The 55,457-nt window shown below is 61.9% G+C and carries 54 protein-coding genes (1 of these 54 running past the window's edge); 41 read left to right on the top strand and 13 right to left on the bottom strand.

Annotated elements, in window-relative coordinates; translation table 11 throughout:
- Positions 1–419, bottom strand: partial view of a transglycosylase SLT domain-containing protein gene (locus ABZE94_RS00270; RefSeq protein ID WP_372873536.1) — the 5' portion only. 1,510 nt of this gene lie to the left of the window's left edge; the window shows 419 of its 1,929 coding nt (coding positions 1–419); the start codon lies at positions 417–419; its stop codon lies off the left edge, out of view.
- A gap of 320 nt (positions 420–739) precedes the next feature.
- Between ABZE94_RS00270 and ABZE94_RS00265 the strand changes: the two genes are divergently transcribed.
- Positions 740–2,671: an ATP-binding cassette domain-containing protein gene (locus ABZE94_RS00265; RefSeq protein WP_372873535.1), complete on the top strand. Its 1,932-nt coding sequence runs from the start codon at positions 740–742 to the stop codon at positions 2,669–2,671.
- A gap of 243 nt (positions 2,672–2,914) precedes the next feature.
- Positions 2,915–3,601, top strand: coding sequence for a hypothetical protein (locus tag ABZE94_RS00260; RefSeq protein WP_372873534.1), 687 nt, complete (start codon positions 2,915–2,917; stop codon positions 3,599–3,601).
- Between the two features lie 44 nt (positions 3,602–3,645).
- Here ABZE94_RS00260 and ABZE94_RS00255 read toward each other — a convergent pair whose 3' ends face one another.
- Positions 3,646–4,086: a universal stress protein gene (locus tag ABZE94_RS00255; protein ID WP_372873533.1), complete on the bottom strand. Its 441-nt coding sequence runs from the start codon at positions 4,084–4,086 to the stop codon at positions 3,646–3,648.
- Positions 4,087–4,171: 85 nt separating this feature from the next.
- Between ABZE94_RS00255 and ABZE94_RS00250 the strand changes: the two genes are divergently transcribed.
- The 7 genes from ABZE94_RS00250 (at position 4,172) to ABZE94_RS00220 (ending at position 13,205) form a co-directional block, all read left to right on the top strand.
- On the top strand, positions 4,172–4,609 hold the full coding sequence (locus tag ABZE94_RS00250; protein WP_372873532.1) for a hypothetical protein: 438 nt from the start codon (positions 4,172–4,174) through the stop codon (positions 4,607–4,609).
- A gap of 917 nt (positions 4,610–5,526) precedes the next feature.
- Positions 5,527–7,674, top strand: coding sequence for a fatty acid oxidation complex subunit alpha FadB (gene fadB / locus ABZE94_RS00245; RefSeq protein ID WP_372873531.1), 2,148 nt, complete (start codon positions 5,527–5,529; stop codon positions 7,672–7,674).
- Between the two features lie 30 nt (positions 7,675–7,704).
- A complete protein-coding gene (fadA, locus tag ABZE94_RS00240; RefSeq protein WP_372873530.1) occupies positions 7,705–8,880 on the top strand; it encodes an acetyl-CoA C-acyltransferase FadA in 1,176 nt (391 codons plus the stop codon).
- A 166-nt stretch (positions 8,881–9,046) separates the two neighbouring features.
- A complete protein-coding gene (locus ABZE94_RS00235) occupies positions 9,047–9,283 on the top strand; it encodes a DUF1653 domain-containing protein (RefSeq protein ID WP_372873529.1) in 237 nt (78 codons plus the stop codon).
- A gap of 257 nt (positions 9,284–9,540) precedes the next feature.
- Positions 9,541–12,150, top strand: coding sequence for a type I DNA topoisomerase (gene topA, locus ABZE94_RS00230; protein WP_372873528.1), 2,610 nt, complete (start codon positions 9,541–9,543; stop codon positions 12,148–12,150).
- Between the two features lie 224 nt (positions 12,151–12,374).
- Positions 12,375–12,893, top strand: a complete 519-nt coding sequence (locus ABZE94_RS00225; protein ID WP_372873527.1) for a DUF6586 family protein — start codon at positions 12,375–12,377, stop codon at positions 12,891–12,893.
- Positions 12,894–12,971: 78 nt separating this feature from the next.
- Positions 12,972–13,205 carry a hypothetical protein gene (locus ABZE94_RS00220; protein WP_372873526.1) on the top strand — a complete coding sequence of 78 codons (234 nt, stop codon included), beginning with the start codon at positions 12,972–12,974 and terminating at the stop codon, positions 13,203–13,205.
- Between the two features lie 133 nt (positions 13,206–13,338).
- Here the strand turns inward: ABZE94_RS00220 and sulA are convergent, their stop codons facing one another.
- Both sulA and lexA read right to left on the bottom strand, forming a co-directional pair.
- The gene (gene sulA, locus ABZE94_RS00215) at positions 13,339–13,812 is read right to left on the bottom strand and encodes an SOS-induced cell division inhibitor SulA (RefSeq protein ID WP_372873525.1); all 474 of its coding nucleotides are present in this window, start codon (positions 13,810–13,812) and stop codon (positions 13,339–13,341) included.
- A gap of 10 nt (positions 13,813–13,822) precedes the next feature.
- Positions 13,823–14,431 (bottom strand): transcriptional repressor LexA, encoded by a 609-nt coding sequence (lexA, locus tag ABZE94_RS00210; RefSeq protein ID WP_372873524.1) that lies wholly within the window; start codon positions 14,429–14,431, stop codon positions 13,823–13,825.
- 282 nt (positions 14,432–14,713) lie between these two features.
- Here lexA and ABZE94_RS00205 point away from each other — a divergent pair, with 282 nt between their 5' ends.
- From ABZE94_RS00205 to ABZE94_RS00190, 4 genes are all read left to right on the top strand, one after another.
- Complete coding sequence (locus ABZE94_RS00205) at positions 14,714–15,421, top strand: TetR/AcrR family transcriptional regulator (RefSeq protein ID WP_372873523.1); 708 nt, start codon at positions 14,714–14,716, stop codon at positions 15,419–15,421.
- Positions 15,422–15,522: 101 nt separating this feature from the next.
- A complete protein-coding gene (locus ABZE94_RS00200) occupies positions 15,523–16,044 on the top strand; it encodes a L,D-transpeptidase (protein WP_372873522.1) in 522 nt (173 codons plus the stop codon).
- Positions 16,045–16,069: 25 nt separating this feature from the next.
- The gene (gene nagZ, locus ABZE94_RS00195) at positions 16,070–17,068 is read left to right on the top strand and encodes a beta-N-acetylhexosaminidase (RefSeq protein ID WP_372873573.1); all 999 of its coding nucleotides are present in this window, start codon (positions 16,070–16,072) and stop codon (positions 17,066–17,068) included.
- Positions 17,069–17,078: 10 nt separating this feature from the next.
- Positions 17,079–17,816: an S-methyl-5'-thioinosine phosphorylase gene (locus tag ABZE94_RS00190; protein WP_372873521.1), complete on the top strand. Its 738-nt coding sequence runs from the start codon at positions 17,079–17,081 to the stop codon at positions 17,814–17,816.
- 72 nt (positions 17,817–17,888) lie between these two features.
- Here ABZE94_RS00190 and ABZE94_RS00185 read toward each other — a convergent pair whose 3' ends face one another.
- Together ABZE94_RS00185 and mfd are read right to left on the bottom strand one after the other, a co-directional pair.
- The gene (locus tag ABZE94_RS00185) at positions 17,889–18,428 is read right to left on the bottom strand and encodes a CsiV family protein (RefSeq protein ID WP_372873520.1); all 540 of its coding nucleotides are present in this window, start codon (positions 18,426–18,428) and stop codon (positions 17,889–17,891) included.
- 11 nt (positions 18,429–18,439) lie between these two features.
- Entirely contained in the window at positions 18,440–21,877 is a 3,438-nt protein-coding gene (gene mfd / locus ABZE94_RS00180; RefSeq protein ID WP_372873519.1) for a transcription-repair coupling factor, read from the bottom strand.
- A gap of 134 nt (positions 21,878–22,011) precedes the next feature.
- Between mfd and ABZE94_RS00175 the strand changes: the two genes are divergently transcribed.
- Positions 22,012–23,478, top strand: a complete 1,467-nt coding sequence (locus ABZE94_RS00175; RefSeq protein ID WP_372873518.1) for a glyceraldehyde-3-phosphate dehydrogenase — start codon at positions 22,012–22,014, stop codon at positions 23,476–23,478.
- 153 nt (positions 23,479–23,631) lie between these two features.
- Here ABZE94_RS00175 and ABZE94_RS00170 read toward each other — a convergent pair whose 3' ends face one another.
- Entirely contained in the window at positions 23,632–24,192 is a 561-nt protein-coding gene (locus ABZE94_RS00170; protein ID WP_372873517.1) for a chalcone isomerase family protein, read from the bottom strand.
- Between the two features lie 272 nt (positions 24,193–24,464).
- On the opposite strand from ABZE94_RS00170, the gene ABZE94_RS00165 reads away from it, so the two are divergent.
- The 9 genes from ABZE94_RS00165 (at position 24,465) to sthA (ending at position 33,091) form a co-directional block, all read left to right on the top strand.
- On the top strand, positions 24,465–25,802 hold the full coding sequence (locus tag ABZE94_RS00165) for a Na(+)-translocating NADH-quinone reductase subunit A (protein WP_372873516.1): 1,338 nt from the start codon (positions 24,465–24,467) through the stop codon (positions 25,800–25,802).
- Positions 25,803–25,805: 3 nt separating this feature from the next.
- Positions 25,806–27,017, top strand: coding sequence for an NADH:ubiquinone reductase (Na(+)-transporting) subunit B (locus ABZE94_RS00160; RefSeq protein ID WP_372873515.1), 1,212 nt, complete (start codon positions 25,806–25,808; stop codon positions 27,015–27,017).
- Complete coding sequence (locus ABZE94_RS00155) at positions 27,010–27,798, top strand: Na(+)-translocating NADH-quinone reductase subunit C (protein ID WP_372873514.1); 789 nt, start codon at positions 27,010–27,012, stop codon at positions 27,796–27,798. Before ABZE94_RS00160 ends, ABZE94_RS00155 begins: the two co-directional genes overlap by 8 nt.
- The gene (locus tag ABZE94_RS00150) at positions 27,795–28,469 is read left to right on the top strand and encodes an NADH:ubiquinone reductase (Na(+)-transporting) subunit D (protein WP_372873513.1); all 675 of its coding nucleotides are present in this window, start codon (positions 27,795–27,797) and stop codon (positions 28,467–28,469) included. Before ABZE94_RS00155 ends, ABZE94_RS00150 begins: the two co-directional genes overlap by 4 nt.
- Entirely contained in the window at positions 28,469–29,077 is a 609-nt protein-coding gene (gene nqrE / locus ABZE94_RS00145) for an NADH:ubiquinone reductase (Na(+)-transporting) subunit E (RefSeq protein ID WP_372873512.1), read from the top strand. The genes ABZE94_RS00150 and nqrE overlap by 1 nt, the downstream gene beginning before the upstream one ends.
- A gap of 15 nt (positions 29,078–29,092) precedes the next feature.
- Entirely contained in the window at positions 29,093–30,319 is a 1,227-nt protein-coding gene (gene nqrF, locus ABZE94_RS00140) for an NADH:ubiquinone reductase (Na(+)-transporting) subunit F (RefSeq protein ID WP_372873511.1), read from the top strand.
- Between the two features lie 2 nt (positions 30,320–30,321).
- Complete coding sequence (locus ABZE94_RS00135) at positions 30,322–31,347, top strand: FAD:protein FMN transferase (protein WP_372873510.1); 1,026 nt, start codon at positions 30,322–30,324, stop codon at positions 31,345–31,347.
- Positions 31,344–31,571: a (Na+)-NQR maturation NqrM gene (nqrM, locus tag ABZE94_RS00130; protein WP_372873509.1), complete on the top strand. Its 228-nt coding sequence runs from the start codon at positions 31,344–31,346 to the stop codon at positions 31,569–31,571. The genes ABZE94_RS00135 and nqrM overlap by 4 nt, the downstream gene beginning before the upstream one ends.
- Before the next feature lie 125 nt (positions 31,572–31,696).
- Complete coding sequence (sthA, locus tag ABZE94_RS00125; protein WP_372873508.1) at positions 31,697–33,091, top strand: Si-specific NAD(P)(+) transhydrogenase; 1,395 nt, start codon at positions 31,697–31,699, stop codon at positions 33,089–33,091.
- A gap of 201 nt (positions 33,092–33,292) precedes the next feature.
- On the opposite strand, the gene ABZE94_RS00120 is transcribed toward sthA, so the two are convergent.
- Genes ABZE94_RS00120 through ABZE94_RS00110 form a run of 3 tightly spaced genes read right to left on the bottom strand, consistent with a single transcriptional unit; the run spans position 33,293 to position 34,906 of the window.
- A complete protein-coding gene (locus tag ABZE94_RS00120; RefSeq protein WP_372873507.1) occupies positions 33,293–34,015 on the bottom strand; it encodes a glycerophosphodiester phosphodiesterase in 723 nt (240 codons plus the stop codon).
- Positions 34,012–34,314, bottom strand: coding sequence for a phosphodiesterase (locus ABZE94_RS00115; RefSeq protein WP_372873506.1), 303 nt, complete (start codon positions 34,312–34,314; stop codon positions 34,012–34,014). Before ABZE94_RS00115 ends, ABZE94_RS00120 begins: the two co-directional genes overlap by 4 nt.
- A 10-nt stretch (positions 34,315–34,324) precedes the next feature.
- Positions 34,325–34,906 carry a PilZ domain-containing protein gene (locus tag ABZE94_RS00110; RefSeq protein ID WP_372873505.1) on the bottom strand — a complete coding sequence of 194 codons (582 nt, stop codon included), beginning with the start codon at positions 34,904–34,906 and terminating at the stop codon, positions 34,325–34,327.
- A 95-nt stretch (positions 34,907–35,001) separates the two neighbouring features.
- Between ABZE94_RS00110 and ABZE94_RS00105 the strand changes: the two genes are divergently transcribed.
- From ABZE94_RS00105 to ABZE94_RS00095, 3 genes are read left to right on the top strand one after another with little or no spacing between them, the layout of a single operon-like run.
- Positions 35,002–36,252, top strand: a complete 1,251-nt coding sequence (locus ABZE94_RS00105; RefSeq protein ID WP_372873504.1) for a lipoprotein-releasing ABC transporter permease subunit — start codon at positions 35,002–35,004, stop codon at positions 36,250–36,252.
- Positions 36,253–36,259: 7 nt separating this feature from the next.
- Complete coding sequence (lolD, locus tag ABZE94_RS00100; RefSeq protein WP_372873503.1) at positions 36,260–36,943, top strand: lipoprotein-releasing ABC transporter ATP-binding protein LolD; 684 nt, start codon at positions 36,260–36,262, stop codon at positions 36,941–36,943.
- Positions 36,943–38,187: a lipoprotein-releasing ABC transporter permease subunit gene (locus tag ABZE94_RS00095; protein ID WP_372873502.1), complete on the top strand. Its 1,245-nt coding sequence runs from the start codon at positions 36,943–36,945 to the stop codon at positions 38,185–38,187. The genes lolD and ABZE94_RS00095 overlap by 1 nt, the downstream gene beginning before the upstream one ends.
- A 77-nt stretch (positions 38,188–38,264) precedes the next feature.
- Here ABZE94_RS00095 and ABZE94_RS00090 read toward each other — a convergent pair whose 3' ends face one another.
- Entirely contained in the window at positions 38,265–38,795 is a 531-nt protein-coding gene (locus tag ABZE94_RS00090) for a DUF2062 domain-containing protein (protein WP_372873501.1), read from the bottom strand.
- Between the two features lie 152 nt (positions 38,796–38,947).
- Between ABZE94_RS00090 and ABZE94_RS00085 the strand changes: the two genes are divergently transcribed.
- The 8 genes from ABZE94_RS00085 to murB all read left to right on the top strand — a co-directional run bounded on the left by ABZE94_RS00085 (position 38,948) and on the right by murB (position 45,801).
- Positions 38,948–41,161: a DNA internalization-related competence protein ComEC/Rec2 gene (locus ABZE94_RS00085; protein WP_372873572.1), complete on the top strand. Its 2,214-nt coding sequence runs from the start codon at positions 38,948–38,950 to the stop codon at positions 41,159–41,161.
- A 72-nt stretch (positions 41,162–41,233) separates the two neighbouring features.
- The gene (locus ABZE94_RS00080; RefSeq protein WP_372873500.1) at positions 41,234–41,866 is read left to right on the top strand and encodes a MotA/TolQ/ExbB proton channel family protein; all 633 of its coding nucleotides are present in this window, start codon (positions 41,234–41,236) and stop codon (positions 41,864–41,866) included.
- Positions 41,863–42,291: a biopolymer transporter ExbD gene (locus tag ABZE94_RS00075; RefSeq protein WP_090497327.1), complete on the top strand. Its 429-nt coding sequence runs from the start codon at positions 41,863–41,865 to the stop codon at positions 42,289–42,291. Before ABZE94_RS00080 ends, ABZE94_RS00075 begins: the two co-directional genes overlap by 4 nt.
- Before the next feature lie 13 nt (positions 42,292–42,304).
- Positions 42,305–43,309, top strand: a complete 1,005-nt coding sequence (gene lpxK, locus ABZE94_RS00070; RefSeq protein WP_372873499.1) for a tetraacyldisaccharide 4'-kinase — start codon at positions 42,305–42,307, stop codon at positions 43,307–43,309.
- A gap of 61 nt (positions 43,310–43,370) precedes the next feature.
- Positions 43,371–43,556 (top strand): Trm112 family protein, encoded by a 186-nt coding sequence (locus tag ABZE94_RS00065; protein ID WP_372873498.1) that lies wholly within the window; start codon positions 43,371–43,373, stop codon positions 43,554–43,556.
- A complete protein-coding gene (gene kdsB, locus ABZE94_RS00060; protein ID WP_372873497.1) occupies positions 43,557–44,321 on the top strand; it encodes a 3-deoxy-manno-octulosonate cytidylyltransferase in 765 nt (254 codons plus the stop codon).
- Entirely contained in the window at positions 44,321–44,785 is a 465-nt protein-coding gene (locus ABZE94_RS00055) for a low molecular weight protein-tyrosine-phosphatase (RefSeq protein ID WP_372873496.1), read from the top strand. Before kdsB ends, ABZE94_RS00055 begins: the two co-directional genes overlap by 1 nt.
- Positions 44,782–45,801, top strand: coding sequence for a UDP-N-acetylmuramate dehydrogenase (gene murB / locus ABZE94_RS00050; RefSeq protein ID WP_372873495.1), 1,020 nt, complete (start codon positions 44,782–44,784; stop codon positions 45,799–45,801). Before ABZE94_RS00055 ends, murB begins: the two co-directional genes overlap by 4 nt.
- A 127-nt stretch (positions 45,802–45,928) precedes the next feature.
- On the opposite strand, the gene rne is transcribed toward murB, so the two are convergent.
- The gene (gene rne / locus ABZE94_RS00045; protein WP_372873494.1) at positions 45,929–49,015 is read right to left on the bottom strand and encodes a ribonuclease E; all 3,087 of its coding nucleotides are present in this window, start codon (positions 49,013–49,015) and stop codon (positions 45,929–45,931) included.
- Positions 49,016–49,588: 573 nt separating this feature from the next.
- Here rne and rluC point away from each other — a divergent pair.
- Genes rluC through ABZE94_RS00030 form a run of 3 tightly spaced genes read left to right on the top strand, consistent with a single transcriptional unit; the run spans position 49,589 to position 52,200 of the window.
- Complete coding sequence (rluC, locus tag ABZE94_RS00040; protein ID WP_372873493.1) at positions 49,589–50,542, top strand: 23S rRNA pseudouridine(955/2504/2580) synthase RluC; 954 nt, start codon at positions 49,589–49,591, stop codon at positions 50,540–50,542.
- Positions 50,535–51,230: an HAD-IA family hydrolase gene (locus ABZE94_RS00035; RefSeq protein ID WP_372873492.1), complete on the top strand. Its 696-nt coding sequence runs from the start codon at positions 50,535–50,537 to the stop codon at positions 51,228–51,230. Before rluC ends, ABZE94_RS00035 begins: the two co-directional genes overlap by 8 nt.
- A complete protein-coding gene (locus ABZE94_RS00030) occupies positions 51,220–52,200 on the top strand; it encodes a S49 family peptidase (RefSeq protein WP_372873491.1) in 981 nt (326 codons plus the stop codon). Before ABZE94_RS00035 ends, ABZE94_RS00030 begins: the two co-directional genes overlap by 11 nt.
- Before the next feature lie 56 nt (positions 52,201–52,256).
- Here ABZE94_RS00030 and ABZE94_RS00025 read toward each other — a convergent pair whose 3' ends face one another.
- Positions 52,257–52,835 carry a nucleoside triphosphate pyrophosphatase gene (locus ABZE94_RS00025; RefSeq protein ID WP_372873490.1) on the bottom strand — a complete coding sequence of 193 codons (579 nt, stop codon included), beginning with the start codon at positions 52,833–52,835 and terminating at the stop codon, positions 52,257–52,259.
- 110 nt (positions 52,836–52,945) lie between these two features.
- Here ABZE94_RS00025 and ABZE94_RS00020 point away from each other — a divergent pair, with 110 nt between their 5' ends.
- The 4 genes from ABZE94_RS00020 to ABZE94_RS00005 form a co-directional block, all read left to right on the top strand.
- Positions 52,946–53,473: a YceD family protein gene (locus ABZE94_RS00020; RefSeq protein ID WP_372873489.1), complete on the top strand. Its 528-nt coding sequence runs from the start codon at positions 52,946–52,948 to the stop codon at positions 53,471–53,473.
- 13 nt (positions 53,474–53,486) lie between these two features.
- Complete coding sequence (gene rpmF, locus ABZE94_RS00015) at positions 53,487–53,669, top strand: 50S ribosomal protein L32 (protein ID WP_079201670.1); 183 nt, start codon at positions 53,487–53,489, stop codon at positions 53,667–53,669.
- A 3-nt stretch (positions 53,670–53,672) separates the two neighbouring features.
- Positions 53,673–54,683, top strand: coding sequence for a phosphate acyltransferase PlsX (gene plsX, locus ABZE94_RS00010; protein WP_372873488.1), 1,011 nt, complete (start codon positions 53,673–53,675; stop codon positions 54,681–54,683).
- A gap of 324 nt (positions 54,684–55,007) precedes the next feature.
- Positions 55,008–55,457, top strand: a 450-nt coding sequence (locus ABZE94_RS00005; protein ID WP_372873487.1) for an ACP S-malonyltransferase, incomplete at its 3' end; no start/stop codon positions are given.

Genomic DNA, 55,457 nt, shown 5'->3' with positions numbered 1-55,457 from the left:
CCGTTGCCCAGTTGGTATTGGCCGTACAGGCAATCCAGTTCGGTGAAATTCAGCGCAGGATCATAGTGATTGACGAAGGTTTGCCACTCGCCACGCTCGGCCAGCCAGCGCAGCCAGCGCAGTTTCATCCAGCTGGCTTGCGGCAGATCGCCATGTTCGGCGAGAAATTTCTCGATCTCGTCATTGCTGGCCCATTTGAGTCGGGCGGTCAGTTCTTCATACGCCAGGTAAGGTTCCAGCGGGTAATCGCGCAGGACCTTGGCATAGCGCTGGTAAGGGCCTTTGTCGCCTTTGGCCAAGGCGGCTTTGGCCTGGTCATAGTACTGGCGCTGCTCGGTCAGGCTGGCAGCTTGGGCCGTTGCAGCTGTCGCGGCAGAGAGGATTAAGCAGGAGAATAGGCGAAACAGGCGACCGCGCATGACACTTCCGTGATAGGCAAATAAGTAAGCGCCGCCGAACCGGCGCTTGATACACCTAGCTTAGTCTTTTGCCGGGGGCGGGTGAAAGCGGCGCCGCCGACTGGCACCTCGATGAAAATTGCCCGCAAACTCGGCGCCCATCTCGGTTAGAATACGCGCCCAGTTTTTGTCGGGGCCTGCGGGCGTCGGCAGACAAGTTTTTTGCGGTGATGAACCGTTGCAGAGTAGGGCTGGAGTGCGCAGATGGTCGTTCATTTCTTGCGCTTTCGCAGCCGTTACCTGCTTGTTGTTTATCAGTCGCTGTATTATCGAGGCGTGCCATGACCCTGCTTAAGTTCACCGATGTTTCCCTGGCCTACGGCGCCATGCCGCTGCTGGACAAGGTGTCTTGGCAGATTGCCCGTGGCGAGCGGGCCTGCATCATCGGCCGCAATGGCACCGGCAAGTCGAGCATGTTGAAGCTGGTCAAGGGCGACCAGAAGCCCGATGAGGGCTCGGTTTGGCGCGCGCCGGGGTTGAAGATCGGCGAGTTGCCGCAAGAGCTGCCGGTCGCCGACGAACGGACCGTCTTCGATGTGGTTGCCCAGGGCCTGGATGGTGTCGGCGAACTGTTGGCGCAGTATCACCACCTGAGCCAGAACATCGTCACCGAAGCCGATCTGGACAAGCTCATGCATGTCCAGCATGACCTCGAGGCCCGTGATGGTTGGCGTCTGCAGCAACTGGTCGATAGCACCTTGAGTCGCTTGCAGTTGCCGGCCGACAAGACCCTGGCCGAATTGTCCGGTGGCTGGCGGCGGCGGGTGCTGTTGGCCCAGGCGCTGGTCTCCGAGCCGGATCTGCTGTTGCTCGACGAGCCGACCAACCACCTGGACATCGGTGCCATCGCCTGGCTGGAAGAGGCGCTGCTGGGCTTCAACGGCGCCGTGTTGTTCATCACCCACGACCGCTCCTTCCTGCAGAATCTGGCCACGCGCATCCTCGAGCTGGATCGCGGCGGTCTGATCGACTGGAATGGCGACTACGCCAGCTTCCTGGTGCACAAGGAAGCCACCCTGGCCGCCGAAGAAGTGGCCAATGCGCTGTTCGACAAGCGTCTGGCTCAGGAAGAAGTGTGGATTCGCCAGGGCATCAAGGCCCGGCGTACCCGTAACGAAGGGCGCGTGCGGGCCTTGAAGGCCCTGCGGGTCGAGCGCGGCGAGCGCCGTGAGCGGACTGGTAAGGCCAATATCCAGCTGGACACCGCCGATAAATCCGGCAAACAGGTGATGGTGCTGGATAACGTCAGCTTCGCCCATCCGGGCGGGCCATGCCTGGTCAAGGACTTCTCCATGGTCCTGCAGCGCGAGGATCGTATCGGTCTGCTCGGCGCCAACGGTACCGGCAAGACCACCTTGCTGAAGCTGATGCTCGGTGGCCTGCAGCCGAGCAGCGGCAGCGTCAAGGAAGGTACGCGCATCGACGTGGCCTACTTCGACCAGTTGCGTCATCAGCTCGACCTGGAAAAGACCGTGATCGACAACGTCGCCGAAGGCCGCGACTTCATCGAGATCGATGGGCAAAACCGCCATGTGCTGAGCTACCTGGGCGACTTCCTGTTCAGTCCGCAACGTGCTCGCACGCCGGTCAAGGCGCTGTCGGGTGGCGAGCGTGCGCGCCTGTTGCTGGCCAAGCTGTTCAGCAAGCCGGCCAACCTGCTGGTGCTGGACGAACCGACCAACGACCTGGACGTGGAAACCCTCGAGTTGCTCGAAGAGGTGCTGTTGACGTTCAAGGGCACCGTGCTGATGGTCAGTCACGACCGGGCATTTCTCGACAACGTGGTGACCAGCACCCTGGTCTTCGAAGGCGAGGGCAAGGTTCGCGAATACGTAGGCGGTTATCAGGACTGGCTGCGTCAGGGCGGTTCGCCGCGCTTGCTCGGGGTTGGCGAAACCAAGGCCGGCAAGGCCGAACTGGCGTCCGCCGTGGTCGAAGCTGCGCCTGAGGCGGCGCCGGATGCCAGTGTGCCGGCGGCCAATGCGCCAGCGGCCAAGAAGAAGCTCAGCTACAAGGTGCAGCGCGAGCTTGAGGCGCTGCCCGCGCAGATCGATGCGCTGGAGGTGGAAATAGCCGCGCTGGAGGCTCAGATCGGTGCCCCGGCGTTTTACCAGCAGTCCGCGGAAAAAAGTGCCGAGGTGCTGGCCCGTTTGCAACATCAGCAGCATGAACTGGATAAGCTGCTGGAGCGTTGGGCCGAACTGGAAGGCTGAGAGCTTGTGAAAAAAACGCTCACCTACTGCGACCGCCCCTTGATGCCCGCTGCTGGCGTTGCGTTACGCGAATAACAGGGTCATTTAGCTCACTAAACGCCCCTTTTTCGCGTAACGCGGCTTGCCGCGAACGCCAGGAGACGCGCTCTCGCTACGACGCTCGGTATTTTCACAACCTCTGAGCTCGGCGCCGCAGTACCGATTATTCCCACACAGAACCTCAACCGTCTGGCGGAGACATGCATGACCATCGAGTACCGGATTACTCTCGACGATAATCACGAGTTCAGTTACAGGATCGAACTGAACCGTGTGTATGACCCCGCCCAGGCTCAAGCGGCGCCCAACTGGACACGCCTGGATCACCAGCGGTGCAGTAATTGCCCGCTGAGCAGGGACGACTTCAGTCATTGCCCGGCAGCGGTCGATCTGCATCAGGTGATCGAGGATTTTCAGGGGCTGCCGGCCTTCAAGAAAGTTGCAGTCTGGGTGCGCACGCCAGAGCGTGAATACACCAAACAGGTCGGTCTGGAAGAGGGGCTGCGTGCCCTGCTCGGGGTGATCATGGCGACCAGCGCCTGTCCGGTGTTGGGCAAGCTCAAGCCGATGGCGCAGAATCACCTGCCGTTCGCCAATAATCAGGAGTTCATCCTGCGCGCGGTTTCGCTGTACCTGGCGCGGCAGTATTTCAATTTCCGCGAAGGGCGTCTTGCCGATTGGGAGCTCAAGGGCCTGGTGCGCATGTTCCAGCAGTTGCAGCTGGTCAATCAGGCGTTCTGGCAGCGGATTCACGACACCTGTGAGGGCGACTCGAACCTCAAGGCCTTTCTGACCTTCTTTTCCATGTCGTCGAGCATGACCTACTCGCTGGAAACCCAGTTGCAGAAGATTCGCCCGCTGGTCATGAGCGCTGGCGACATGTTCGAGTGATCCGCAGGCGAATGAGGCCTGGCGCCTCATCCGCCTGGGGCGCGCTACTCGGTTTTTTTCAGGCGTACGGCCAGCACGTCGCAGGGGGCGCCGTGCAGTACGTCATTGGCGGTGGAGCCGAGCAGTAGGGCCAGGCCATGACGGCCATGGCTGCCGACGATGATCAGGTCACAGCCTTGCTCCTCGGCCAGGCGGTGTATTTCCTGGCGTGGTTGGCCGTAAGCCAGGTGACGTCGATCGGCGCCCAAGTCGGGGTATTTTCCGGCGAAGCTGTCCAGGCGTTCGCGGGCCTGTTCGAATTGCTGCTGTTGCAGCATCGACAGGTCCATGGGGACATCCCCGCCAAACGCCATGGCCATGGGTTCGACTACATGCACCACGGATAATTTGGCGTGGGTGCTCGAGGCCAGCTTCTGTGCGCGCTGCATGACTGGATCGCATTCTTCGGTTAGGTCGACAGCGACCAGAATATGCTGGTAGGGCATGGGTGATTCCTTTAAGGGTTGCCGATGAGAGTAAGTATGGCCGCATTGAACACTAGTGACAGGCTTTTGCCTGCGAGATGAATGTATGCCGGTATGGATCATATTGCTGCTTCTGGCTTTTGTACTCAGCCCACTGGCCATGCTGATGCCGTCGCGGCGACAGCGTGGGCGGATGGATGTGCGTTTGCAAGCCCGGCGCATGGGTTTGGCGATGCAGTTGTCGCGCGAGCAGTGGCCGCACTGGCTGGCCATCGAGCCGCCGGGCCAGTGCCCGCAATATCACCGGGCACGGCGCCGTGGGCATGAGGATTGCTGGTGCTACTGGCAGGCCGCACCCGGCCAGTGGCTGAATCGATGGCGGGAGCCGTGCGACGATGCGCCCCTGGCCGAGCAATTGGCCAGCCTGCCGGTCGATGTGTTCAAGGTCGAGGCCACGGCGCAGATGATCGCGCTGTACTGGGGCGAGCGGGAAGAGTCGGATGCGCTGGAGAAGATTGCCGGTTTCTTGCTGGCGCGTGCTTGAGTGGCCGCCAGGCCATCGAGAAAGAAAACCCGATGCAAGCATCGGGCTATAAATGTGGCCAGGCAGGCCGGAAAAGTCGAGTGACTCAGGTGTCCTGCGGCCCTGGCTCAGGGCTTGTGAATAATCGAGCGCCATAGCGTCACTGTGCAGCGCCTGCTCGATTTGCCGGCTGGTTTGCGGGCGGCGTTCCAGGCGCTGCGGTTTTGCGTAAGCTCGTGGGGCCATCTGTCCCCGTGGCCGAGTTTTGCCACCCCCCCCTCCTTTGGTTCGTTAATCACAATAGTTCAGTGCCAGCCTAAAAGGTCGCACCTGGCGCAGCCTGCTCGAGCGCGACTGCTGGCGCCGGCAGGTTGTCCAGCGGCTTTGCCGGGTGGTGCAACCAGGCGCAGTCGATGTCGTCTGGATCTGGCTTGGGAGCGCGCGGCGGCATGGGCTGGTTCTAGGTGTCCGGCGGGATGTGGCTTCCATTCAGTTGGTGGTGCCGTTATTTTCATGGGCTCTGATGGCCCGTATCGAGGCGAATCTATCACCTGGAAGGCCATTTTGTTCGCTGTGTGCTTGGTCTATTTTCTGGACTATAGCCGGAGTTTGTCCGATTTTAGCTGATTTTTATCGCCTAATTTCTTCATGACAATATCGTCTGGCAGCGCGGCGCGCGCCCAGGCGGCCGTCGACGCATCAAGCTGCGAGCGACCAATTGACAATCTGCAGCTTTTCCTTGAAGGTGGTCACACCCAAATCAAACGGGCGTATGAATTGAGCGTTTGCTTAAAAAGGCGGCGTCAATCCAGTCCGATTATCGCGTCGGTGGGTGTGCCAGGCTCGTAGGGGCTACTCTGAAACGGCTGTGCCGTGGGGTAGTCAGCTGGTTGGCTCCGATGTGTACTGTTCAGCTTCCATACCGTGGAGATCAGTTGATGATTTACGAAGGTAAAGCCATCACGGTTAAGGCTCTTGAGAGTGGCATCGTCGAATTGAAATTCGACCTCAAGGGTGAGTCCGTCAACAAATTCAACCGTCTAACCCTCAACGATTTGCGTCAGTCGGTCGATGCAATCAAGGCCGATGGTTCGATCAAGGGCGTGATTGTCACCAGTGGCAAAGACGTATTCATCGTCGGCGCCGACATCACCGAGTTCGTCGACAACTTCCAGCTGCCGGACGCCGAGCTGGTGGCTGGCAATCTCGAAGCCAACAAGATCTTCAGTGATTTTGAAGACCTCGCTGTGCCGACAGTAGTCGCTATCAATGGCATCGCCCTGGGCGGTGGTTTTGAGATGTGTCTGGCCGCGGATTACCGGGTCATGGCCGACAGCGCCAAAGTCGGCCTGCCGGAAGTCAAGCTGGGGATCTACCCGGGCTTCGGTGGCACCGTGCGTCTGCCACGGGTTATCGGTACCGATAATGCGGTCGAGTGGATTGCCTCGGGCAAGGAAAACCGTGCCGACGACGCCCTGAAAGTCGGAGCCGTCGATGCCGTAGTGGCGGCAGACAAGCTGCAAGCTGCAGCGCTGGATCTGGTCAAGCGCGCCATCTCCGGCGAACTGGACTACAAGGCCAAGCGCCAGCCCAAGCTGGAAAAGCTCAAGCTCAACGCCATCGAGCAGATGATGTGCTTCGAGACCGCCAAGGGCTTCGTTGCCGGCCAGGCTGGCCCGAATTACCCGGCCCCGGTCGAGGCGATCAAGACCATTCAGAAGGCCGCCAACTTCGGTCGCGACAAGGCGCTGGAAGTGGAAGCCGCCGGCTTCGTCAAGCTGGCCAAGACCCCGGTTGCCGTCAGCCTGATCGGCCTGTTCCTAAATGATCAGGAGCTGAAGAAGAAAGCCAAGCACTACGACGAAATCGCCAAAGACGTGAAGCTGGCCGCCGTGCTCGGCGCCGGCATCATGGGTGGCGGTATCGCTTATCAGTCGGCTGTCAAAGGCACGCCGATCCTGATGAAGGATATCCGCGAAGAAGGCATCCAGATGGGCCTTGCCGAAGCCTCCAAGCTGCTCGGTAACCGGGTTGCCAAAGGCCGTCTGACTGCCGCGAAGATGGCTGAAGCCCTCAACGCGATTCGTCCGACCATGTCCTATGGCGATTTCGGCAACGTCGACATCGTCGTCGAAGCCGTGGTCGAGAACCCCAAGGTCAAGCAAGCCGTACTGTCCGAAGTGGAAGGCATGGTCAAGGAAGATGCGATTCTCGCTTCCAACACCTCGACCATTTCCATCAGCCTGTTGGCCAAAGCCCTCAAGCGCCCGGAAAACTTCGTCGGCATGCACTTCTTCAATCCGGTGCACATGATGCCGTTGGTTGAAGTCATCCGTGGCGAGAAGTCCAGCGAAGTGGCCGTGGCCACCACCGTTGCCTACGCCAAGAAGATGGGCAAGACCCCGGTCGTGGTCAACGATTGCCCGGGCTTCCTGGTCAACCGCGTGCTGTTCCCGTACTTCGGTGGTTTCTCCAAGCTGCTGGGCTTCGGTGTCGACTTCGTGCGTATCGACAAAGTCATGGAGAAGTTCGGCTGGCCCATGGGTCCGGCGTACCTGTCCGATGTGGTCGGTATCGACACCGGTCACCATGGCCGCGACGTCATGGCCGAAGGCTTCCCGGATCGCATGGCGGTCGAAGGCCGCACCGCGGTCGACGTGATGTATGAGGCCGATCGCCTGGGCCAGAAGAACGGCAAAGGTTTCTATGTCTACGAAATGGACAAGCGCGGCAAGCCGAAGAAGGTCGTCGACCCTCAGTCGTATGAGTTGCTCAAATCGATCGTGACCGAGCAGCGTGAAGTGACCGACGAAGACATCATCAACTTCATGATGATCCCGCTGTGTCTGGAAACCGTACGCTGCCTGGAGGATGGCATCGTCGAGACCGCAGCCGAGGCCGATATGGGCCTGATCTACGGCATCGGCTTCCCGCCGTTCCGTGGTGGTGCGTTGCGTTACATCGACAGCATCGGTGTGGCCGAATTCGTGGCACTGGCCGACAAGTACGCCGATCTGGGCGCGCTGTACACCCCGACTGCCAAGCTTCGCGAAATGGCTGCCAATGGCCAGAAGTTTTTTGGTTGATCGCGCAACGACTAGAGCGAGAGTGAATTTATGAGCCTGAATCCTAGAGATGCAGTCATCGTCGACTTCGGCCGTTCCCCGATGGGGCGCTCCAAAGGCGGCATGCATCGCAACACCCGTGCCGAGACCATGTCGGCCAACCTGATCAGCGGCCTGCTGACCCGTAACACCAAGGTCGATCCGGCCGAAGTGGAAGACGTGATCTGGGGCTGCGTCAACCAGACCCTGGAGCAGGGCTGGAACATCGCGCGCATGGCGTCGTTGATGACTCAGATCCCGCACAGCAGCGCCGGCCAGACCGTCAGCCGTCTGTGTGGTTCCTCCATGAGCGCCCTGCACACTGCCGTGCAGGCGATCCAGACCGGCAACGGCGATGTATTCGTCGTTGGCGGCGTCGAGCACATGGGCCACGTCGGCATGATGCACGGCGTCGATCCGAACCCGCACCTGTCGCTGTACGCAGCCAAGGCCTCGGGCATGATGGGCCTGACCGCGGAAATGCTCGGTAAGATGCATGGCATCAGCCGCGAGCAGCAGGACGCCTTCGGTGAGCGTTCGCACCGTCTGGCGCACAAGGCCACCGTCGAAGGCAAGTTCAAGGATGAAATCATCCCGATGCAAGGCTTTGATGAGAACGGTTTCCTGAAAGTCTTCGACTACGACGAAACCATTCGTCCGGAGACCACCCTGGAAAGCCTGGCGGCGCTCAAGCCTGCGTTCAACCCGAAAGGCGGCACCGTGACTGCGGGTACTTCCTCGCAGATCACCGACGGCGCTTCCTGCATGATCGTCATGAGCGCCCAGCGCGCCCAGGATCTCGGCATTCAGCCGATGGCCGTGGTGCGTGCCATGGCGGTTGCCGGTGTGGATCCTGCGATCATGGGTTACGGTCCGGTACCGTCCACCCAGAAAGCCCTCAAGCGTGCTGGCCTGACCATCAACGACATCGATTTCTTCGAGCTCAACGAAGCCTTCGCCGCCCAGGCACTGCCGGTGTTGAAGGACTTGAAAGTGCTCGACAAGATGGAAGAAAAGGTCAACCTGCACGGCGGCGCTATCGCCCTGGGTCACCCGTTCGGTTGTTCCGGTGCGCGTATCTCCGGTACCCTGCTCAACGTAATGAAGCAGAACGGTGGGACATTTGGCGTGTCCACTATGTGTGTGGGGCTCGGTCAAGGCATCACCACCATCTTCGAACGCCTTTAGTTAATCAGAGAAGGCGTTCAAGGATGCAAAACCGGGGCCTAGTGCCCCGGTTTTTGTTTTTGGCCATGCCATCCATGGCGGCCACCCTTCGGGCGCGTCGCTACCCGACGTGAAAAACTTCTCCCGGATTTTTTTGTCGGCGGGAAAAAAATCGAGGAATTCAGTGATGCAATTACAGCCCGGCCTTTATCGCCACTACAAAGGCCCCGAGTACCGCGTGTTTGGCGTGGCCCGACATTCCGAGAGCGAGGAGCAAATGGTGGTCTACCAGGCGCTATACGGCGATTACGGCTTGTGGGTGCGCCCGCTGGAAATGTTTTGCGAAAGCATCGAGGTGGACGGCGAGATGGTTCCACGCTTCGCTCTGGTTCAGGCCGAAACAAGCCTCTTCGGCCGTCCCTGAACGCAGGCCGCACTATCGCTGCGCTTGACCTCAGCCTGAGCGCCACTATATATAGCGGTGCCGCGCTGGCCGGCTACTGAAAAACCTTCGCTGGATCGTGCAGCATTGAATGCGACCGCAGAATGCTTCTTTGCAGCATGTAAACCCCGCTTCTTCGGTTGAATTCACCTCGCCAGTTGCTGGTTCGTACTATTTTCAACAGTTTGTAATGGCGCCTCTCGCCTTTCATTTATCGAATTTCAGGAATTTTCCAATCCATGGGCAAATCGCTGGTCATCGTGGAATCCCCGGCCAAGGCCAAGACCATCAACAAGTATCTGGGCGACCAATACGTGGTGAAGTCGAGCATCGGCCACATCCGTGACCTGCCTACCAGTGGCTCGGCAAGTGCTGCCAAGGAACCCGTCAAACGGGGCAAGGCAGCGACGGGTGAAGTGCCGGCGCTGTCACCCAAGGAAAAGGCCAAGCGTCAACTGGTGGCGCGCATGGGGGTCGATCCCGAGAATGGCTGGAAGGCCAAGTACGAAATCCTTCCGGGCAAGGAAAAGGTTGTCGAGGAGCTGCGCCGCTTGGCCAAGGATGCCGACACCATCTATCTCGCAACCGACTTGGATCGCGAGGGGGAAGCCATCGCCTGGCACCTGCGCGAATCCATTGGTGGCGATGATAGCCGCTACAAGCGCGTGGTGTTCAACGAGATCACCAAGAAGGCCATTCAAGAGGCGTTCTCCAAGCCGGGCGAGCTGGACATCAATCGGGTCAATGCCCAGCAAGCGCGGCGCTTCCTTGACCGGGTAGTGGGCTACATGGTCTCGCCGTTGCTGTGGGCCAAGATCGCCCGTGGTCTTTCGGCTGGCCGGGTGCAGTCGGTGGCGATGAAGTTGGTGGTCGAGCGCGAGAAAGAAATTCGCGCCTTCGTGCCCGAAGAATATTGGCAGGTGCACGCCGATCTGGGCACGGCCAAGGGCGCCAATGTGCGCTTCGAGGTGGCTCGCGAAAACGCTGCCGCCTTCAAGCCCCAGAACGAAGCTCAGGCGATGGCCGCCTTGGCAACGCTAGAGGCATCCAGCTACAGCATTGCCAAGCGTGAAGACAAGCCGACCAGCAGCAAACCGTCGGCGCCGTTCATTACCTCCACTCTGCAGCAAGCGGCGAGCAATCGCCTGGGCTTCGGGGTGAAGAAGACCATGATGATGGCCCAGCGTCTGTATGAGGCCGGTTACATCACCTACATGCGTACCGACTCGACCAACCTCTCGGCCGATGCCGTGAGCATGGTGCGCGACTTCATCGAAGGCGAATTCGGCAAGAAGTACCTGCCGGACAACCCGATTGCCTACAGCAGCAAGGAAGGGGCCCAGGAGGCGCACGAGGCGATTCGTCCGTCCGACGTCAACCTCAAGCCGGCCCAGCTAACCGGCATGGAGCGTGACGCCGAACGCCTGTACGAGCTGATCTGGCGCCAGTTCGTGGCATGCCAGATGCCGCCTGCCGAGTACCTGTCGACCACCGTCACCGTCACCGCCGCACAGTTCGAGTTGCGCGCCAAGGGGCGGATTCTCAAGTTCGACGGTTACACCCGGGTATTGCCGCAAATGAGCAAGCCGGGCGATGACGATGTGTTGCCGGACATGGCCCAGGGCGATGCGCTCAAGCTGATCAAGCTCGATCCGAGCCAGCACTTCACCAAGCCGCCGGCACGTTATTCGGAAGCCAGCCTGGTCAAGGAGATGGAGAAGCGCGGAATTGGTCGTCCGTCGACCTATGCGGCGATCATCTCGACCATCCAGGATCGCGGCTATGTCGCATTGCATAACCGGCGCTTCTACTCGGAAAAGATGGGCGACATCGTTACCGGGCGCCTGAGCGAAAGCTTCTCCAACCTGATGGACTACGGTTTTACCGCCGGCATGGAAGAGCACCTGGACGACGTGGCCCAGGGCGAGCGCGAGTGGAAACATGTGCTCGACGAATTCTACGGCGACTTCAAGAAGAAACTCGAAGTGGCCGAGGCCAGCGACAACGGCATGCGTGCCAATCTGCCGACGCCGACCGATATCCCCTGTCGCGAGTGCGGTCGGCCGATGATGATTCGTACCGCCTCGACCGGGGTGTTCCTCGGTTGTTCCGGCTATGCACTGCCGCCGAAAGAGCGCTGCAAATCGACCATAAACCTGGTCCCGGGCGATGAAATCGCCGCGGACGATGAGGGGGAGTCGGAATCGCTGGTGCTGCTGGGCAAGCATCGCTGCCAGAAGTGCGATACCGCCATGGATGCCTACCTGCTCGACGAGACGCGCAAGCTGCATATCTGCGGCAATAACCCAGATTGCACGGGCTACGAGATCGAGCAGGGTCAATTCCGGATCAAGGGCTATGAAGGGCCGAGCCTGGTGTGTGACAAGTGCGGCAGCCAGATGCAGCTGAAGACCGGGCGTTTCGGCAAGTTCTTCGGGTGCACCAACAGCGAGTGCAAGAACACCCGCAAGCTGCTGAAAAGTGGCGAGGCCGCTCCGCCGAAGATGGATCCGGTGAAAATGCCCGAACTCAAGTGCGAGAAGGTCAACGACACCTACATCCTGCGCGACGGTGCATCGGGTCTGTTCCTGGCCGCCAGTCAGTTTCCGAAGAATCGCGAAACCCGTGCGCCGCTGGTATTGGAACTGATTCCGCACAAGGAGGAGATCGACCCCAAGTATCACTTCCTTTGCGATGCGCCGAAGAAGGACCCCGAAGGTCGTGCGGCGGTTATTCGCTTCAGTCGCAAGACCAAAGAGCAGTACGTGCAGACCGAGGTCGAGGGCAAGCCCACCGGCTGGCGCGCGTTCTATGACGGCGGCAAGTGGAAGGTCGAAGACAAGCGCTGATCGGACCAGGTGCGCGCCCGCAGGCAGCGGGCGCGCGTATAGTGGCCGAGAGGCTGAGAAATTGTCGCTTGCCTGCTGCGACCGTCGCCGGGTGGCTGCAACTGCGTTGCGCTACGCAAGCAGAGCGCAGCGGAGTAACAGCCGCAGGCTGGCCGGAGGGCGCTCTCGCGACGCTCTTCGATATTTTTCCAGCCGCTGAGCGGTCTGTAATGGAGGGTGCCTCTATGGCCCATGAACTGTATACCCGCACCAACCAGAAGCTCTTCTATGCCGGTCTGTCGCTGGAGTCCTGGCGCGCCGCGCAAGAGGGGCGGGCGGTCAATGCCCTGGCCCTGATTCAGGCCGAGCGTGAGGCGACGCTATTCCATCTCTATGGGGCACTGCTGGGACTGTGTCACGAGATCGCCGGCTACTACCGCTTGCCGCAAAGCAATGCAGTGCGTGCCGAGCAGTTGCTGGACAAGACGCTGTTGCAGGCTGCTCCCAGTCCTGAGTTGGCCGAGCTTATCGAGTTGTCGCAGCAGTCGGAAACCTGGTTGGCCCAGCTGCTGAAGGCTTATGACGAGCTGTTTCAGCCGCCGCAGGCGGCGAAAAAGGTCAAGGTCGACCCGCGCACGCCGATGATCGAGGCGATCAGCCTGGATCGGGAAGTGCCACCGCTGGCGCGTGAAACCCTGGAGGTTTGGCGGCAGGAGTTGAAGGGCTTGGCCAAGCGCTTTCGCGAGTCCTTGAGCGAGTGGTGAGTCGAGTTTGGATAAGCGGGCTAGGGGTGAGCCTTGGTCGACTGTTACAATGCCGGCCTTTCGTGGAGAACCAGCCCTATGCCTACATCCTACCTTGAGATCGTCGAGTTGCCCGATGGGCGCATTGCATTGCGGCGTGCAGAAGACGAAGAGACCTTGGTGGTGCTGGACTTTTCCGCCGATGCCAAGGAATTCCTGCAGGGTCAGCATATCGAGGTAGCCAAGGCTATGCTCAGTGTCGGCGTGCAAATGGCCGGGAAATTGGCTGAAGGTGATTTCGACCACGCACAGGGACCGCACGTGCTGCATTGATTGCAGATGGGCTGTAGTGGGTTGAAGCGATGCTGCTGTCTGCAGCAGGCTCTTGGTGTTATGGCCGGTTAGATAGTCCGGGTCGTCCGCGTCGTCGTCTCATGCACAGTCCCTGTGCCATTGTTTGCGAACTCTATCCCAGGCTTATGTTGAGGCTCTGTGCCTTGCCCTGCCGTGCAGCATGCTCCAGCTGCTCTCGGGCGAGCTGCTGCAGAGGGTGCAGCCAGCTGACGACAGTGTGGCTGCGACCCAGCTTTAGTGCTTCCTCGGCCAGTTGCAGTGCGCTTTGCCGGCCTCGCGGGTGGAGTAACAGAATGCGCTCGCGGTTGAGGCCGGCTTCGCGCAGCCAGGTTTGCGTCAAGCTGCTGGGTGGGGCGATCAGGCTCAACCAGCGCGCATCGTTGTTCTGGCTCAGCTCGCGGAGCATCGGGGCAAGCAGGTTCAGGCAATGGCTGGCAGCTCCGCGCAGTGAGATTTCACTGAAGGCTTCGGGATTCTCCAGCCAGGGCGACTCCACCGCCGGGTTCAGCCGCGGCGTCACTGCCGAGGCCATTAACCCCTCGAACAGGGGCAGCTGTGTACGGTTTAGTGACTGCGGGAACTGCATGGAACCTCCTCTAGCGGCGGATAACGCCGACACTCAAGCCTTCGATAACCAGCTCCTGCTCTTCCAGATTGACTTCGATGGGGGCGAATTCGGGATTTTCGGCAGTCAACCAGACCTTGTTGCCTTCGCGCTTGAAGCGCTTGACCGTGACTTCGTCATCGATGCGGGCTACCACGATCTGGCCATTGTGCACTTCACGGGTGGTGTGCACGGCCAGCAGGTCACCGTCGAGAATGCCAATGTCCTTCATGCTCATGCCGCGCACGCGGAGCAGGTAGTCGGCCTTGGGACGGAAGAACTCGGGGTTGATCCGGCATGAGTCTTCGATATTTTGTTGCGCTAAGATAGGCGCGCCGGCGGCGACACGGCCGATTACGGGTAAGCCCTCTTCCTCGTTGTTCGGTTCGTAGCCAGGGATGCGAATTCCGCGTGAGGCGCCAGGGGTCATTTCGATGGCCCCTTTGCGGGCCAGGGCCTTGAGGTGTTCTTCGGCGGCATTGGGTGACTTGAAACCAAGGGCCTGAGCGATTTCCGCGCGGGTTGGCGGGTAGCCGTTGTCGTCAAGGCAGTGCTTGATGAAGGCGAGAATTTCAGCTTGGCGTGGCGTTAGTTTCAGCATGTTGGGCTCTGTCTTTTTATACAGTGACTGTGATTATATACAGTGGCTCGAGGTTGGCAATCCTCCTTTTCCTGCCGGTTGGAATTCGCTGCTTGCGGTTTCACCTCAAAGCGGGTTACTTACCGGGTGCGCTGACAGGTTCACCTGCGCGGCACCTGGACTTGGGGCTGGAGTTGTGCGCTGCCGATACATGACTATGCGGCCAGAAAATGGCTCGCGCGACTTGACAAGGTAGCTGGCCGAAACGTATGTTTCAAACAAGTGTTTGTCAGGTGGATAGTCATGGCTCAGTCGGAAACCGTTGAACGCATTCTCGATGCGGCGGAGCAGTTGTTCGCAGAGAAAGGATTCGCGGAAACTTCATTGCGCCTGATCACCAGCAAGGCTGGGGTCAACCTGGCAGCGGTGAACTACCATTTTGGTTCGAAAAAAGCCCTGATTCAGGCAGTGTTCTCACGCTTTCTCGGTCCTTTCTGCAGCAGCCTCGAGCGCGAGCTTGATCGGCGTCAGGTCAAGCAGGAGGTGAAAGTCAGTCTCGAGGAGCTGCTCGAGTTGCTGGTGGATCAGGCGCTGGCCGTGAAGCCGCGTAGTGGCAACGATTTATCGATATTCATGCGTCTGTTGGGTTTGGCCTTCAGTCAGAGTCAGGGTCACCTGCGCAAGTATCTGGAGGAGGTGTACGGCAAGGTCTTCCGTCGTTACATGCTCCTGGTGCATGAGGCCGCGCCACGTATCCCCCCGCTTGAATTGTTCTGGCGCGTGCATTTCATGCTCGGCGCAGCGGCCTTCAGCATGTCCGGGATCAAGGCGTTGCGGGCGATGGCCGAGACCGATTTCGGGGTCAATACCTCGATCGAACAGGTCATGCGCATGATGGTGCCGTTCCTGGCGGCCGGCATGCGTTCGGAAAGCGGTGTGACCGATGAGGTTCTGGCCTCCGCTCAACTCAAGCCGCGCGTCAAGAGCGCGGGCATGCTCGCCAAGGTTTGATGCCGCGCCAGGGTCTGTTGCCGTTTCGTTCGCGAGCCGCGAACAAAACGGCAACAGACCCTGGTGGGCTTGGCGAGTCCGATCCGCTAAGCTAGTCGCCCATGCGCGCTCTCGACTTTCTACATATCTCCCTCGCTGATCAGTGCCTGTACGGCTTCGCCGACGGGCAGCTGTTGTTGCGCCTGCCGGTGTCCACTGCCCGCAATGGTCCGGGCGAGCTGAATGGCTCCGGCTGCACCCCGCGTGGCTTGCATCGAGTGCGGGCGAAGATCGGCGAAGGTTTGCCGCTGGGTGCGGTATTGCGGGGCCGGCGCTGGACGGGCGAAGTCTGGTCACCGGCCCTGGCTGCGCAATTCCCCGGGCGCGACTGGATCCTCACGCGGATTATCTGGCTCAGTGGTTGTGAGTTGGGGCGCAATCGACTGGGGGAGGTCGATACCTTCCGCCGCTACATCTACCTGCACGGCACGCCGGACACCGAGCCCATGGGCGTGCCGCGCTCGCACGGTTGCGTGCGACTACGCGATGCCGATCTGCTGGCGCTGTTCCCGCGCGTCCCTGTTCAATGTGCCGTGCAGATCGACGAGGCGCCGTGCCCGGTCTGGGCGGCGGCATCACTTTAGTTAAGGATTACGTGTGAGTGCACCCATGCAAGGCTCGTTGATGCTGGATATCGCCGGCACCTGGCTGGCCGCCGAGGATCGGCAGATTCTCCGTCAGCCCGAAGTGGCTGGCTTGATCCTGTTCGGGCGTAATATCGAACACCCGCGGCAGGTCCGTGAGCTGTCGTCCGCCATTCGTGCGGTACGCCCGGATCTGCTCCTGGCCGTCGATCAGGAGGGCGGGCGGGTGCAGCGTCTGCGCCAGGGTTTTATACGTTTGCCGGCGATGCGCGCGATTGCCGATAACGTCAATGCCGAGGTGCTGGCTGAGCATTGCGGCTGGCTGATGGCCATCGAGGTGCTGGCGGTCGGCCTGGATCTGAGCTTTGCGCCGGTGCTGGATCTGGATCATCAGCGCAGTGCGGTGGTGGGTAGCCGGGCTTTCGAGGGAGATGCGCAGCGCGCCACTCGGTTGGCGGCTGCATTTATTCGCGGCATGAGCGCGGCGGGCATGGCCGCGACCGGCAAGCATTTTCCCGGACATGGCTGGGCCGAGGCCGACTCCCATGTGGCGATCCCGGTGGATGAGCGCAGCCTCGAGCAGATCCGTGCCAGCGATCTGCAGCCGTTCGCGCAGTTGAGCCGGCAGTTGGCGGCAGTGATGCCGGCGCATGTGATCTACCCGCAGGTCGATGACCGGCCTGCCGGCTTCTCCCGGCGCTGGTTGCAGGAAATTCTGCGTGGTGAGCTACAGTTCTCCGGGGTGATTTTCAGCGATGATTTGACCATGGCCGGGGCGCATGTGGTGGGCGACGCGGCGTGTCGCATCGAGGCGGCGCTGACGGCGGGTTGCGACATGGGTCTGGTATGCAATGACCGCGCTGCCGCGGAGTTGGCACTGAGCGCCCTGCAGCGTTTGCAGGTTGTGACACCGCCAGGTTTGGCGCGGATGCGTCGCCAGGCTTTTCCGGGTACGGAATACCGGCAGAGTCCGCGGTGGCTGGAAGCAGTGGGCGCACTACGCGCCGCGCAATTAATCGATTGAGGAGAGTTTGATGACTGTCTACGCCATAATCGGCGGTACTGGCCTGACCCAGCTGGATGGGCTGACCATCAATGCTGCGCTGCATGTTGATACGCCCTATGGCGCGCCCTCCGCCCCGGTGTTGCGTGGTGAGTATGCGGGGCGTCAAGTGCTGTTCCTGGCCCGCCATGGCCACCCGCACCGGATTCCGCCGCATCAGGTGAATTATCGCGCCAACCTCTGGGCGCTCAGGCATTCGGGGGCCAAGGCGATCATTGCGGTGAATGCGGTTGGCGGAATCCAGGCGGCTATGGGCACCGGACATTTCTGCCTGCCGCACCAGATCATCGACTACACCTCGGGGCGTGAGCACACCTTCTATGAGGGTGAGTTGGAGCATGTCACCCATGTGGATTTCGGCCACCCTTACGATGCCGAGTTGCGGGAAAAACTGGCCAGCGCGCTGGCTGCCGAGGGCTGTGCATTCAGTGCTCAGGGGGTCTATGGCTGCACCCAGGGGCCGCGTCTGGAGACGGTTGCCGAGATCGCCCGGATGGAGCGCGACGGTTGCGATATCGTCGGTATGACCGGCATGCCCGAGGCGGTGCTGGCGCGCGAGCTGGCGCTGCCTTATGCCTGCCTGGCATTGGTGGTGAACCCGGCGGCGGGCAAGTCCAATGTGTCTATTACCATGGCCGCCATCGAGCGCGCCCTGGACGAGGGCATGGGTCGGGTCAAGGCCGTCTTGGCCCATGTGCTGGCCGGCTGAACATAGTGGCTGTGAATTAAAGGGTCGCAATAGCGACCCTTTTTTGTCCAGGCAAGGTGTTATGCGTACCGTTTAAAGCGGGCTGATGCGTACCAGCAGGCCGAGGCTGCCGTGGTCGAGGTAGGTCAGTTCGCCGCTCTGCAGGCGCACGCTGTGCTTGATCAGTTCGCTGCTGCTGAGAAAGCCGCTGTCATCGAACCGATTGACCCACAGGTTGGCGCTCAGGTCGATAAGGCGATCCTGTTTCAGCTCAAGGGTGCCCTCAACCGGAAAATGCCCAAACTGTTCGTTGCCGCTGCTCAGCGCCACTCGGCCGGGGCTGGCGCCGATGCTCTGCGCCCAGGCTTTGTGCAGCAGCACGTTATAGCCGTTATCGGGGGTGAGTTTGCTCGCCTGACTATTCAGTGTAGTGGCGCGCTCCTGGCTGGGGTCGACCGGCAGTGCGCCTTGTGCCCAGTCGTCGGGGGCGGGGTGGACGGCGGGAAGCGGCTGGGTCGTTTGCCGGAAGACGATCACCTCAACCTGGTACATGGCCTCGGCAAAGGCGGCGCTCGTGCTCAGTAGCGCTAGCAAGGCAAGCGAGAGCGAGGCCAGGGGGCGGAGTGCGCGCATGGGTCAATCCTTTAGGCAGAGGGAGTCAGGCGCTCGAATAGCGCTTCCAGGGTGTCGAAGCGATGTTCCGGGCGCTCCATCGGCACCTGGAATTTGAACAAGGTGGCGCCTTCGAACTTGTAGCGGCTGGGCGCGCCCTGGATCAGCTTGATCAGGGTCAGGGGATCGACACAGGTATCGGCGGCGAATTCGATGCGGCCGCCTTGTGGGCCAGCATCGACCTTCTTGATGCCGAGCTCTTCCGCCTGCAGTTTCAGCAGGGTCAGGCGCACCAGGTTCTTGGTCGGTTCCGGCAGCAGGCCGAAGCGGTCGATCATTTCCACCTGCAGTTCTTTCAGGCCGTCTGCGTCGGCAGCCGACGCGATGCGCTTGTAGAGGATCAGTCGCGCATGCACATCCGGCAGATAGTCTTCGGGAATCAGCGCCGCTACCCTCAGGTTGATCTCCGGGCCGCCTCCCAGTGGTTGCTCGAGGTTGGGTTGCTCGCCCTTGCGGATGGCTTTCACCGCGCGTTCGAGCATTTCCATATAGAGGGTGAAGCCCACCGCCTGGATCTGCCCGCTCTGGCCGTCGCCGAGCAGCTCGCCGGCGCCGCGGATTTCCAGGTCGTGGGTGGCCAGGAGGAAGCCGGCGCCGAGATCCTGGGCGCCGGAGATCGCCTCGAGGCGCTTCTGTGCGTCGTCGGTCATCTGCTTGCGCGGCGGCGTCAGCAGGTAGGCGTAGGCCTGGTGGTGGCTGCGCCCGACCCGGCCGCGCAGTTGGTGCAGTTGGGCCAGGCCGAACTTGTCGGCGCGCTCGATGATGATGGTGTTGGCGCTGGGCACGTCGATGCCGGTCTCGATGATGGTCGAGGCGATCAGCACGTTGAAGCGCTTGTGGTAGAAGTCGCCCATTACCTGTTCCAGTTCGCGCTCGCGCATCTGCCCGTGGCCGATGCCGATACGCGCTTCCGGCACCAGTTCGGCGAGTTCGGCCGCGCATTTCTCGATGCTCTTCACATCGTTGTGCAGGTAGTAGACCTGGCCACCACGCAGCAGCTCGCGCAGCAGGGCTTCCTTGATGGTCGGGTTGTTCTGCTCCATGACGAAGGTGCGCACCGACAGCCGGCGCGCCGGCGGCGTGGCAATGATCGACAGGTCGCGCATGCCCGCCACGGCCATGTTCAGGGTGCGCGGAATCGGCGTGGCGGTGAGGGTGAGGATGTCCACCTCGCTGCGCAGGGCCTTGAGCTGTTCCTTCTGGCGCACGCCGAAACGGTGTTCCTCATCGATGATCACCAGGCCCAGGTTGTTGAACTGGACGTCGCCCTGCAGCAGCTTGTGGGTGCCGATGACGATGTCGACCTTGCCCTCGCTCAGCTGCTGCATGGCGCTGGCGACTTCCTTGGGGCTCTTGAAGCGGCTCATCACCTCGACATTCACCGGCCAGTCGGCGAAGCGGTCGCGAAAGCTGTTGTAGTGCTGCTGGGCGAGCAGGGTGGTCGGCACCAGCACGGCAACCTGGCGACCGCTGTGCACGGCGATGAAGGCGGCGCGCATGGCCACTTCGGTCTTGCCGAAGCCGACATCGCCGCAGATCAGGCGATCCATCGGCTTGGCCGAGAGCATGTCGTCGCGCACCGCGTCGATGGCGGTTTGCTGGTCCGGGGTTTCCTCGAACGGGAAGCCGGCACTGAAGGTCACGTAGTCGAGCTGCGGGTCGGCGAAGGCATAGCCCTCGCGGGCGGCGCGTCGGGCATAGATGTCGAGCAGTTCGGCCGCCACGTCGCGCACCTGTTCGGCAGCCTTGCGCTTGGCTTTCTGCCATATTTCCGAGCCGAGGCGGTGCAGTGGGGCGAGGGCATCGTCGCTGCCGGTGTAGCGGGCGATCAGGTGCAGGCTGGCCACCGGCACATAGAGCTTGGCTTCCTCGGCGTACATCAGGGCGAGGAATTCGGCGGCCTGGCCGTCGATCTCCAGGGTGACCAGGCCCAGGTAGCGACCGACGCCGTGATCGATATGCACCACGGGCGCCCCTTCGCGCAGTTCGGTGAGGTTCTTGATCACATTGTCGCCGCCGTCGCGCGACTTCTCGCGGCGGCGGCGCTGCATCACCCGTTGGCCGAACAGCGGGCTCTCGGCGATCAGGGCCAAGTCGTCGAGCACCAAACCGTGGTCGAGCGGGGCGATGCAGATACCCAGGCGTTCCTCGCTGGCGGTGAACTCCGGCCAGTTGGCCACTTCTCTGGGTTTGAGCTTGAGGCGGGCGAGCAGCTCCAGCAGCACTTCGCGGCGCCCGGCAGACTCGGCGCAGAACAGCACGCGGCCCTGATACTCCTCGATGAAGCGGCGCAGGGCGGCCAGGGGTTCGCTGGCCTTGGCCTGGATCGCCAGGTCGGGCAAGGGCTGGGCGTTGAAGCGCTGGCGGCCGACGCCCGGTTCGATGTCTTGCTCGCTGATGACGACCCGTGGCCAGTCTTTCAGGCGGGCGAAGCAGTCTTCGACCGGCAGGAAGATGTCCGCCGGCGGCAGCAGCGGGCGTTCGGGATCGACCCGGCGCTCCTCGTAGCGGTTGCGTGCATCGTTCCAGAACTGCTCGGCGGCCTTTTCCACGCCGGGCAGGGAAAACACCTGGGTGTCCTGCGGCAGGTAGTCGAACAGGGTCGCGGTTTCTTCGAAGAACAGCGGCAGGTAGTACTCGATGCCGGCCGGGGTGATGCCGGTGGACAGGTCCTGGTAGATCGGGCAGCGGCGGAAGTCGACGTCGAAGCGCTCGCGAAAGCGCCCGCGAAAATCGCCGACGGCTTTTTTCTCCAGCGGAAATTCGCGGGCCGGCAGCAGTTTGATCGACTCGACCTTGTCGATCGAGCGCTGGGTTTCCGGGTCGAAGGTGCGCAGGCTTTCTATCTCGTCGTCGAACAGGTCGATGCGAAACGGCTGCTCGCTGCCCATCGGGAACAGGTCGATCAGGGCGCCGCGCACGGCGAACTCGCCATGTTCGTAGACCGTGTCGACGCAGCGATAGCCCGCCGCTTCCAGGCGGGTGCGCATGTCCTTGACGTCGAGCTTCTGGCCGGCGTCCAGCACCAGGCTGCTGCCGAGCAGAAAACGCTTGGGGGCCAGGCGGTGTAGGGCAGTGGTGATCGGCACTACCAGGACGCCATGTTTCAGCTCTGGCAGGCGATAGAGCGCGGCAATGCGCTGCGAGATGATGTCTTGATGCGGTGAAAACAGGTCGTAGGGCAGGGTTTCCCAGTCGGGGAAGTGCAGAACCGGCAGCTCCGGGGCGAAGAAACTAAGCTCCTGCTCCAGGCGCTCGGCGTTCTGGCTGTCGGCAGTCAGTAGCAGGGTGAAGCGCTTGGCCGCGCTGGCGGCTTCGGCAATCGCCAGGCTCAAGGCGGCACCGGGCAGGTTGCCCCAGTGCTGTTTCCCGGCGGTGGCGGGCAGGGACGGTAGACGCAGTACGGACACGGGCGGCTCACGGGCATGGCGACTTGGCCCGCGATTGTAACTATCCGCGCTGGTTGCTGTCAGTGTTTCGTCCGTTGCAGATTGCCGGCGATTGTCTACGCCGTCATAATGTAGCCCCTTTTTTCAGCCCCTACATGTGGAAGGTACTGCCCGTGAATCAGAAGCCCGACCAGTGTCTCGGTGAGTGGATCGATCGTGAAGCCCTCGCAGAAGCGATGATTCCCTTGATTGGTCAACTCTACCGCAACAACAACGTAGTCACCTCGATCTACGGTCGTAGCCTGATCAACCGTTCGGTCATTCAGATTCTCAAGGCCCACCGCTACGCCCGCCACCGTCTGGATGGCGATGCCGAACTGTCGGTGCATGACACCTTTCCGATGCTCAAGACCATGAGCGAGCTCAAGCTGGGCGCCGCTTCCGTGGACCTGGGCCGGATGATGGCCAAGTACCTGGAAGAGGCCAATGGCCGCAGCATCGAGCAGTTCGTGCGCGACGAACTGGAGCCGGTAGCCGGTCAGCAGAATGTCGTGGCCCGCAAGGGCACCGATGTGGTGCTCTATGGTTTCGGCCGTATCGGTCGCCTGCTGGCACGCATCCTGATCGAGAAGACCGGTGGCGGTGATGGCCTGCGCCTGCGCGCGATTGTCGTGCGCAAGGGCGCAGAGAACGATCTGGACAAGCGCGCCAGCCTGTTGCGGCGTGACTCGGTGCACGGTCCGTTCGACGGCACCATCGTCGTCGACGAGGAAAACAACACCATCACCGCCAATGGCAACCTGATCCAGGTGATTTATGCCAAGTCGCCCAGCGAAGTCGATTATACCCAGTACGGTATCGACAACGCGCTGCTGGTGGACAACACCGGTGTGTGGCGTGACGCCGAGGGCTTGAGCCAGCACCTGGCCTGCCCGGGCATCGCTCGCGTGGTGCTGACGGCGCCCGGCAAGGGCGCGTTGAAGAACATCGTGCATGGCATCAACCATGGCGACATCACCGCCGACGACAAGATCGTTTCCGCGGCTTCCTGCACCACCAACGCCATCGTGCCGGTGCTCAAGGCGGTGAATGACAAGTACGGCATCATCAATGGTCACGTCGAAACCGTGCACTCGTACACCAACGACCAGAACCTGATCGACAACTTCCACAAGGGCAGTCGTCGTGGTCGTAGTGCCGCGCTGAACATGGTAATCACCGAGACCGGTGCCGCCACGGCCGCCGCCAAGGCGCTGCCGGTACTCAAGGGCAAGTTGACCGGTAACGCCATCCGCGTGCCGACGCCGAACGTGTCCATGGCCATCCTCAACCTGAACCTGGAAAAGGCCGCAACCCGCGAAGAGATGAACGAGTACCTGCGTTACATGGCGCTGCACTCGGATCTGCACAAGCAGATCGATTTCGTCAATTCCCAGGAGGTGGTCTCCACCGACTTCGTCGGATCGCGTCACGCCGGCGTGGTGGATGCCGAAGCGACCATCGCCAATGACAATCGTGTCGTGCTCTATGTGTGGTACGACAACGAGTTTGGCTACAGCTGCCAGGTGGTGCGCGTGATGGAAGACATGGTCGGGGTCAATCCGCCGGCTTTTCCGCACTAAGCGCTAGCGGCAATTGAAAAACGGGAGCCTCGGCTCCCGTTTTTTATGGCTATGCCCCAATTGGTCGTTGCAATGGCTGGCGGGCCAGAACACAGCCCCTGGCTCCTGCGAAGAGCTGCGGCTCCCGTAGGCTTTTTTATCCAGGCTTGCCGGTCAGTCGTCGAGCAGGTCGCTGCGCAGGCTGTCCGACAGTCCGTTGGGCGCCAGCCAGAGGCCCAGGTAGACGCTGGCCAGCTCCGGGTCGGTGCTGGTAAAGGCGATCTTGCCGTTGCGCTCCAGGCTCAGTCCGCTGGCAGCGGTGTAATTGAGGGCATAGCGGTCGCCCGGCTCGATATCCAGGAAGCTCGCGTGCAAGGCGTCCAGGTCGCTGCGCAGGCGCGCGAGCGCGGCGGTGTCATGTTGCCTGCTCAGCGTGGTCCAGGCGGCCTCGATCACGTCGTCGCGCTGGATTTTGCGGAAGTAGTAGAGTTCCAGGCGCTTGCTGCGTTGCCGGTCAAGGGCCCGGGCGGCGCTGACCTTGGGTTCTGCATAGAGGGCGGCGGCGTAGACGTCGACCCACAGGTAGCGCAGAACGCTTTGGTTCTTGCGCTCCAGGCTGGCTCGCTCCAGGGTCGCCTGGGCGGCGAAGTTCGCCTCACGCAAACGCTCGCCAGGGTCGGCGAGCAGGGCGGGGCTGAACAGGAGTAGGGTGCTAAGCGCCAGTAGTTTGTGCATGCGATGACTCCGGGAGGCGGGTAGCTGTCATTGCACCCGTGCAATGATTCCAGTCAAGTTTGGACTGTTGCGCCCTGTTACGGAAAACCCAAAATAAGCCAGCACTTGGGTGGTCAGTTGAGGGGCGCGTCTTTATAATCAAGCGGATTTTTTACCCGCGCTCGGCATCATTATTCACGTCAATAGCATTATTGGCGTGAATATGGCTATTAAGCATCCAGATGCCGCCCGTATTCTAAAAAAAGCTTATAAATCAGTGGTTAGGCAAACCTATGATCAAATTGAAACATGGGCTTGATTTGCCCATAACAGGCGCGCCGGCGCAGCGTATAGAGGCTGCAAGGCCGGTACGCAGTGTCGCCATCGTCGGCTTCGATTATCACGGCATGAAGCCGACGATGCAGGTGCAGGTCGGCGATCGAGTCAAACTCGGTCAGGTGCTGTTCTCCGATAAGAAGTCGCCAGGGGTTGATTACACTGCGCCAGGCGCCGGGGTGGTCAGTGCGATTCATCGCGGCGAGAAGCGCGTGTTGCAGTCGCTGGTGATCGACCTGGACGGCGATGAGCAACTGACCTTCGCCAGCTATCCGCTGGCCCAGTTGGACGGGTTGAGTGCTGAGCAGGTTCGCCAGAACCTGCAGCAGTCCGGTCTCTGGACTGCGCTGCGCACGCGTCCGTTCAGCAAGGTGCCTGCGGTAGACGCGCAGCCCCGCTCGATTTTCGTCACGGCCATGGACACCCAGCCGTTGGCGGCCGATCCGGCCGTGGTCATCGGCGAATATGCCGCCGATTTCGAAAACGGTCTCAAGGTGCTGGGCAATCTGGCCAAGGTCTTCCTGTGCAAGGCCGAGGGCAGCAAGCTGCCGGGCGAACAACTGAGCAAGGTGCAGACCGAGGCTTTTGCCGGTCCGCATCCGGCTGGTCTGGCGGGCACCCATATCCACTTTCTCGATCCGGTCGGTGCCAGCAAGAGCGTCTGGTCGATCAACTATCAGGACGTGATTGCCGTCGGCAAGCTGTTCACTACCGGGCAGTTGTGGGTCGAGCGCGTAGTCGCCCTGGCCGGCCCGGTGGTCGAGCAGCCGCGTCTGCTGCGGACCCGCCTGGGTGCCAGTCTGGATGAGCTGACTGCCGGCCAACTGCAGTCGGGCTATAACCGCGTGGTTTCCGGCTCGGTGCTGGGCGGGCGTACCGCTCAGGGCGCCTTCGCCTACCTGGGGCGTTACCACTTGCAGGTGTCGTGCCTGGCAGAGGGGAATGACCGCGAGATGCTGCATTACCTGCGCGCCGGGGTGAACAAGCATTCGGTGCTCAATGTGTTCGTTTCCAAGCTGGCGGCGGCGAAGAAGTTCGCCTTTTCCACCACCACCAATGGCAGCCCGCGTGCCATGGTGCCGGTCGGCAACTACGAAGAAGTGATGCCGCTGGATGTGCTGCCGACGCAACTGTTGCGCTACCTGATCGTTGGCGACACCGAGATGGCTCAGAAACTGGGCTGCCTGGAGCTCGACGAAGAAGACCTGGCGCTGTGCAGCTATGTCTGTGCCGGCAAATATGAATACGGCCCGATCCTGCGCGATAACCTCGCCCGTATCGAGAAGGAGGGTTAACCCATGGGTATTCGCGAATTCCTCAACAAGATCGAGCACAACTTCGAGAAGGGTGGCAGGTACGAGAAGTGGTACGCCTTGTACGAGGCGGTCGACACCTTCCTCTATCGTCCCGGTAGCGTGACCAAAACCACTGCCCACGTGCGTGACGGCATCGACCTCAAGCGCATGATGATCATCGTCTGGTTGTGCACCTTCCCGGCGATGTTCTTCGGCATGTGGAACACCGGTTATCAGGCCAACCTGATTTTCGCCCAGAGCCCCGAGCTGTTGGCGGCCCAGGAAGGTTGGCACTTTGCCTTGATCAGCGCGCTGGCCGGTTTCGACCCGAACAGCCTGTGGGACAACTTTGTCCAGGGCGCCGCCTGGTTCCTGCCGGTCTATGCGGTGATCTTCATCGTCGGCGGTTTCTGGGAGGTATTGTTCGCCTCGATCCGCAAACATGAAGTCAATGAAGGCTTCTTCGTCACGTCGGTGCTGTTCGCCCTGATCCTGCCGCCGAGCATTCCGCTGTGGCAGGTCGCCCTGGGCATCAGCTTCGGTGTGGTGATCGGCAAGGAAGTGTTCGGTGGTACTGGCAAGAACTTCCTCAACCCGGCGCTGACCGGCCGTGCCTTCCTGTTCTTCGCCTACCCGGCGCAGATGTCCGGCGATGCGGTCTGGACCGCGGTCGACGGCTTCGCCGGTGCCACCGCGCTGAGCCTGGCTGCGTCCGGCGGAATCGAAAACGTGATCGGTCAGGGCATTACCTGGATGGACGCCTTCGTCGGCACCATTCACGGCTCCCTGGGCGAAACCAGCACCCTGGCGATCCTGCTCGGCGGCGGTGTGCTGTTGCTCACCAAGATCGCTTCCTGGCGCATCGTCGCCGGCGTGATGTTGGGCATGATCGGTCTCAGCCTGCTGTTCAACGCCCTGGGTTCGACCACCAACCCGATGTTTGCCATGCCCTGGCACTGGCATCTGGTGGTCGGTGGTTTCGCCTTCGGCATGTTGTTCATGGCCACCGACCCGGTGTCGGCATCCATGACCAATACCGGCAAGTGGATTTTCGGTGCCTTGATCGGCGTGATGGTGGTGTTGATCCGCGTGGTCAACCCTGCGTTCCCGGAAGGCATGATGCTGGCGATTCTGTTCGCCAACCTGTTCGCTCCTCTGATCGACCATTTCGTCGTTCAAGCCAATATCAAGCGGAGGCTGGCACGCAATGTCTAGTCAAAAAGAATCCACCGCACGCACGCTGACGGTGGCCCTGCTGGTGTGCCTGGTGTGCTCGGTGTTCGTCGCCGGGGCCGCCGTGGCGCTCAAGCCGACCCAGGTGGAAAACAGCCTGCTGGATAAACAGCGCAGCATCCTGGCGATTGCCGGGTTGGGCGCGCCGGACATGTCCAGCGCCCAGGTCAAGGATATGTTCAAAAGCACGATCAAGGCCAAGCTGGTCGATCTGGAGTCGGGGACTTTTTCCGACGCCAAGGATCCAGTCACCTTCGATCCGCTGAAGGCCTCCAAGGATCCCAAGCTGTCCTCCGTGCTCAAGAGCAGTGAAGACATCGCCGGGATCAAGCGCCAGGAACGTTTCAGCACTGTTTATATGGTGGAGAAGGAGGGGCAGGTCGAAACCCTGATCCTGCCGGTGCGTGGCTACGGCCTGTGGTCGACCCTGCATGGTTTCATCGCGGTCAAAGGCGATCTGAACACCGTGGTCGGCATGGGCTTCTACCAGCACGGCGAGACCCCGGGTCTGGGCGGTGAAGTCGACAACCCGAAGTGGAAAGGCCAATGGCCGGGCAAGACCCTGTTCGACGAGGACGGCAAGCTGGCCGTGCAAATCGTCAAGGGTGGTGTCGATCCACAGAGTCCCAAGGCTGAGCATCAGGTCGATGGCCTGGCGGGCGCCACCCTGACCAGCAAGGGCGTGGACAACCTGCTGAAGTTCTGGCTCGGCCAGAATGGCTTCGGTCCGTTTATTGCGAACCTGCGCGCAGGGGAGGCTTGATCATGTCGCAACCTACGATCAAACAAGTACTGTTGGATCCGATCTTCAACAACAACCCCATCGGCCTGCAGATCCTCGGCATCTGCTCGGCCCTGGCGGTGACCTCGAACCTGAAAACCGCGCTGGTGATGTCGGCGGCGTTGACCCTGGTGACCGGGTTCTCCAACCTGTTCATCTCGATGATTCGCAGCCAGATTCCCGGCTCGATCCGCATGATCGTGCAGATGGTGATCATCGCGTCCCTGGTGATCGTGGTCGACCAGGTGCTCAAGGCCTATGCCTTCAGCCTGTCCAAACAGCTGTCGGTGTTCGTCGGCCTGATCATCACCAACTGCATCGTGATGGGTCGCGCAGAGGCCTTTGCCATGCAGAACCCGCCGGTGCTGTCGTTCTTCGACGGTATCGGTAACGGCCTCGGTTACAGCGCCATGTTGATTGCCCTGGGCATCATCCGCGAGCTGTTCGGTGCCGGCAAACTGATGGGTTACGAGATCATTCCGGTGATCAACGACGGCGGCTGGTACCAGCCTAACGGCATGCTCTTGCTGCCGCCGTCGGCGTTCTTCCTGATCGGCCTGTTCATCTGGGGGGTTCGCGTCTGGAAGACCGACCAGATCGAGAAGCCGAGCTTCAAGATGGCGCCTCAGGTATCCAGCAAGGAGGCCTACTAATGGAGCACTACATCAGTCTGTTCGTCCGTGCGGTGTTCGTCGAGAACATGGCGCTGGCGTTCTTCCTCGGCATGTGTACCTTCATTGCCATTTCGAAAAAGGTCGAAACGGCTATCGGCCTCGGTATTGCCGTGGTCGTGGTGCTGGGTATCACCATGCCGGTGAACAACCTGATCTACACCAATCTGCTCAGGGATGGTGCGCTGGCCTGGGCCGGGTATCCGCAGGTCGATCTGAGCTTCCTCGGCTTGCTGACCTTCATCGGCGTGATCGCTGCGATCGTACAGATCCTCGAGATGACCCTGGATAAGTACGTGCCCTCGCTGTACAACGCGCTCGGCGTATTCCTGCCGTTGATCACGGTGAACTGCGCGATCATGGGCGGCTCGCTGTTCATGGTCGAGCGCGACTACAACCTGGCGGAAAGCACCGTTTATGGTGTCGGGGCCGGTGTGTCCTGGGCGTTGGCGATTGCCGCTCTGGCGGGGATTCGCGAGAAGCTCAAGTACAGTGACGTGCCAGCGGGTCTTCAGGGGCTGGGCATCACCTTTATCACCATCGGTCTGATGTCTCTGGGCTTCATGTCCTTCTCCGGCGTGCAGTTGTAAGGAAGGGATGAGTAGATGATCAATTTCGAGATTTTCATCGCGATCGGCATGTTCACCGGCATTGTGCTGGCGTTGGTGCTGATCATTATCGCTGCGCGCGCCCAGCTGGTTTCCAGTGGTGACGTGAGCATCGAGATCAATGGCGAAAAAACCATTGTGGTGCCAGCCGGCGGCAAGTTGCTGCAGACCCTGGCGGCCAACAATATCTTCCTGTCGTCCGCTTGTGGTGGTGGCGGTACCTGCGCCCAGTGCAAGTGCGTGGTGGAAACAGGCGGTGGCGAAATGCTGCCGACCGAAGAAGCCGCCTTCACCCGCCGCGAAGCCAAGGCTGGCTGGCGTCTGTCCTGCCAGACCCCGGTCAAGCAGGACATGAAGATCGAGGTGCCGGAAGAGGTCTTCGGCGTGAAGAAGTGGGAATGTACGGTGTTGTCCAACCCGAACGTGGCCACCTTCATCAAGGAGCTGACGCTGAAACTGCCGGAAGGCGAGAACGTCGACTTCCGTGCCGGTGGTTACGTGCAACTGGAGTGCCCGCCGCACGAGGTGCACTACAAGGACTTCGATATCCAGGAGGAATATCGCGGCGACTGGGACAAGTTCAACCAGTGGAAGTACGTGTCCAAGGTCGAGGAGACCACGATCCGGGCCTATTCCATGGCCAACTACCCGGAAGAAGTGGGGCTGGTGAAGTTCAACATCCGTATCGCCTCGCCGCCGCCGGGCAAGGACGATCTGCCGCCGGGCAAGATGAGCTCCTATGTGTTCAGCCTCAAGCCGGGCGACAAGATCGACGTGTACGGTCCGTTCGGCGAGTTCTTCGCCAAGGAAACCGATGCCGAGATGGTCTTTGTCGGTGGCGGTGCCGGCATGGCGCCGATGCGCTCGCACATCTTCGACCAGCTCAAGCGTTTGAAGTCCAAGCGCAAGATCAGCTTCTGGTACGGCGCGCGCTCCATGCGCGAAGCCTTCTACGTCGAAGAGTACGACCAGCTGCAGGCCGAGAACGACAACTTCAAGTGGCATCTGGCGCTGTCCGATCCGTTGCCGGAAGACAACTGGACCGGCATGAAGGGCTTCATCCACAACGTGCTGTTCGAGAACTACCTGAAGGACCATCCGGCTCCGGAAGATTGCGAGTTCTACATGTGCGGCCCGCCGATGATGAACGCCGCCGTGATCAAGATGCTGATCGACCTGGGTGTGGAGGAGGACAACATCCTGCTCGACGACTTCGGCGGCTAAGCATGAAGTCAGCGGTAGTCCGGCCCGTTATCGCTGTCGCTTTTGCGGCAGCCCTAACGGGCTGTTTGCATTCTGAGACGGTCGAGGAGTTCGGTGGCCCGACCATGGGCAGCACCTATTCGGTCAAGTATGTCACCGGCGAGGGTGTCGCCGATGCGCCGAGCCTGAAGGCCGCGACCGAGGCGATTCTGCTTGAAGTCGATCGGCAGATGTCAACTTACCGCGACGATTCGGTGATCTCGACGTTCAACCGGGCGCCGGCGGGCAGTTGTATGGACGTGCCTGTCGGGGTGCTCGAGGTTGTGCGCATGGGATTGGCGTTGGCCGAGGAAAGTGGTGGCGCTTTCGATCCGACCCTCGAGCCGTTGCTCAACCTGTGGGGCTTCGGTCCGCAGGCGCGGATCGAGCGTGTGCCGAGTGCCGAGCAATTGGCCGAGGCGCGCCAGCGCAGCGGCTACCGGTATCTGCGCATCGACGGGCAGCAGTTGTGCAAGGATGTCGATCTGCAGCTGGATCTCAACAGCATCGCCGCCGGTTACACGGTGGAGAGAATCGTCAGCAGCCTGACCGAGCTGGGCGTCACCAGCTACCTGGTGGATGTCACCGGGGAACTCAAGGCCGTCGGCAAGAAGCCGGATGGCCAGCCTTGGCGCATCGCCATCGAGGCACCTCGCGATGATCAGCGGGTGGCACAGAAGATTCTAGAACTGGATGGTTACGGTATTTCCACCTCGGGTGATTACCGCAACTATTTCGAGGAAAACGGCGTGCGCTACTCGCATACGCTCGATCCGCAAACCGGTGCGCCCATCACCCATACGCTGGCCGCGGTGACGGTCGCCGATCCGTCGACCTTACGCGCCGATGGCTTGTCTACAGTACTGATGGTGCTGGGGCCGGAGCGGGGGATGGCCTACGCCGAACAGGCCGGCATCGCCGCGTTTTTCGTGACCCGTGAGGGCGAGAGCTTCGTCACACGGGGGAGCACGGCTTTCGAGCGGCTATTCGCTGCAGGAGAAGAGCAATGATTTGGTTGATCGTATTTTTCACCATGCTGTTGGTGGTGTCGTTGATGGCCGTTGGCGTGATCATGGGGCGTAAACCGATTGCCGGTTCCTGTGGTGGCATTGCCAATCTGGGCATCGAGAAGGAATGCTCGATTTGCGGCGGGAGCCGTGAGAAGTGCGAAGAGATAAACAGTGCGCCGCAGAGCAACTCCGGTGCGCAGGCCTACGACGCGACCAAGCGCTAATCGCCATTTGCCGGCCTGCATGGCAGGCTGGCGAATCACGTATCGATTGCCGGACTGCCCAGGTGCAGTGCCGGCCCTGCCGAGAGTGTGGCACAAGCGCTCCGGTGTGATCTGAAGGAGTAAACATGGCGGTCTACAACTACGACGTAGTGGTGCTGGGTTCGGGCCCAGCGGGAGAGGGCGCGGCAATGAACGCCGCCAAGGCGGGGCGCAAGGTGGCGGTGGTCGATAGCCGGCGCGAGGTCGGTGGCAACTGCACCCACCTGGGCACCATCCCGTCCAAGGCGTTGCGCCATTCGGTGCGGCAGATCATGCAGTTCAACACCAACCCTATGTTTCGTCAGATCGGCGAGCCGCGCTGGTTTTCCTTCCCCGATGTGCTGAAAAGCGCCGAGCGGGTGATCACCAAGCAGGTGGCCTCGCGCACCGGTTACTACGCGCGCAATCGCATCGACCTGTTCTTCGGAACGGGCAGCTTTGCCGATGAGCAGACCATCGAGGTGGTCTGTGCCAATGGCGTGGTGGAAAAGCTGGTGGCCAAGCAGATCGTCATCGCCACCGGCTCGCGTCCCTATCGTCCGGCGGACGTCAACTTCCATCATCCGCGGGTGTACGACAGCGACACCATCCTCACCCTCAGCCACACACCGCGCCGGCTGATCATCTACGGGGCCGGGGTCATCGGTTGCGAGTATGCGTCGATCTTCAGCGGCCTCGGCGTGCTGGTCGACCTGATCGACAACCGTGACCAGCTGCTGAGCTTCCTCGACGCGGAAATATCCGATGCGCTCAGCTATCACCTGCGCAATAACAACGTATTGATTCGCCATAACGAAGAGTACGAGAGCATCGAAGGTGTCGATAACGGCGTGATTCTGCATCTCAAATCGGGCAAGAAGATCAAGGCCGATGCCTTGCTCTGGTGTAACGGTCGGACCGGCAACACCGACCAGCTCGGCCTGGAAAACATCGGCATCAAGGTCAACAGTCGCGGGCAGATAGAAGTCGACCACAGTTACCGCACCGAAGTGTCGAACATCTTCGCTGCGGGTGACGTGATCGGTTGGCCGAGTCTGGCCAGTGCCGCCTACGACCAGGGGCGTTCGGCCGCGGGCAATATCGTCGAGAACGACAGCTGGCGTTTCGTCGACGATGTCCCGACCGGCATCTACACCATCCCGGAGATCAGTTCGATCGGCAAGAACGAGCGCGAGCTGACCCAGGCCAAGATTCCCTACGAAGTGGGCAAGGCGTTCTTCAAGAGCATGGCGCGGGCGCAGATCTCCAACGAGCCGGTGGGCATGCTGAAGATCCTGTTCCACCGCGAGACACTCGAGGTGCTCGGCGTGCATTGCTTCGGCTACCAGGCCTCGGAGATCGTGCACATCGGTCAGGCGATCATGAACCAGAAGGGCGAGGCCAACAGCATCAAGTATTTCGTCAACACCACCTTCAACTACCCGACCATGGCCGAGGCTTACCGGGTAGCGGCGTTCGACGGCCTCAACCGGCTTTTTTGAACGGCTCCGACCGGTGGCCTGAGCCGGTCGGGGAAGATCCGTTCAGCGACTCCCCGGCGTGGCGCTGGCCGAACCGGGAGAGCTTCTGATCAGGCAGCAATAGAAAAACCGGCCTTGTGTGGCCGGTTTTTTATTGCCCGCTTTTTAGGTGGCGGTAGTCGAGTACAAGGCTGGCTTCATCGCTGCGCGTCCCGAGCCAAGCTATGCGCCACCCAGGGTCTGTACCGCCAGGCCGGGGAAGTCGGTAATCAGGCTGTCCACGCCGAAATCGACGAGTCGGCGCATCAGTGCCGGTTCGTTGACCGTCCAGACCGAGACATGCAAGCCGGCTTTCTGCGCTTTCAGCAGGCGTTCCGGGGTGCACAGGGTCCAGTTCAACGCCAGCAGGTTGCAGTCATAGTGCTGGGCCACTTTCAGCGGGTCGAGCCAGGCGTGTTCGGCCACCAGGCCGCGGGCAAGCTGTGGTGTCAGGCGCTTGAGGGCACTCAGTACTTCCCGTGAACTCGAGGTGACCGTGACTTTATCGGTCAGCTCATAGCGCGCGGTCAGCTCGGCAATCGCCTCGACCATCTTCGCCGCGCGGGCTTTGGAGGCGCTCTTGACTTCAAGTTGCCAGTGCTCGAAGGCGCACTTCTCGAACAGTTCGGCCAGGCGGGGAATCGGGCAGGGGGTTTTCCAGCCGGGGCCTCCTTTGCGCGCGTCATAGCGCACCAGGTCGGCGGCGTCGTGTTCGACCACCTTGCCGCGATGGCCGGTGGTGCGTTTCAGGGTCGGGTCATGAATCACCATCAACTCGCCGTCACGCGACTGGTGCAGGTCCAGTTCGCAGCGGCGCACGCCATGTTCCAGACACTGCTGGAAGCTGGTCAGGGTGTTTTCCGGTGCTTCGCCTTTGGCGCCGCGGTGGCCGTAGATCAGGGTCACGGTTGCTCCTTCGCAGGGTCGCTGGTGCGCGGCTGATGGTGGCGCACGCTGTTGATCACGTGGTCGTACTCGAAGTACACACTGAACTCGCGGTAATCCCAGCGGCTAATCGGCGGACTGCCGACCGCAGGGTGTTCTTCATCGGCCAGGCCGAAGCGCTCCAGAACCGAACGTTGCGATTCGCCGCGGTGCGGCAGTTGCACGCTGGCGGCACCTTGTTGGCCGAGGGGGATCTGCAGGGTGTCGGCGTTGGCGCCGAACGGCAGGCACAGGAGCAAGGCTAGAAAGAGGCGTGGCATGGGGGGCTCGTCACTGAGGCTGGGGTTGTTCACGGGCCTGACGGCGCTCCAGGGCTTGGCGCTGGAGGATATGTCGGGCCAGTAGCTGGCGCTGTGCGTCGGTCAAGGCCTCGAACTCGGTGCCGATCTCGAACTGTTGCTCGGCGAGCGCCTGGCAGTGAATCACCTTGGCCCGCAACAGCAGGCCGAGCGCCTGCGGCATCAGCACTATCTTGATCGCCAGATGGCTGCCGACGGCCAGGTTCTGGCTGCTGTTGAAACTCACCCCACCCTCGGAAAGGCAGACCCGCCGCGGTGTGCCGATGTCGCGCAACAGGCTCTGGGCCACGGCCTGGCCGAGCAGGTCGATGCGCTTGTTGATCACCTTGAGGTAGTTGGCCAGGGTGCGGTCGCGCTCGCTGATATGGCGCAGCAGGTGCTGTGACTCGAAGTCCAGCAGGTGCAATTCGCTGAGCAGATTGAACAGTGGCGAGTTGTCGTGAAGTTCGTCGCTGGCCAGCGCCTCGGCGCCCGACAGCGGGGTGAATTCCAGTGCGATCGTATCGTCGATACGATAGTATTCGCGGCGGTCATCTTCATCTTGAGTCGACATGGCGAACCCATGGCAGTAGTAGTGGTCTGAGTGTAAGGCCGCTGGCCAGGCCCTGCCACAAGGACGTTCCTCTTTCCCGCGAATCAGCCCCCGACATGTTCAGACCCCTGTTCGTATATATAGGTACGCGTTACACACGCGCCAAACGCCGCAATCACTTCGTGTCCTTTATTTCCCTGACTTCGATGATCGGGCTGGCACTCGGTGTGCTCGTGATGATCGTGGTGCTGTCGGTGATGAACGGCTTCGACCATGAGATGCGCACCCGCGTGCTGGGTATGGTGCCGCACGCCACTGTCGAGTCGGAGACGGCCATCGATGATTGGCGCAGCCTCGCCGACCAGGCGCTGGAGAACCCGCAGGTATTGGCCGTTGCGCCATTCAGCCAGATGCAGGGCTTGCTCACGCATGAGGGCAAGGTGCAGAAGGTGTTGATCAACGCCGTCGATCCGCTCGAGGAAGCGAAGGTTTCGATCATCGGCGATTTCTTTCAGCAAGGTCGCTTGCAAGACCTCGAAGCCGGTGCCTTTGGCATTGTCATTGGCGACAAGGCAGCCGCCAAGCTGGGCGTGAGCCTGGGCGACAAGATCACCTTCGTCGCCCCCGAGGTCACGGTAACGCCGGCGGGCATGTTTCCGCGGCTCAAGCGGTTCACCGTGGTTGGCATCTTTCATGTCGGCGCCGGGGAGATCGATGGCTACGTGGCGATGACCCATGTGCAGGATCTGGCGCGCCTGCAGCGCCGCCAGGCGAATCAGGTGCAGGGCATCCGCCTGAAGGTCGCCGATCTGTTTCAGGCGCCGCGCACGGCCTGGGCGTTGGCCCAATCCCTGGGCGAGCGCGAGTATTACGCCCGCGACTGGACCCGTACCCATGGCAACCTGTATCAGGCGATCCGCATGGAAAAGGCCATGATCGGCCTGCTGCTGTTGCTGATAGTGGCGGTCGCCGCGTTCAACATCATCTCCACGCTGGTCATGGTGGTGACGGACAAGAAGGGCGACATCGCCATCCTGCGCACCCTCGGCGCCACGCCTGGGCAAATCATGGCCATCTTCATGGTCCAGGGCACGGTGATCGGCGTGGTCGGCACCCTTATCGGCGCGTTGCTGGGAATCTTCGCGGCACTCAATGTCAGTGCCAGTATCGCTGCGCTGGAGCGCGCGCTGGGCATGCGCTTTCTCAATGCAGACGTCTATTTCATCGACTACCTGCCATCGCAACTGATGCTCGCGGATGTACTGCTGGTCTGCGCCGCTGCGCTGGTTCTGAGTTTTCTCGCCACCCTTTATCCGGCCTGGCGCGCGGCGCGTACCCAGCCCGCGGAGGCACTGCGTTATGAGTGATCAGGTTATGCAAGAGCGTGCTGTGTTGAGTTGCCGCAACCTCGGCAAAAGCTACGAGGAAGGACCGCAGTCGGTGGTGGTGCTGGAAGGCTTGCAGCTGGAACTGCACCCCGGCGAGCGGATGGCGATTGTCGGCAGTTCCGGCTCGGGCAAGAGCACCTTGCTGAACATGCTCGGTGGCCTGGATACGCCCAGTGCCGGTAGCGTCTGGCTGGCGGGCGAGGAACTGTCGGCGCTGAGCGAGAAGGAGCGTGGCCTGCTGCGCAACCGCTCGCTGGGCTTCGTCTATCAGTTCCATCACCTGCTGCCGGAGTTCACGGCACTGGAAAACGTCTGCATGCCACTGCTGATCGGGCGCACGCCGATTGCCGAGGCGCGTCAGCGGGCGACCGCGCTGCTCGAACGGGTCGGGCTCGGCCATCGCCTGGCGCACAAGCCGGCGGAGCTGTCCGGTGGCGAGCGCCAGCGCGTGGCGATTGCCCGTGCCCTGGTCAATCGACCGGGGCTGGTGCTGCTCGACGAGCCTACCGGCAACCTCGATCATCACACCGCCCAGGGCATTCAGGACCTGATGAGGGAGTTGAGCAGCGCGTCGCGTACCGCTTTCCTGGTGGTGACCCACGACCTGGAACTGGCCCGACAGATGGATCGCATCCTGCGCCTGGAAGACGGCAAGTTGGTGGCCGCCTGATGTTCCGCCCTCTGAGTCTGTACATCGGTACCCGCTACACCCGGGCCAAGCGGCGCAACCATTTCATTTCCTTTATTTCTCTGACCTCGATGATCGGCCTCGCCCTGGGTGTGTTGGCGATGATCGTGGTGCTGTCGGTGATGAATGGGTTTCAGAAGGAAATGAGCTCGCGGATCCTCGGCTTGGTACCGCATGCGGCGATCTCCGGAGTTGAGCCACTGGATGATTGGCAGGCGGTGGCCGCGGCTGCCAAGCGCAATCCACAAGTGGTGGCCGCCGTGCCCTTTGCCGAGCTGGAAGGCATGTTGTCCTACCGTGGCGCGATGCAGCCGATTCAGTTGCAGGGCATCGATCCCGAGTTGGAGCCGCAGGTGTCGATCATTGCCGAGCATATGACCCAGGGGCGCCTGGGCGATCTGCAGGCCGGTGAGTTCGGCGTGGTGATCGGCGAAATTACCGCCCGGCGCTTTCAGCTGAAGCTCGGCGATCGCTTGGCGCTGATCGTGCCCGAGGCCAGTTCGGTGCCCGGTGGTATCACGCCGCGCATGCAGGCGGTCAATGTGATCGGGGTGTTCAAGGTCGGTGCCGAGCTGGACAGCTCGCTGGCCTTGCTGCATGTCGCCGATGCCGCGCAGATCCAGCGCTTGCAGCCGGGCCAGGTGCCTGGTGTGCGTTTGAAACTGCAAGATCTGTATCAGGCGCCGCAGGTGTCGGCCGCCATCGTCAGCGAGTTGGGCGAGGGGTTTCGAGCCAGCGACTGGACGCTGACCCAGGGCAGTCTGTTCAGTGCCATGAAGATGGAAAAGACCATGATCGGCTTGCTGTTGCTGCTGATCGTGGCCGTGGCTGCGTTCAATATCATTGCCACCTTGATCATGGTGGTCGCCGACAAGGGGGGGGATATCGCCATCCTGCGGACCCTGGGTGCGACCCCTGGGCAGATCATGGGCATATTCATGGTCCAGGGCACGGTGATCGGGGTGGTTGGCACGCTGATCGGTGCCGTGCTGGGCATCGTCGCGGCGCTGAATGTCAGCCAGTTGGTCGGCTGGATCGAGCGTCTCAGCGGTCAGCAGGTGCTCAGCTCGGATGTCTACTTCATCAGCAATCTGCCGTCCGAGTTGCTGTTCGCCGATGTGCTGCTGATCTGCGGCGCGGCCTTTGCCCTGAGCTTTCTCGCGACCCTCTATCCGTCCTGGCGGGCCGCCGGGATTCAGCCGGCGGAAGCCTTGCGCTACGAATGAGCTAGTCTCTGTGCACGCCAAAAGCCGTTACGCGAGTAACGGCTTTTTCGTTTCAGGGCTGGTGAAGAAGCTATCGATTAATCCGGCTTGTTCTGGCGGCGTTGTTCCTGGCGCTTGCGCCAGCTGCGCCTTACCCACCAGTGCCAGTAGGTGTTGGTAGCCAGGTAGCCCAGCGCGGCCAAGAGCAAGCCGAGCACGAAGGAACCCAGGAGCAGAGGTTGCCAGTGGGTCTGCAGCATATGGCCGACCCAGCTCAGGGTGATCTCTTCGGGCATGCGCAGGGTGGGGGTGCTGGTCATCCAGGCGCCGAACTTGTAGCTGCAATAGAACACCGGCGGCATGGTGATCGGGTTGGTCAGCCAGACCAGTCCAACGGAGATGGGCAGATTGGCGCGTGCGGGAATGGCGACCAGTGCGGCGGCGACCATTTGCAGCGGCATGGGGATCATCGCCCAGAACAGGCCGATGGCCACGGCGCGAGCCACCGAGTGGCGGTTGAGGTGCCAGAGGTTGGGGTCGTGAATCAGGGCGCCGAGAAAGCGCAGAGACTTGTTGGCCTTGATGCGGTCCGGGTGCGGCATGTAGCGCTTGAAGAAACGACGCGGCATCGTGGCTCTCTGGCGGGCTAAAAGCGCCAATATTATGCACAGATTCGCCGAGGGCCGCTTTCACACTTTGTCACAGCAAATAAGTGAAGGCCGCTGGTTGGGTTGGATCCATGGCATCGGATCTCAAGGAGTGAGGGATTATGCGCATAGGGATGTCGGCGCTGGTGACGGGTTTGCTCCTGTTACGGCTATTGCCGGTTTTACCGCCGGTCTGGATGTTATGGCTGCTGCCGATCCTGGGGCTGATGTTGCTGCCGTTTCGCAGCTATCCGCTGGCGTTTTTTCTGTTCGGCCTCAGCTGGGCCGGCATCTCGGCGCACTCGGCCCTGGACGACAGGCTGGCGCCGCAACTCGATGGCCGCACTCTGTGGTTGCAGGGGCAGGTGGTCGGCCTGCCCGATAGGCGCGACGGGGTGGTCAGGTTTCAATTGCAGCAGGCCGAGTCGCGGCGAGCCGAGTTGCCGCAGCGACTGCGCCTGGCCTGGTATGACGGCCCCGAGCTGCGGGCCGGCGAGACCTGGCGCCTGGCGGTGCGCCTCAAACGCCCCCATGGCCTGGTCAATCCGCAGTCATTCGATTACGAGGCCTGGTTGCTGGCGCAACGCATTGGCGCGACCGGCACGGTCAAGAGTGGCCAACGGCTGAGCGCCGCCAGCGGGCCCGGGAGCTGGCGCGACGGGCTGCGCCGGCGCCTGCTTGCAGTCGATGCCCATGACCGCGAGGGGGCGCTGGCGGCCCTGGTGCTGGGCGATGGCTCCGGTCTGTCGGCGGCCGATTGGCGCGTGCTGCAAGACACCGGCACGGTGCACTTGCTGGTGATTTCCGGTCAGCATATCGGCCTGCTGGCTGCGCTGTTGTACGGCTTGATTGCCGGCTTGGCCCGTCTGGGCTGGTGGCCGCGGCGATGGCCGTGGTTGCCCTGGGCCTGTGGCCTGGCCTTCGCCGGTGCGCTCGGCTACGGCCTGCTGGCAGGCTTCGAGGTGCCGGTGCGGCGTGCCTGTGTGATGGTCGGCCTGGTGCTGCTGTGGCGTTGGCGTTTCCGCCATCTCGGGGTATTCCTGCCGCTGTTGCTGGCGCTGGTCGCGGTCTTGCTGCTGGAGCCCCTGGCCAGCCTGCAACCGGGCTTCTGGCTGTCCTTCGGCGCAGTGCTGTTGCTGGTCCTGATTTTCAGCGGCCGACTGGGCGCGTGGCCATGGTGGCAGACGCTGGGGCGGGCGCAATGGGCGATGGCCATCGGTCTGCTTCCACTGTTGCTGGCCTTGGGCCTGCCGGTCAGTGCCAGTGGGCCGCTGGCCAATCTGTTTGCCGTGCCCTGGGTCGGCCTGGCGGTGGTGCCATTGGCATTGCTGGGCACCTTGCTCTTGCCGCTGCCCTGGCTTGGCGAGGCGCTGCTATGGCTCGCCGGTGGCTTGCTCAAGCTGCTGTTCATGCTGCTGGCGCAGATCGCAGCCTGGCTACCGGCCTGGTTGCCCGAGACATTACCGCTCTGGGCTTGGCTGCTGGTTGCATTAGGCACTCTGCTGCTGCTACTGCCGGCCGGTGTGCCTATGCGCAGCCTGGGCTGGGTTTTTCTGCTGCCCCTGTTCTATACCGAGGCGCAGCGTCCGGCCCATGGTCAGGCCGAGGTGTGGATGCTGGACGTTGGCCAGGGCCTGGCGGTCTTGCTGCGCACCCGCGAACACGCGCTGCTGTATGACGCAGGGCCGCGTTTCGGTGACTTCGATATGGGCGAGCGCGTGGTGCTGCCGTCGTTGCGTGGGCTGGGGGTGGGGCAGCTGGACATGCTGCTGATCAGCCATGCCGACAACGATCACGCCGGCGGTGCGCTGGCGATTCAGCGGGGCATGGCGGTCAGGCAGGTGGTGAGCGGCGAGGCCGCGGCACTGCCTGGTCTGCTCGAGGCCGAGCGCTGCGAGTCGGGACGCAGCTGGCAGTGGGATGGGGTGCGGTTCACGACCTGGCACTGGGCAGGGGCGACGGATGGCAACCAGGCTTCCTGCGTACTGCTGATCGAGGCGGCTGGCGAGCGGCTGTTATTGACCGGTGATATCGACAGTAGCGCCGAGCGGGCGCTGCTCGACAGTGGCCTTGACCTTCGCGCGCACTGGCTGTTGGCGCCGCATCATGGCAGCCGCAGCTCTTCCTCGCAGGCCTTGCTGGATACCGTGGCGCCACGTGCGGCACTGATTTCCCGCGGCCAGCACAATGCCTTCGGTCATCCCCATGCCAGTGTGCTGGCGCGTTACGAGGCGCTGTCCGCGCGGCTCTATGACACGGTCGAGCTCGGAGCCGTGCGCATTCGTCTGGGTGCCTTCGCCCGAGGGCAAGGGTTGCGCGAGCGCGCACGGTTCTGGCGAGAAAAATGAGAACCGCGGCGGTCGGCGGCATGTCGCCCCTATGCTAGAGTGGCGCCACTTTTCCAAAGGGGATGTGCCACCGTGTGGGAACTGGTTAAAGCTGGCGGCTGGATCATGCTGCCGATCATGCTCTGCTCTATCGTTGCACTCGGCATCATTGCCGAGCGTCTGTGGACGCTAAGGCCCAGCCGCATCACGCCGCCGCATCTGCTCGGTCAGGTGTGGCGCTGGATCAAGGATAAGAAGCTGAACAACCAGAAGCTCAAGGAGTTGCGCAACAACTCACCCTTGGGGCAGATTCTGGCTGCCGGGCTGGCCAACTCCAAGCATGGTCGCGAGATCATGAAAGAGTGTATCGAAGAGGCGGCCGCGCGGGTTATCCATGATCTGGAACGCTACCTCAATGCCCTGGGCACCATCGCCGGTATTGCGCCGCTGCTCGGTTTGCTCGGCACCGTGCTGGGCATGATCGAGATATTCAGCTCCTTCATGGGCTCGGGCATGGCCAATGCGGCGCTGCTCGCCGCGGGTATTTCCAAGGCATTGATCACCACGGCGGCCGGTTTGATGGTGGCCATTCCCGCGTTGTTCTTTCACCGCTACCTGCAGCGCCGGGTCGATGAGCTGGTGGTCGGCATGGAGCAGGAAGCGATCAAGCTGGTGGAAGTGGTACAGGGTGACCGCGACGTCGATTTTGCTGAGGGCAAGGCGTGAAATTCCGGCGCAAACCACGGGAGAACGTCGAGATCAACCTGGCTTCGCTGATCGACGTGGTGTTCATCCTGCTCTTGTTTTTTGTGGTCACCACCACCTTCACCCGTGAGACCCAGCTCAAGGTTGATCTGCCCGAGGCCGCCAGTGGCACGCCGCCGGAGCAGACCGAGCTCAAGCAGCTGGAGGTACTGATCGCCGTCGACGGCAGTTATTCGCTGAATGGCAAGCAACTGCTGAAAAGTGACCTGGATGGCTTGATGGCGGCGCTGCAAAAGGAATCGGCGGGTGATAACAGCCTGCCGCTGACCATCAGTGCCGATGGCAAGACCCCCCATCAGGCGGTGATCACGGCCATGGACGCCGCCGGCAAGTTGGGCTTTGCCCACCTGCGCATCACCACGGTCGAGGCGCAGGCCGCGCCTTGAGGGTCGTTTTCCCATGAGTCTGTCCGAGCGGCTGCTCGCGGCCTGGTATGCCGGGCATCCGGCGCTCGCGTTGCTGCGTCCATTGGAGTTGCTTTACCGGCAGGTAGTGCAGCGCAAGCGTGCACGCTTCCTCGCGGGTGAGGGCGAGATATACCGCGCTCCGGTGCCGGTCGTGGTGGTGGGCAATATCACCGTCGGCGGCACTGGCAAGACCCCGCTGATCCTCTGGTTGATCGAACATTGCCGCCAGCGTGGCCTCAGGGTCGGCGTGGTCAGTCGTGGCTACGGCGCCAAGCCGCCGCAGTTGCCTTGGCGGGTGCAAGCCGAGCAAAGCCCCAGCGTTGCCGGTGACGAGCCGCTGCTGATCGTCCAGCGCAGTGCCGTGCCCTTGATGATCGATCCCGATCGCGGGCGTGCGGTGGCTGCCTTGCTGGCAGCGGAGCCGCTGGATCTGATCCTCAGTGACGATGGCCTGCAGCACTATCACCTGGCCCGTGACCTGGAGCTGGTGCTGATCGATGCGGCGCGCGGCCTGGGCAATGCACGTTGCCTGCCGGCCGGGCCGTTGCGCGAGCCGGTCGAGCGCCTGCTGAGCGTCGATGCGCTGCTCTACAACGGTGCCGGCAGTGATCCGCAGGGTGGTTACGCCTTCGGCTTGCGTCCGCGCTCCCTGGTCAACCTGCGTAGTGGTGAGCAGTGTCCCCTGACGCATTTCTCACCGCAGCAGCAGCTGCATGCCGTCGCCGGCATCGGTAATCCTCAGCGTTTCTTCGATACGCTCGAAACGCTACACTGGCGGCCGATTGCGCATGCTTTTGCCGACCATGCGCAGTTCAGCGCCGAGCTGCTGAAATTCAGCCCGGCGTTGCCTGTGGTCATGACGGAAAAGGATGCGGTCAAATGCCGGGCTTTTGCCGCCGATGACTGGTGGTACCTGGTGGTGGATGCCGAGCCCTCGGCGGCCTTCATTGCCTGGTTCGATGCGCAATTGACGGCTTTGCTGCCTCTCGCTCGCTAAGCCAGCGGCTATGGCAAGCGCCGTCCCATTCATTGCAGCCGCTCTACAGCAAGGATCTTCCATGGACCCGAAACTACTCGATATTTTGGCCTGCCCACTGTGCAAGGGCCCGCTCAAGCTTGCTGCCGACAAGTCCGAACTGATCTGCAAGGTCGATGGCCTGGCCTTTCCGGTGCGTGACGGCATCCCGGTGATGCTGGAAAGCGAAGCCCGTACCCTAAACGTCGACGAACGCCTGGACAAGTAAATGAGCAACGCCTTTACCGTTGTGATCCCGGCGCGTTACGCCTCCAGCCGTCTGCCCGGCAAGCCCCTGCAGGACATCGCCGGCAAGCCGATGATCCGGCATGTATGGGAGCAGGCTTGCAAAAGCAGCGCCCGACAGGTGGTGGTGGCGACCGACGATGCGCGCATCGTCGAGGCCTGCCGCGGTTTCGGCGCCGAAGTGCTGTTGACCCGCGCCGAGCATAACTCCGGCACCGATCGCCTGGCCGAAGTGGCCGCCGCGCTGGGGCTGGCGCCCGACGCCATCGTGGTCAACGTGCAGGGGGACGAGCCGCTGATTCCGCCGGCAATCATCGATCAGGTGGCGGCCAACCTGGCGGCCAATTCGCAGGCGGCGATCGCCACCCTGGCCGAGCCGATCGACGATGTGGCCGCGCTGTTCAATCCCAACGTGGTCAAGGTCGTGAGCGATCGCAATGGCCTGGCCCTGACCTTCAGCCGTGCCGCCTTGCCCTGGGCGCGCGATGCGTTTGCCATCAGTCGCGAGCAGCTGCCGGCCAACGTGCCCTTCCGCCGGCATATCGGCATCTATGCCTACCGCGCGCAGTTCCTTCACGATTTCGTCGCCTGGGGACCTTGCTGGCTGGAGGACAGCGAGTGCCTGGAGCAGCTGCGCGCGCTCTGGCACGGCGTGCGCATTCACGTCGCCGACGCCCTGCAGCGTCCGCCGGCCGGGGTCGATACCCGGGAAGATCTCGAGCGCGTGCGCCGACTGCTGGGGGCCTGATGCGCGTCCTGTTTGTCTGTCTGGGCAATATCTGCCGCTCGCCCACCGCCGAAGCGGTGCTGCGGCACAAGTTGCGTGAGCTGGGGCTGGAGGAGGGCGTCGAGGTCGATTCCGCCGGCACCGGCGATTGGCATGTGGGCAAGCCGCCGGACAGCCGCACTCGGCAAGCGGCGCAGTTGCGCGGTTATGACCTTTCCGCCCTGCGCGGGCGGCAGGTCTGCGCCGGTGATTTCAGCCGTTTCGACCTGATTCTGGCCATGGATAACAGCAATCTGGAGCACCTGCGGCGCCTGCGGCCGGCCGGCGCAATGGCCGAGCTGGATCTGTTCCTGCGTCGCTATGGTCAGGCGCTGGATGAGGTGCCGGATCCCTATTACGGTGGCGAGGAAGGTTTCGAACAGGTGCTGGAACTGCTCGAACAGGCCTGCGATGGCTTGCTCGGCGAGCTGCGGGGGCGACTATGAGCCTTGCTGTTCAGTCGCGGGTTTCGCTCAAGGCCTATAACAGCTTCGCCGTGGATGTTGCGGCGCGCAGGTTCGCCGAGGCGCATGACGACGATCAGGTGCGTGAAGCGTTGGCCTATGCACGACAGCAACAGTTGCCCGTGCTGCTGCTTGGCGGTGGCAGCAATATGCTGCTGACCGCCGATGTCGAGGCGCTGGTGCTGCGCATGGCCAGTCGCGGTATTCGCGTGCTGCAGGATGATGGCGAGCGGGTGCTGGTCGAGGTCGAGGCCGGTGAACCCTGGCACCCCTTCGTGCAGTGGACCCTGCTGCAGGGCCTGGTGGGGCTGGAAAATCTCAGCCTGATACCCGGTACGGTCGGCGCCGCGCCGATGCAGAATATCGGCGCCTATGGCGTCGAGCTGAAAGACCTGTTCGTCGGTCTGACTGCCCTGGATCGCCGCAGCGGCGAGCTGCGCGAATTTTCCCTGGACGACTGTGGCTTCGCCTATCGCGACAGCCTGTTCAAGCAGGAAGCGGGGCGCTGGGTGATCCTGCGCGTACGCTTCGCCTTGAACCGCACGGCCGCGCTGCATCTCGAATACGGTCCGCTGCGTCAGCGTCTGGCGGAGCGGGGTGTGACGGCGCCGACGGCTGTCGATGTCAGCCAGGCGATCTGTGCGATTCGCAGCGAGAAATTGCCGGATCCGGCGGTGCTGGGTAACGCTGGCAGCTTTTTCAAGAACCCGTTGGTTTCAGTGGAGCTGGCGCAGCGCCTGGGCGCCGAGCATGCCGATCTGGTCGCTTATCCGCAGGCCGATGGTCGGGTCAAGCTGGCCGCTGGCTGGCTGATCGAGCGCGCCGGCTGGAAAGGCTTTCGTGAGGGCGATGCCGGGGTGCATCGGTTGCAGGCTCTGGTGCTGGTCAATTATGGTCAGGCCACCGGGCAACAGTTGTTGGCGCTGGCGCAGCGGATCCAGGCGGATGTATTCCGGCGTTTCGCCGTAGATCTGGAAATCGAGCCTAACGTGCTTTAAGCCGTTTTCGGCGTGACGAGATGGGTGGTCGCAGGCCATGATCCCGTTGGGGCCGTCCGCATAGCGTGATCAGAAGCATGAAAAAGGGGATGCCGAAGCATCCCCTTTTTTATTGCGCTGAATAGTCTCAGGCGTGCGGCTTGTCCGCGTGCTCATCCTGTTTCTTTTCAGTTTCGGTTTCACTTTCAGCGTCGGCATCTATCACGCCGGCCAGTGTGCGCTCCGGCTCGCTGGTCTCAGGGACCGGTGCCTCGTGGGTTGCTTCGCTGGCTTCGTCGCTGGCTGCAGCTTCAGACGCTGGCTCGGCCGGGCTGGCTTGTTCTGCCGCTTCGGCTGGCTGGGCGGCTGCAGCCTCGGCAGCTTCGCGTGCCAGGCGCTCGGCTTCACGTTGACGGCGACGCACTTCGCGCGGATCGTTCGGCGCACGGCCAGTGGCGCTCGGTGCGCTGCTTGCCGTCTCTGCGATCTCTTCCGTCGCTGGGGTTGCGGGCTCGACCGGTTCGCTGGCAACGACTTCGACCGCCACTTCGGCTGGCTCTTCGCTTGGCGCGGGAGTGACGGCTTCTGTGCTGATCTCCGGGGTTGCTTCAACGACCTGCGGCGCACTGGTTTCGGCAGTCGCTACAGTCACTTCTTCAGCCGCTTGAGCCGCTTCAGTCGTGTCTGCTGCACTGGGTTGCTCGGTCACTGGCTGCTCCGGCTGTTCAACCAACTGAACCGGTGCTTCCTCGGCGGCTTGCTCGGTCACGGCGGGCTCGGTGCTGACCGGCTCGCTGCTCGCTTCAGCGGCAACGGTTGCGGCTGCTGCCAGCGGGGCAGTGGCCTCAGCCTGGTTTACGCTGCCTTCTTCAGTGCCTTCGCTCACATTGCCGCTGGCGTCGCCTTGCCGCTCGCGACGATTGCTGCGGCGACGCTGGCCACGCGAGCGACGGCGTGGGCGCTCGCCTTCTGCGCCTTCTGCTTCGTCGTCTTGCTGAACATTTTCGCTGACCAGTGCTTCATCGTCGCTTGCGGCAGCTGTTTCGGCTTCGGCGCGCGGCTGGCGTTCTTCACGGGGCGCGCGCGGTTGGCGCGGTTCGCGTTGAGGGCGCTCGGCCGGCGCTTCGACAGTGCTGATCTCGCTGCTGCTGTCGGCGCTTGGCACGGCGTCCAGCGGCTCGCGCAGTTCGCGGGCTGGGCGCTCTTCGCGCGGCTTGCGCTCGCGGCGATTCTCCTGGCCTTCGCGTGGTGGGCGCGCCTGGCGGACTTCCTGTGGCTCGCGAATTTCAACGGTTTCACGTGGTTGGCGTGCTTCGCGCGGTTGCGCTTCTTCACGCGCTACACGCGGTTCACGCTCCTCGCGGGGAGCCCGTTCTTCGCGCGGCTTGCGCTCTTCACGCGGCTTGCGTTCCTCGTCGCGGCGCCCGCCGCGGCTGCGGTTCTGCTGGCGGCCGCTACGACGCTCATCGCTACGCTGCGGGCGTTCGCTGGCTTTCTTCTCGATTACCGCAGGTTTGGCTGCTTCTTCTTCCTTGCCGGCGAACAGGCTGACCAGCGATTTCACCAGGCCCTTGAACAGGCTCGGTTGGCTGGCGGGAGCTACTACGGGTTCGCTGACCTCGGCCGCAGGTGTCGGCGCGGTGCGCTGTGGCGCGGTCTTGATCGCCGCTTCCTGGCGGACCAGGGTGCGGGTGGCGGCAGCCGGTTGCACTTCTTCCACTTCGGTGGCAGCCATTTCATAGCTGGACTGGGTGGATTGTGCTTCCGGGCTGTCGTCGCGAATGCGCTGCACTTCGAAGTGCGGTGTTTCCAGGTGATCGTTCGGCAGGATGACGATGCGCGCGCGGCTGCGCAGTTCGATCTTGGTGATCGAGTTGCGCTTCTCGTTGAGCAGGAAGGCGGCAACCGGGATCGGCACCTGGGCGCGAACCTCGGCGGTGCGATCCTTCAGGGCTTCTTCTTCGATCAGGCGCAGGATCGCCAGGGACAGCGATTCGACGTCACGGATGATGCCTTGGCCGTTGCAGCGCGGGCAGACGATGCCGCTGCTCTCGCCGAGCGATGGGCGCAGGCGCTGACGGGACATTTCCAGCAGGCCGAAGCGCGAGATGCGCCCAACCTGGACACGGGCGCGGTCGGCTTCCAGGCTTTCGCGGACCTTTTCTTCCACGGCGCGCTGGTTCTTGGCCGGGGTCATGTCGATGAAGTCGATCACGATCAGGCCGCCGATGTCGCGCAGACGCAGCTGGCGGGCGATTTCTTCGGCCGCTTCCAGGTTGGTCTGCAGGGCAGTTTCTTCGATGTCGCTGCCTTTGGTCGCGCGCGCCGAGTTGATGTCGATCGACACCAGGGCTTCGGTCGGGTCGATCACGATGGCGCCGCCGGACGGCAGCTTCACTTCGCGCTGGAAGGCGGTTTCGATCTGGCTTTCGATCTGGAAGCGGTTGAACAGCGGCACGCTGTCTTCATACAACTTGATCTTGCTGGCGTACTGCGGCATCACCTGGTTGATGAAGCTCAGGGCTTCCTGTTGCGCTTCGACGCTGTCGACCAGTACTTCGCCGATGTCCTGGCGCAGGTAGTCGCGGATCGCGCGGATGATCACGTTGCTTTCCTGGTAGATCAGGAAGGGCGCGGCGCGATCGAGCGAGGCTTCCTTGATGGCGCTCCACAATTGCAGCAGGTAGTCGAGGTCCCACTGCATTTCTTCGCTGGAACGGCCCAGGCCTGCAGTGCGCACGATCAGGCCCATGTCGCTCGGGGCGACCAGGCCATTGAGCGCTTCGCGCAGTTCGTTGCGTTCTTCGCCTTCGATGCGGCGCGAGATGCCGCCGGCGCGCGGGTTGTTCGGCATCAGCACCAGGTAACGACCGGCCAGGCTGATGAAGGTGGTCAGGGCTGCGCCCTTGTTGCCGCGTTCCTCTTTTTCGACCTGAACGATGACTTCCTGGCCTTCCTTGAGCACGTCTTTGATGTTGACGCGGCCCTCGGTAGCCTTGCTGAAGTATTCGCGGGAGATCTCCTTGAGCGGGAGAAAACCGTGGCGATCCGAGCCGAAGTCGACAAAGGCGGCCTCGAGGCTGGGTTCGACACGGGTAATGCGGCCTTTATAGATGTTGGCCTTCTTTTGCTCGCGGGCGCCCGATTCTATGTCCAGGTCATACAGGCGTTGGCCGTCGACCAGAGCAACACGCAACTCTTCGGGTTGAGTTGCGTTAATCAGCATTCTTTTCATGTTGTACCGTCGGTTTCCGGTGCTGGCGGAAGCGGCGTTCGGCACACACGACTCTCAGGGTCGGTGTCAGGCGCGTCAGAAACGGGCGTAAATCGTTTCATTGTCAAGCGACAGTCAGCCAGTTGGGCTGGGTCGCGACGGACATCTCCTGCTTGCTGTTGTGACAGAAAGCATTGGTCAGGAGGAGGAATCAACTGTCGGTAGCGGACGAGATGAAGCGTCTTCGATAAAGCTACGCAGACCGACGGTTGTACATCTCCACCCTACACGTATCACTGAAAATCGGGTGCCGCTCGCATAACATCCGCAGCGGGTTGGCAGTTACCGCAAACGCCCAATGGGGGCGGCTGCGCATCATGGCTTAAGGCTTTATTTCCGAGTTATTCGCGGCCTTTGCGGCTTTCTATCGTCTGAATAACCCGTCGGACGGCCTTACGTCCCAAATGGGTTGCGTCGGTTGGGGATGGCAGTTTTGGCGATCATCCGCAAACCGGACCGCTTTTGGCGGCGTTCGCGACTATAGCAGTTATGATTAAGTGCTTCAAATCCATAAAAAATTGTTATGATTGCGCGATGACAATTCCTACTCCTACAACCTCCGGCGTTCAGCTGCTCGAGGTTGCGCCGGAACTCGCCGGCCAGCGCATCGACAACTTCCTTCGCACCCAGTTAAAGGGTGTGCCCAAGACCTTGATTTACCGCATTTTGCGTAAAGGCGAGGTGCGGGTGAACAAGGGCCGCATCAAGCCGGAATACAAGCTGCAGGCGGGCGATATCATTCGGGTTCCGCCGCTGCGTCTGGCTGAGCGCGATGAGCCGGCGCCCTTGGCGCAGGGCTTGCTCGAGCGCCTCGAGGCGGCCATCGTTTATGAAGACAAGGCCTTGATCGTGCTGAACAAGCCCGCCGGCATCGCCGTGCACGGCGGCAGCGGTCTCAACTACGGGGTGATAGAGGCTTTCCGTCAGCTGCGCCCGGACGCCAAGGAGTTGGAGCTGGTTCATCGCCTCGATCGCGACACCTCCGGGCTGCTGATGATCGCCAAGAAGCGCAGCATGTTGCGCCATCTGCACGAGGCTTTGCGCGGCGACGGCGTGGACAAGCGGTATATGGCGCTGGTGCGGGGGCACTGGGCGACCGCCAAGAAGCGGGTCAATGCACCTTTGCAGAAGAGTAATCTGCGCTCCGGCGAGCGTATGGTCGAGGTCAACGATGAAGGCAAGGAGGCGCTGACGCTGTTCCGCGTGCTGCGCCGTTTCGGTGAGTTCGCCACCCTGGTCGAGGCCAAGCCGGTAACCGGGCGCACCCACCAGATTCGTGTGCACAGCCAGTATGCCGGGCATTGCATCGCCGGCGACAGCAAGTATGGCGATGACGACTTCAGTCGCGAGATCCGCGGGCTGGGCGGCAAGCGTCTGTTCCTGCATGCCTATGCGCTGGTCGTGCCGCTGCCCGATGGTGGCGAGCTCCGCCTGGAGGCGCCGGTCGATGCGGCCTGGGCGCATACGCTGGAGCGTCTGAGTGTCTGACTATGAGTTGTTGATCTTCGATTGGGACGGCACGCTGGTTGATTCCATTGGGCGCATCGTCGAGTCGATGCACTGGGCAGCGGATTCCTGCGGGTTGGCTCGGCGTGGCGATGTGCAGGTCAAGGGGATTATCGGGCTGGGGTTGCCAGAGGCGATCGCCAGCCTGCATCCCGAGCTGGTCGAGTTGGCGCTGGTCGAGCGCTTCCGCCACTGTTATAGCGAGCGTTATCTGGCGCTGGAGGCTCAGCCCTCGGCGTTGTTCCCGGGGGTCGCCGAGGCGTTGGCGGTATTCCGTGCGCAGGGCTATCGTTTGGCTGTGGCCACGGGCAAAAGCCGCCATGGTTTGCGGCGTGTGCTGGAGGGGCGTGGCTGGCTGGATTACTTCGATGTCACCCGCTGCGCCGACGAAACGGCAAGCAAGCCGAATCCGCTGATGCTGGAGGAAATCCTCGAGCATTGTGGCGTCCCTGCGGGGCGGGCCTTGATGGTAGGTGACTCATCGTTCGATTTGCAGATGGCTCGGCATGCCGGGATGGATAGCGTGGCGGTAGGTTACGGGGCTCAGCCCTTGGCAGTGTTGCGTGAGTATGGTCCGGCGCTGACGATAGACAATTTCGTGGAATTGCATGCCTGGCTCGATCGGCGCGCAGATGGGCAACCAATTGAGGTGGGTGACTATGTCGGATGAATGGAAAGGATCGGCTGCTGGCGAAGGCGATGAGAAAAGCTGGAAGCTGCTGGAAAAAACCCTGCTGGCTAGCGTTCAGGAGCAGCGTCGGTCGCGGCGCTGGGGGATCTTCTTCAAGTCGCTGACTTTTATTTATCTGTTTGCTGCGCTGGCGCTGTTTGCGCCGCTGCTTGATCTGAAGGAAGGCGTCAAGAGTGGTGCGAGTCATACCGCGTTGATCGAGGTGCGCGGGATGATCGCCGACAAGGAGATGGCCAGCGCCGACAACATAGTCGGTAGCCTGCGCACCGCGTTCGAGGACGCTAACACCAAGGGTGTGATCCTGCGGATCAACAGCCCGGGCGGCAGCCCGGTGCAGTCGGGTTATATCTATGAGGAGATTCGTCGTCTGCGCGGCCAATACCCGGCGATCAAGTTGTATGCGGTGATCACCGATCTCGGGGCCTCTGGGGCCTACTACATCGCCAGCGCCGCGGATCAGATCTATGCCGACAAGGCAAGTTTGGTCGGCTCGATTGGCGTGACGGCGGCCGGTTTCGGCTTCGTCGGGGTGATGGAAAAGCTGGGGGTCGATCGTCGGGTGTACACCGCTGGCGAGCACAAGGCGTTTCTCGATCCCTTCCAGCCGCCTAGAGAAGATGAAGCGCAGTTCTGGCAGGGGGTGCTGGAGACCACGCATCAACAGTTCATCGACAGCGTCAAGCAGGGGCGTGGTGACCGGCTGAAGTCGGCGGAGCATCCCGAGCTGTTCTCGGGGCTGGTGTGGTCGGGCGAGCAGGCGCTGCAGCTTGGCTTGATCGATGCCCTGGGTAATGCCAGCTATGTCGCGCGTGAAGTGGTCGGCGAGAAAGAGTTGGTTGACTTTACGGTCAAGGAGTCGCCGTTCGATCGCTTCGCCAAGCGCCTGGGTGCCAGCGTCGCCGAGAATCTGGCCATGTGGATGGGGTTTCAGGGGCCAAGCCTGCGCTAGTGATTAAGTCGATTTCGCGTTGCATGCAAGCCCGGTCATTGATCGGGCTTGTTGCGTTATGGGATATCGATGCCGGCCACATGGAGCATGTCCACCAGGCGGATCAGGGGCAGGCCGATCAGGCTGGTGGCGTCAGTGCCTTCGGTGCTGCGAAACAGGCTGACGCCCAGTCCTTCGGCCTTGAAGCTGCCGGCGCAGTCGTAGGGCTGCTCGGCCTGCAGATAGCGGGTGATTTGTGCCTCGCTCAGCTGGCGGAAGTGCACGGTGAAGGGGATGCAGTCGACCTGGCAGTGGCCGTTTTGGCTGTCGAGCAGGGCCAGGCCGGTGAGGAAGGTGACGCTATTGCCGCTTGCGGCGAGCAGTTGCGCGTAGGCGCGCTCGTATGTTTCGGGCTTGCCGAGAATCTGCTTGCCCAGTACGGCGACCTGGTCCGAGCCGATGATCAGGTGGTGCGGGTGGTCGGGGCTCAGGGTGCGGGCTTTTTCTTCTGCCAGGCGGCGCACCAGTGAGCTGGCGCCTTCATCGGGTCGAGGGGCTTCATTGATTGCCGGTGCGCTCCAGGTAAAGGGCAGGCGCAGGCGGGTCAGTAGTTCCCGGCGGTAGGGCGAGCTGGATGCGAGCACCAGAGGCGGCATGTCTATGTATCTCCTGTATATGGCCGGGCAATTCTAGTCGGCACTCTTCGCGCTGGACAGGCCGAATATCCTTTGACAGGGGCGGGGTGCATCCATAGAATGCGGCGCCTATGTTAAACGCACCGATTCCACCTCATGTTGATCCGCGCAAGTTGGCTGATCGTGGTACCACGCTTGAAGGCGCGATACCGCTAGTCGATTTGGCGCGACTCTGCGACCCACTTGCCGATAACCAAGGCATGGTGCGTGCGAAGTTTTTCTTCGAGCGTGATGAGCGTAATGCTGTGGTTTTCCATAGTGAGCTCGAGGTTGAGGTCAAGATGGTTTGCCAGCGTTGTCTGGAACTGGTTGCCCTGCCGATCCATAGCGAGTGTGATTACGCGGTGGTGAAGGAAGGTGCAAATACCCAGTCCGTGCCGAAGGGCTATGACGTGCTGGAATTGGGTGAAGATCCATTGGATCTGCTGGCGCTGGTTGAGGAGGAGCTGTTGCTCGCCTTGCCCATTGTCCCGGTTCATGACCCTAAAGATTGCCAGCAGCCGGTCGGCCTCGAAGAGCCCGATTCGAGCGAGGACGAGGTAACGCGGTCCAACCCGTTCAGTGTATTGGCGCAGTTAAAGCGTGACCCAAACGTTTAGGAGTTAATCAGTTATGGCTGTTCAGCAGAACAAAAAATCCCGTTCCGCCCGTGACATGCGTCGTTCGCACGACGCGCTCGATGCCAGCACCCTGTCCGTCGAGAAAAGCACCGGTGAAATCCATCTGCGCCACCACGTATCGCCGGAAGGCGTTTACCGTGGTCGCAAAGTGATCGACAAGGGCGCTGACGAGTAATCCTTGTCCGCTCCGATCATCGCGATTGATGCAATGGGTGGGGACTTCGGTCCCCACAGCATTGTTCAGGCCAGCCTTGCCTGCTTGGCCGAGTACCCTTCGTTGCACCTGGTCCTAGTCGGCCAAGCCCCTCTTATCGAAGATTTGATTGCCGGCAATCCTGGCGTCGATCGCGCACGCCTGCATGTCGAACATGCTTGCGAAGTGGTCACCATGGACGAGCGTCCAGCGCAAGCGCTGCGCGGCAAGGCGGATTCGTCGATGCGGGTGGCGCTGGAATTGCTTCGAGATGGGCGGGCTCAGGCATGTGTCAGTGCGGGTAATACCGGGGCCTTGATGGCGTTGTCGCGTTATGTGCTGAAAACCTTGCCGGGGATAGATCGCCCGGCCATGGTGACGGCCGTGCCGACCCAGACCGGCTGCTGTCATTTGCTCGACCTGGGGGCTAATGTCGACTGCAGCGCCGAGCAGCTCTATCAGTTCGCCGTGATGGGGGCGGTGGCTGCCGAGGCGTTGGGGATGGTGCGGCCACGTGTGGCGTTGCTCAATGTCGGCACCGAGGAGGTCAAGGGCAATCAGCAGGTCAAGCTTGCCGCGGGTCTTTTGCAGCAAGCCCCTGGCTTGAATTACATCGGTTTTATCGAGGGTGACGGGCTCTATCGTGGCGACGCCGATGTAGTGGTGTGCGACGGCTTTGTTGGCAATATTCTGCTCAAATCCAGCGAAGGCCTGGCGACGATGATTGCGGCGCGTATCGCGTTGTTGTTCCGGCGCAACCTGGTTTCGCGGTTGGCAGGCCTGGTGGCGATGCCGGTGCTGCGGCGCTTGCGCGCCGAGCTGGCGCCTGCGCAGCATAATGGCGCGAGCCTGCTCGGCCTGCAGGGCATTGTGGTGAAGAGTCATGGCTCGGCGGGCGCTGAGGGTTTCAAAAGCGCCATTTGTCGCGCGCTGAGGGAAATTGAGGACAACTTGCCGCAGCGCCTGCATGGTCGTCTCGAGGATAGGTTGCTCTGAGCCGGTTTTTGATGGGGTTGCGGGCTTGCCGCTGCGGAGCGCCGGCGCTTGCTTGGGCTGCTAATGTGACCGCGGCGGGTGGCCTGTCATCCAACTGTCAGTTTGTTGCGCTTGACTCTGCCGGGCGCGAATTTTTCGACATAAGGGCATTGAAAGAAATAACTGCCACGTATTGCGCCGGATCTTCGTTTGCCTTCAATTCACGGCAAGGCGCGCATAGTCGTTCTATGTAAGCCTTGCCGTAACGCCGAAGGCGGACGAAAAGACCAGCAAGACGGCGTAGTTATTGATTGACAGGTCCTAAGACCATAGAGGCTCGTTTACATGTCTGCATCCCTCGCATTCGTCTTCCCCGGGCAAGGCTCGCAGTCGCTAACGATGTTGGCTGGGCATGGCTCACAGCAAGTCGTTATCGATACGTTTGCCGAAGCTGCCGACGTGCTCGGCTACGACCTCTGGGCCCTGGTCCAGCAGGGTCCGGAAGAGCAGCTCAATCAAACCGACAAAACCCAGCCGGCGATCCTTGCTGCGTCGACCGCTCTGTGGCGCCTGTGGCTGGCCGAGGGGGGGGCGCGTCCGGCCTTCGTCGCCGGTCATAGCCTGGGCGAGTACTCCGCGCTGGTAGCGGCGGGCAGCCTGGCATTCGCCGAGGCGGTGAAGCTGGTGGAGCTGCGCGGCCAGTTGATGCAGCAGGCGGTGCCGGCTGGGCAGGGCGGCATGGCGGCTATCCTTGGGCTGGACGATGCCGACGTGCTGGCCGCCTGCGCCGAAGCG

The sequence above is a fragment of the Pseudomonas sp. genome (assembly GCF_041601375.1).
Classification (GTDB): domain Bacteria; phylum Pseudomonadota; class Gammaproteobacteria; order Pseudomonadales; family Pseudomonadaceae; genus Aquipseudomonas.
Note: the sequence above shows the minus strand (reverse complement) of the source record. Positions and strands in the feature narration are given on the sequence as shown.

Excerpts from the sequence above, each read along its gene's own strand:
- ABZE94_RS00265 (WP_372873535.1), top strand. The coding sequence starts at position 740 with ATGACCCTGCTTAAGTTCACCGATGTTTCCCTGGCCTACGGCGCCATG.
- ABZE94_RS00260 (WP_372873534.1), top strand. The coding sequence starts at position 2,915 with ATGACCATCGAGTACCGGATTACTCTCGACGATAATCACGAGTTCAGT.
- ABZE94_RS00255 (WP_372873533.1), bottom strand. The coding sequence starts at position 4,086 with ATGCCCTACCAGCATATTCTGGTCGCTGTCGACCTAACCGAAGAATGC.
- ABZE94_RS00250 (WP_372873532.1), top strand. The coding sequence starts at position 4,172 with ATGCCGGTATGGATCATATTGCTGCTTCTGGCTTTTGTACTCAGCCCA.
- fadB (WP_372873531.1), top strand. The coding sequence starts at position 5,527 with ATGATTTACGAAGGTAAAGCCATCACGGTTAAGGCTCTTGAGAGTGGC.
- fadA (WP_372873530.1), top strand. The coding sequence starts at position 7,705 with ATGAGCCTGAATCCTAGAGATGCAGTCATCGTCGACTTCGGCCGTTCC.
- ABZE94_RS00235 (WP_372873529.1), top strand. The coding sequence starts at position 9,047 with ATGCAATTACAGCCCGGCCTTTATCGCCACTACAAAGGCCCCGAGTAC.
- topA (WP_372873528.1), top strand. The coding sequence starts at position 9,541 with ATGGGCAAATCGCTGGTCATCGTGGAATCCCCGGCCAAGGCCAAGACC.
- ABZE94_RS00225 (WP_372873527.1), top strand. The coding sequence starts at position 12,375 with ATGGCCCATGAACTGTATACCCGCACCAACCAGAAGCTCTTCTATGCC.
- ABZE94_RS00220 (WP_372873526.1), top strand. The coding sequence starts at position 12,972 with ATGCCTACATCCTACCTTGAGATCGTCGAGTTGCCCGATGGGCGCATT.
- sulA (WP_372873525.1), bottom strand. The coding sequence starts at position 13,812 with ATGCAGTTCCCGCAGTCACTAAACCGTACACAGCTGCCCCTGTTCGAG.
- lexA (WP_372873524.1), bottom strand. The coding sequence starts at position 14,431 with ATGCTGAAACTAACGCCACGCCAAGCTGAAATTCTCGCCTTCATCAAG.
- ABZE94_RS00205 (WP_372873523.1), top strand. The coding sequence starts at position 14,714 with ATGGCTCAGTCGGAAACCGTTGAACGCATTCTCGATGCGGCGGAGCAG.
- ABZE94_RS00200 (WP_372873522.1), top strand. The coding sequence starts at position 15,523 with ATGCGCGCTCTCGACTTTCTACATATCTCCCTCGCTGATCAGTGCCTG.
- nagZ (WP_372873573.1), top strand. The coding sequence starts at position 16,070 with ATGCAAGGCTCGTTGATGCTGGATATCGCCGGCACCTGGCTGGCCGCC.
- ABZE94_RS00190 (WP_372873521.1), top strand. The coding sequence starts at position 17,079 with ATGACTGTCTACGCCATAATCGGCGGTACTGGCCTGACCCAGCTGGAT.
- ABZE94_RS00185 (WP_372873520.1), bottom strand. The coding sequence starts at position 18,428 with ATGCGCGCACTCCGCCCCCTGGCCTCGCTCTCGCTTGCCTTGCTAGCG.
- ABZE94_RS00175 (WP_372873518.1), top strand. The coding sequence starts at position 22,012 with ATGTGGAAGGTACTGCCCGTGAATCAGAAGCCCGACCAGTGTCTCGGT.
- ABZE94_RS00170 (WP_372873517.1), bottom strand. The coding sequence starts at position 24,192 with ATGCACAAACTACTGGCGCTTAGCACCCTACTCCTGTTCAGCCCCGCC.
- ABZE94_RS00165 (WP_372873516.1), top strand. The coding sequence starts at position 24,465 with ATGATCAAATTGAAACATGGGCTTGATTTGCCCATAACAGGCGCGCCG.
- ABZE94_RS00160 (WP_372873515.1), top strand. The coding sequence starts at position 25,806 with ATGGGTATTCGCGAATTCCTCAACAAGATCGAGCACAACTTCGAGAAG.
- ABZE94_RS00155 (WP_372873514.1), top strand. The coding sequence starts at position 27,010 with ATGTCTAGTCAAAAAGAATCCACCGCACGCACGCTGACGGTGGCCCTG.
- nqrE (WP_372873512.1), top strand. The coding sequence starts at position 28,469 with ATGGAGCACTACATCAGTCTGTTCGTCCGTGCGGTGTTCGTCGAGAAC.
- nqrF (WP_372873511.1), top strand. The coding sequence starts at position 29,093 with ATGATCAATTTCGAGATTTTCATCGCGATCGGCATGTTCACCGGCATT.
- ABZE94_RS00135 (WP_372873510.1), top strand. The coding sequence starts at position 30,322 with ATGAAGTCAGCGGTAGTCCGGCCCGTTATCGCTGTCGCTTTTGCGGCA.
- nqrM (WP_372873509.1), top strand. The coding sequence starts at position 31,344 with ATGATTTGGTTGATCGTATTTTTCACCATGCTGTTGGTGGTGTCGTTG.
- sthA (WP_372873508.1), top strand. The coding sequence starts at position 31,697 with ATGGCGGTCTACAACTACGACGTAGTGGTGCTGGGTTCGGGCCCAGCG.
- ABZE94_RS00115 (WP_372873506.1), bottom strand. The coding sequence starts at position 34,314 with ATGCCACGCCTCTTTCTAGCCTTGCTCCTGTGCCTGCCGTTCGGCGCC.
- ABZE94_RS00110 (WP_372873505.1), bottom strand. The coding sequence starts at position 34,906 with ATGTCGACTCAAGATGAAGATGACCGCCGCGAATACTATCGTATCGAC.
- ABZE94_RS00105 (WP_372873504.1), top strand. The coding sequence starts at position 35,002 with ATGTTCAGACCCCTGTTCGTATATATAGGTACGCGTTACACACGCGCC.
- lolD (WP_372873503.1), top strand. The coding sequence starts at position 36,260 with ATGCAAGAGCGTGCTGTGTTGAGTTGCCGCAACCTCGGCAAAAGCTAC.
- ABZE94_RS00095 (WP_372873502.1), top strand. The coding sequence starts at position 36,943 with ATGTTCCGCCCTCTGAGTCTGTACATCGGTACCCGCTACACCCGGGCC.
- ABZE94_RS00090 (WP_372873501.1), bottom strand. The coding sequence starts at position 38,795 with ATGCCGCGTCGTTTCTTCAAGCGCTACATGCCGCACCCGGACCGCATC.
- ABZE94_RS00085 (WP_372873572.1), top strand. The coding sequence starts at position 38,948 with ATGTCGGCGCTGGTGACGGGTTTGCTCCTGTTACGGCTATTGCCGGTT.
- lpxK (WP_372873499.1), top strand. The coding sequence starts at position 42,305 with ATGAGTCTGTCCGAGCGGCTGCTCGCGGCCTGGTATGCCGGGCATCCG.
- ABZE94_RS00065 (WP_372873498.1), top strand. The coding sequence starts at position 43,371 with ATGGACCCGAAACTACTCGATATTTTGGCCTGCCCACTGTGCAAGGGC.
- kdsB (WP_372873497.1), top strand. The coding sequence starts at position 43,557 with ATGAGCAACGCCTTTACCGTTGTGATCCCGGCGCGTTACGCCTCCAGC.
- ABZE94_RS00055 (WP_372873496.1), top strand. The coding sequence starts at position 44,321 with ATGCGCGTCCTGTTTGTCTGTCTGGGCAATATCTGCCGCTCGCCCACC.
- murB (WP_372873495.1), top strand. The coding sequence starts at position 44,782 with ATGAGCCTTGCTGTTCAGTCGCGGGTTTCGCTCAAGGCCTATAACAGC.
- rne (WP_372873494.1), bottom strand. The coding sequence starts at position 49,015 with ATGAAAAGAATGCTGATTAACGCAACTCAACCCGAAGAGTTGCGTGTT.
- rluC (WP_372873493.1), top strand. The coding sequence starts at position 49,589 with ATGACAATTCCTACTCCTACAACCTCCGGCGTTCAGCTGCTCGAGGTT.
- ABZE94_RS00030 (WP_372873491.1), top strand. The coding sequence starts at position 51,220 with ATGTCGGATGAATGGAAAGGATCGGCTGCTGGCGAAGGCGATGAGAAA.
- ABZE94_RS00025 (WP_372873490.1), bottom strand. The coding sequence starts at position 52,835 with ATGCCGCCTCTGGTGCTCGCATCCAGCTCGCCCTACCGCCGGGAACTA.
- ABZE94_RS00020 (WP_372873489.1), top strand. The coding sequence starts at position 52,946 with ATGTTAAACGCACCGATTCCACCTCATGTTGATCCGCGCAAGTTGGCT.
- rpmF (WP_079201670.1), top strand. The coding sequence starts at position 53,487 with ATGGCTGTTCAGCAGAACAAAAAATCCCGTTCCGCCCGTGACATGCGT.